At 65.8% G+C, this 57,671-nt stretch carries 48 protein-coding genes and 1 other RNA gene (1 of these 49 running past the window's edge); 15 read left to right on the top strand and 34 right to left on the bottom strand.

The window, feature by feature from the left end; translation table 11 throughout:
* A protein-coding gene (locus GGD63_RS11110; protein ID WP_183241758.1) for an NAD(P)/FAD-dependent oxidoreductase crosses the window boundary here: on the top strand, positions 1-752 show its final stretch. The gene continues 859 nt to the left of window position 1, outside the view; the window shows 752 of its 1,611 coding nt (coding positions 860-1,611); the start codon falls outside the window, past its left edge; it ends in the stop codon at positions 750-752.
* Between the two features lie 173 nt (positions 753-925).
* Entirely contained in the window at positions 926-1,111 is a 186-nt protein-coding gene (locus GGD63_RS11105; RefSeq protein ID WP_183241756.1) for a hypothetical protein, read from the top strand.
* Positions 1,112-1,236: 125 nt separating this feature from the next.
* On the opposite strand, the gene GGD63_RS11100 is transcribed toward GGD63_RS11105, so the two are convergent.
* A complete protein-coding gene (locus tag GGD63_RS11100) occupies positions 1,237-1,392 on the bottom strand; it encodes a Flp family type IVb pilin (RefSeq protein WP_144441701.1) in 156 nt (51 codons plus the stop codon).
* A gap of 162 nt (positions 1,393-1,554) precedes the next feature.
* Between GGD63_RS11100 and GGD63_RS11095 the strand changes: the two genes are divergently transcribed.
* Positions 1,555-2,442 (top strand): 50S ribosomal protein L11 methyltransferase, encoded by an 888-nt coding sequence (locus tag GGD63_RS11095; RefSeq protein ID WP_183241754.1) that lies wholly within the window; start codon positions 1,555-1,557, stop codon positions 2,440-2,442.
* A gap of 127 nt (positions 2,443-2,569) precedes the next feature.
* Here GGD63_RS11095 and GGD63_RS11090 read toward each other — a convergent pair whose 3' ends face one another.
* On the bottom strand, positions 2,570-2,749 hold the full coding sequence (locus GGD63_RS11090) for a hypothetical protein (protein ID WP_183241752.1): 180 nt from the start codon (positions 2,747-2,749) through the stop codon (positions 2,570-2,572).
* 186 nt (positions 2,750-2,935) lie between these two features.
* Here GGD63_RS11090 and GGD63_RS11085 point away from each other — a divergent pair, with 186 nt between their 5' ends.
* The gene (locus GGD63_RS11085) at positions 2,936-4,765 is read left to right on the top strand and encodes an aminopeptidase P family protein (RefSeq protein ID WP_183241750.1); all 1,830 of its coding nucleotides are present in this window, start codon (positions 2,936-2,938) and stop codon (positions 4,763-4,765) included.
* A 302-nt stretch (positions 4,766-5,067) separates the two neighbouring features.
* Positions 5,068-6,348 (top strand): multidrug effflux MFS transporter, encoded by a 1,281-nt coding sequence (locus GGD63_RS11080; protein ID WP_183241748.1) that lies wholly within the window; start codon positions 5,068-5,070, stop codon positions 6,346-6,348.
* A 165-nt stretch (positions 6,349-6,513) separates the two neighbouring features.
* Here the strand turns inward: GGD63_RS11080 and ligA are convergent, their stop codons facing one another.
* The 19 genes from ligA to rsmH all read right to left on the bottom strand — a co-directional run bounded on the left by ligA (position 6,514) and on the right by rsmH (position 32,572).
* Positions 6,514-8,661, bottom strand: a complete 2,148-nt coding sequence (gene ligA, locus GGD63_RS11075) for an NAD-dependent DNA ligase LigA (RefSeq protein WP_183241746.1) — start codon at positions 8,659-8,661, stop codon at positions 6,514-6,516.
* A gap of 159 nt (positions 8,662-8,820) precedes the next feature.
* Positions 8,821-10,509, bottom strand: coding sequence for a DNA repair protein RecN (recN, locus tag GGD63_RS11070; protein WP_183241744.1), 1,689 nt, complete (start codon positions 10,507-10,509; stop codon positions 8,821-8,823).
* A gap of 16 nt (positions 10,510-10,525) precedes the next feature.
* The gene (locus GGD63_RS11065) at positions 10,526-11,428 is read right to left on the bottom strand and encodes an outer membrane protein assembly factor BamD (protein WP_183241741.1); all 903 of its coding nucleotides are present in this window, start codon (positions 11,426-11,428) and stop codon (positions 10,526-10,528) included.
* Positions 11,429-11,671: 243 nt separating this feature from the next.
* A complete protein-coding gene (lpxC, locus tag GGD63_RS11060) occupies positions 11,672-12,634 on the bottom strand; it encodes a UDP-3-O-acyl-N-acetylglucosamine deacetylase (RefSeq protein WP_183241739.1) in 963 nt (320 codons plus the stop codon).
* Positions 12,635-12,994: 360 nt separating this feature from the next.
* Complete coding sequence (ftsZ, locus tag GGD63_RS11055; protein WP_183241737.1) at positions 12,995-14,776, bottom strand: cell division protein FtsZ; 1,782 nt, start codon at positions 14,774-14,776, stop codon at positions 12,995-12,997.
* 87 nt (positions 14,777-14,863) lie between these two features.
* Positions 14,864-16,186: a cell division protein FtsA gene (ftsA, locus tag GGD63_RS11050; RefSeq protein ID WP_183241735.1), complete on the bottom strand. Its 1,323-nt coding sequence runs from the start codon at positions 16,184-16,186 to the stop codon at positions 14,864-14,866.
* A complete protein-coding gene (locus GGD63_RS11045) occupies positions 16,183-17,205 on the bottom strand; it encodes a cell division protein FtsQ/DivIB (RefSeq protein WP_183241733.1) in 1,023 nt (340 codons plus the stop codon). Before GGD63_RS11045 ends, ftsA begins: the two co-directional genes overlap by 4 nt.
* A 346-nt stretch (positions 17,206-17,551) precedes the next feature.
* On the bottom strand, positions 17,552-18,538 hold the full coding sequence (locus GGD63_RS11040) for a D-alanine--D-alanine ligase (RefSeq protein WP_183241731.1): 987 nt from the start codon (positions 18,536-18,538) through the stop codon (positions 17,552-17,554).
* Positions 18,539-18,672: 134 nt separating this feature from the next.
* A complete protein-coding gene (gene murB, locus GGD63_RS11035) occupies positions 18,673-19,590 on the bottom strand; it encodes a UDP-N-acetylmuramate dehydrogenase (RefSeq protein ID WP_183241729.1) in 918 nt (305 codons plus the stop codon).
* Positions 19,591-19,594: 4 nt separating this feature from the next.
* Entirely contained in the window at positions 19,595-20,995 is a 1,401-nt protein-coding gene (gene murC / locus GGD63_RS11030) for a UDP-N-acetylmuramate--L-alanine ligase (RefSeq protein ID WP_183241727.1), read from the bottom strand.
* Between the two features lie 122 nt (positions 20,996-21,117).
* A complete protein-coding gene (gene murG, locus GGD63_RS11025) occupies positions 21,118-22,218 on the bottom strand; it encodes an undecaprenyldiphospho-muramoylpentapeptide beta-N-acetylglucosaminyltransferase (RefSeq protein WP_183241725.1) in 1,101 nt (366 codons plus the stop codon).
* A gap of 143 nt (positions 22,219-22,361) precedes the next feature.
* Positions 22,362-23,513 (bottom strand): putative lipid II flippase FtsW, encoded by a 1,152-nt coding sequence (gene ftsW / locus GGD63_RS11020; RefSeq protein WP_183241723.1) that lies wholly within the window; start codon positions 23,511-23,513, stop codon positions 22,362-22,364.
* A 238-nt stretch (positions 23,514-23,751) separates the two neighbouring features.
* Positions 23,752-25,149 (bottom strand): UDP-N-acetylmuramoyl-L-alanine--D-glutamate ligase, encoded by a 1,398-nt coding sequence (gene murD / locus GGD63_RS11015; protein WP_183241721.1) that lies wholly within the window; start codon positions 25,147-25,149, stop codon positions 23,752-23,754.
* A 109-nt stretch (positions 25,150-25,258) separates the two neighbouring features.
* Positions 25,259-26,362 (bottom strand): phospho-N-acetylmuramoyl-pentapeptide-transferase, encoded by a 1,104-nt coding sequence (gene mraY / locus GGD63_RS11010; protein ID WP_183241720.1) that lies wholly within the window; start codon positions 26,360-26,362, stop codon positions 25,259-25,261.
* A gap of 156 nt (positions 26,363-26,518) precedes the next feature.
* Complete coding sequence (murF, locus tag GGD63_RS11005) at positions 26,519-27,898, bottom strand: UDP-N-acetylmuramoyl-tripeptide--D-alanyl-D-alanine ligase (RefSeq protein ID WP_183241718.1); 1,380 nt, start codon at positions 27,896-27,898, stop codon at positions 26,519-26,521.
* The gene (locus GGD63_RS11000; RefSeq protein WP_183241716.1) at positions 27,895-29,352 is read right to left on the bottom strand and encodes a UDP-N-acetylmuramoyl-L-alanyl-D-glutamate--2,6-diaminopimelate ligase; all 1,458 of its coding nucleotides are present in this window, start codon (positions 29,350-29,352) and stop codon (positions 27,895-27,897) included. The genes murF and GGD63_RS11000 overlap by 4 nt, the downstream gene beginning before the upstream one ends.
* Positions 29,353-29,435: 83 nt before the next feature.
* A complete protein-coding gene (locus GGD63_RS10995) occupies positions 29,436-31,190 on the bottom strand; it encodes a penicillin-binding protein 2 (protein ID WP_183241714.1) in 1,755 nt (584 codons plus the stop codon).
* Positions 31,187-31,579 (bottom strand): hypothetical protein, encoded by a 393-nt coding sequence (locus GGD63_RS10990; RefSeq protein ID WP_018640944.1) that lies wholly within the window; start codon positions 31,577-31,579, stop codon positions 31,187-31,189. The genes GGD63_RS10995 and GGD63_RS10990 overlap by 4 nt, the downstream gene beginning before the upstream one ends.
* A 3-nt stretch (positions 31,580-31,582) precedes the next feature.
* The gene (rsmH, locus tag GGD63_RS10985) at positions 31,583-32,572 is read right to left on the bottom strand and encodes a 16S rRNA (cytosine(1402)-N(4))-methyltransferase RsmH (protein WP_183241712.1); all 990 of its coding nucleotides are present in this window, start codon (positions 32,570-32,572) and stop codon (positions 31,583-31,585) included.
* Between the two features lie 506 nt (positions 32,573-33,078).
* Here rsmH and GGD63_RS10980 point away from each other — a divergent pair.
* Positions 33,079-33,861, top strand: coding sequence for an N-acetylmuramoyl-L-alanine amidase (locus GGD63_RS10980; RefSeq protein WP_183241710.1), 783 nt, complete (start codon positions 33,079-33,081; stop codon positions 33,859-33,861).
* Positions 33,862-33,980: 119 nt separating this feature from the next.
* Here GGD63_RS10980 and GGD63_RS10975 read toward each other — a convergent pair whose 3' ends face one another.
* Together GGD63_RS10975 and GGD63_RS10970 are read right to left on the bottom strand one after the other, a co-directional pair.
* Complete coding sequence (locus tag GGD63_RS10975) at positions 33,981-35,213, bottom strand: RNA polymerase sigma factor (RefSeq protein WP_183241708.1); 1,233 nt, start codon at positions 35,211-35,213, stop codon at positions 33,981-33,983.
* A 22-nt stretch (positions 35,214-35,235) separates the two neighbouring features.
* Positions 35,236-35,589: a YciI family protein gene (locus GGD63_RS10970; protein WP_183241706.1), complete on the bottom strand. Its 354-nt coding sequence runs from the start codon at positions 35,587-35,589 to the stop codon at positions 35,236-35,238.
* 150 nt (positions 35,590-35,739) lie between these two features.
* Between GGD63_RS10970 and rnpB the strand changes: the two genes are divergently transcribed.
* Positions 35,740-36,156: RNase P RNA component class A (gene rnpB / locus GGD63_RS10965), an RNA gene on the top strand.
* Positions 36,157-36,369: 213 nt separating this feature from the next.
* Here the strand turns inward: rnpB and GGD63_RS10960 are convergent.
* Positions 36,370-36,846: a DUF983 domain-containing protein gene (locus tag GGD63_RS10960; protein ID WP_183241704.1), complete on the bottom strand. Its 477-nt coding sequence runs from the start codon at positions 36,844-36,846 to the stop codon at positions 36,370-36,372.
* Between the two features lie 49 nt (positions 36,847-36,895).
* Between GGD63_RS10960 and GGD63_RS10955 the strand changes: the two genes are divergently transcribed.
* Entirely contained in the window at positions 36,896-38,266 is a 1,371-nt protein-coding gene (locus tag GGD63_RS10955) for a PLP-dependent aminotransferase family protein (RefSeq protein WP_183241702.1), read from the top strand.
* Between the two features lie 83 nt (positions 38,267-38,349).
* Here the strand turns inward: GGD63_RS10955 and GGD63_RS10950 are convergent, their stop codons facing one another.
* Positions 38,350-38,610 (bottom strand): hypothetical protein, encoded by a 261-nt coding sequence (locus GGD63_RS10950; RefSeq protein WP_183242312.1) that lies wholly within the window; start codon positions 38,608-38,610, stop codon positions 38,350-38,352.
* A 231-nt stretch (positions 38,611-38,841) separates the two neighbouring features.
* On the opposite strand from GGD63_RS10950, the gene GGD63_RS10945 reads away from it, so the two are divergent.
* On the top strand, positions 38,842-39,585 hold the full coding sequence (locus GGD63_RS10945; RefSeq protein WP_183241700.1) for a sulfite exporter TauE/SafE family protein: 744 nt from the start codon (positions 38,842-38,844) through the stop codon (positions 39,583-39,585).
* A 45-nt stretch (positions 39,586-39,630) separates the two neighbouring features.
* On the opposite strand, the gene GGD63_RS10940 is transcribed toward GGD63_RS10945, so the two are convergent.
* The 4 genes from GGD63_RS10940 to GGD63_RS10925 all read right to left on the bottom strand — a co-directional run bounded on the left by GGD63_RS10940 (position 39,631) and on the right by GGD63_RS10925 (position 46,402).
* Positions 39,631-41,037 carry an MATE family efflux transporter gene (locus tag GGD63_RS10940; RefSeq protein WP_183241698.1) on the bottom strand — a complete coding sequence of 469 codons (1,407 nt, stop codon included), beginning with the start codon at positions 41,035-41,037 and terminating at the stop codon, positions 39,631-39,633.
* Positions 41,038-41,095: 58 nt separating this feature from the next.
* Positions 41,096-42,895, bottom strand: coding sequence for an ABC transporter ATP-binding protein (locus GGD63_RS10935; RefSeq protein WP_183241696.1), 1,800 nt, complete (start codon positions 42,893-42,895; stop codon positions 41,096-41,098).
* A 589-nt stretch (positions 42,896-43,484) separates the two neighbouring features.
* A complete protein-coding gene (locus GGD63_RS10930) occupies positions 43,485-45,065 on the bottom strand; it encodes a DHA2 family efflux MFS transporter permease subunit (RefSeq protein ID WP_183241694.1) in 1,581 nt (526 codons plus the stop codon).
* 29 nt (positions 45,066-45,094) lie between these two features.
* The gene (locus GGD63_RS10925; protein WP_183241692.1) at positions 45,095-46,402 is read right to left on the bottom strand and encodes an HlyD family secretion protein; all 1,308 of its coding nucleotides are present in this window, start codon (positions 46,400-46,402) and stop codon (positions 45,095-45,097) included.
* Positions 46,403-46,589: 187 nt separating this feature from the next.
* On the opposite strand from GGD63_RS10925, the gene GGD63_RS10920 reads away from it, so the two are divergent.
* Entirely contained in the window at positions 46,590-47,225 is a 636-nt protein-coding gene (locus tag GGD63_RS10920) for a TetR/AcrR family transcriptional regulator (RefSeq protein WP_183241690.1), read from the top strand.
* Between the two features lie 54 nt (positions 47,226-47,279).
* On the top strand, positions 47,280-47,633 hold the full coding sequence (locus GGD63_RS10915) for a DUF6665 family protein (RefSeq protein ID WP_183241688.1): 354 nt from the start codon (positions 47,280-47,282) through the stop codon (positions 47,631-47,633).
* 107 nt (positions 47,634-47,740) lie between these two features.
* Here the strand turns inward: GGD63_RS10915 and GGD63_RS10910 are convergent, their stop codons facing one another.
* Positions 47,741-48,949: an extensin family protein gene (locus tag GGD63_RS10910; RefSeq protein WP_183241686.1), complete on the bottom strand. Its 1,209-nt coding sequence runs from the start codon at positions 48,947-48,949 to the stop codon at positions 47,741-47,743.
* Between the two features lie 95 nt (positions 48,950-49,044).
* Here GGD63_RS10910 and GGD63_RS10905 point away from each other — a divergent pair, with 95 nt between their 5' ends.
* Positions 49,045-49,224: a hypothetical protein gene (locus GGD63_RS10905; protein WP_183242368.1), complete on the top strand. Its 180-nt coding sequence runs from the start codon at positions 49,045-49,047 to the stop codon at positions 49,222-49,224.
* Between the two features lie 193 nt (positions 49,225-49,417).
* Here GGD63_RS10905 and GGD63_RS10900 read toward each other — a convergent pair whose 3' ends face one another.
* Positions 49,418-50,029, bottom strand: a complete 612-nt coding sequence (locus tag GGD63_RS10900; RefSeq protein ID WP_312013148.1) for a DUF2147 domain-containing protein — start codon at positions 50,027-50,029, stop codon at positions 49,418-49,420.
* Between the two features lie 396 nt (positions 50,030-50,425).
* Between GGD63_RS10900 and GGD63_RS10895 the strand changes: the two genes are divergently transcribed.
* Positions 50,426-51,205 carry a DUF2147 domain-containing protein gene (locus GGD63_RS10895; protein WP_183241682.1) on the top strand — a complete coding sequence of 260 codons (780 nt, stop codon included), beginning with the start codon at positions 50,426-50,428 and terminating at the stop codon, positions 51,203-51,205.
* A gap of 246 nt (positions 51,206-51,451) precedes the next feature.
* The gene (locus GGD63_RS10890) at positions 51,452-52,906 is read left to right on the top strand and encodes a FecR domain-containing protein (RefSeq protein ID WP_183242310.1); all 1,455 of its coding nucleotides are present in this window, start codon (positions 51,452-51,454) and stop codon (positions 52,904-52,906) included.
* Positions 52,907-53,123: 217 nt separating this feature from the next.
* On the opposite strand, the gene GGD63_RS10885 is transcribed toward GGD63_RS10890, so the two are convergent.
* Positions 53,124-53,687, bottom strand: coding sequence for an NUDIX hydrolase (locus GGD63_RS10885; protein WP_183241680.1), 564 nt, complete (start codon positions 53,685-53,687; stop codon positions 53,124-53,126).
* Positions 53,688-53,756: 69 nt separating this feature from the next.
* The gene (gene asd, locus GGD63_RS10880) at positions 53,757-54,620 is read right to left on the bottom strand and encodes an archaetidylserine decarboxylase (RefSeq protein WP_183241678.1); all 864 of its coding nucleotides are present in this window, start codon (positions 54,618-54,620) and stop codon (positions 53,757-53,759) included.
* A gap of 35 nt (positions 54,621-54,655) precedes the next feature.
* On the opposite strand from asd, the gene GGD63_RS10875 reads away from it, so the two are divergent.
* Positions 54,656-56,320 (top strand): aminotransferase class III-fold pyridoxal phosphate-dependent enzyme, encoded by a 1,665-nt coding sequence (locus GGD63_RS10875; RefSeq protein ID WP_183241677.1) that lies wholly within the window; start codon positions 54,656-54,658, stop codon positions 56,318-56,320.
* Positions 56,321-56,622: 302 nt separating this feature from the next.
* Here GGD63_RS10875 and GGD63_RS10870 read toward each other — a convergent pair whose 3' ends face one another.
* Positions 56,623-57,282, bottom strand: a complete 660-nt coding sequence (locus tag GGD63_RS10870; RefSeq protein ID WP_183241675.1) for a hypothetical protein — start codon at positions 57,280-57,282, stop codon at positions 56,623-56,625.
* Positions 57,283-57,671 lie beyond the last annotated feature (389 nt).

The following is a 57,671-nucleotide window of genomic DNA, read 5'->3' as shown; positions in this document are numbered from 1 at the left end:
GCGAGACGATCCGCGCGAAATATGTCGCGGCCAACGTCAATCCAAAACTGCTGTATACGCGGCTGATCGCGGCCGATGCGCTGCCGCAAGACTTCCTCGCCCGCATCAGGCACTGGAAGAACGGCTCCGGCACCTTCCGCATGAACGTGGCGCTGGACCGCCTGCCCTCCTTCACGGCGCTATCAGGCGAGGGGGATCACCTCACCTCCGGCATCATCCTCGCGCCAAGCCTTCCCTACATGGACCGCGCCTATCTCGATGCGCGTGCGCAGGGCTGGAGCCGACAGCCTGTCGTCGAGATGCTGATCCCCTCGACGCTCGACGACACGCTGGCGCCCGCCGGCAAGCATGTCGCGAGCCTGTTCTGCCAGCACGTCGCGCCGGAGCTTCCCGACGGAAAATCGTGGGACGAGCATCGCGACGAGGTCGCCGATCTCATGATCGCGACGGTGGATGCCTACGCGCCGGGCTTTGCGTCCAGCGTGCTCGGCCGCCAGATCCTCTCCCCGCTCGATCTCGAGCGGCAGTTCGGCCTCCTCGGCGGCGACATCTTCCACGGCGCGCTGACGCTGAACCAGCTGTTTTCGGCCCGGCCGATGCTGGGCCATGCCGATTACCGCGGGCCTCTCAAGGGCCTCTATCACTGCGGCTCCGGCGCCCACCCCGGCGGCGGCGTCACCGGCGCCCCCGGCCACAATGCCGCGCGCGTGATCCTGCGGGACCATCGCGCGCTGTTCGGAAGCCGTGGATAGGTCTGTGGATGGGCTGTGGACAGGCTGCTGATAGGGCCGTGGCGAAACTGGGACGTTTCTCAGTACAAGCCCGGATCAGGCTGTGGAAAAGACACGGGATAAGTAAGGTATAAGACGGTGGATGGCCTCCGAATGAAGAGCGGACAGGCTGTGGACGTCGGGTAGTGTCTCGCATGATCGACGAGAAGAGAAACGCAGAAGATATCCGCTGGAGCGAGCAAATTGCCGCTTCGATCGTGGATGAGCTGCTGGTCGCGAAACTGATAGCGGAAGATCAGGCTGAGTGGGCGCGCCAGATAGTCGCCCACGACATTCATATCCAGCTGATCTCTGGCTTTAGGCCACCAAACTCAAACTGAGGCCCACTGGACCATCCGGTGGACGCCCCTCAAACGAACTCGCCCGCCGAGGGCAATTCCCCGCGCGGGCGCTCGTCTGGACATCTATCAAGAAAGTAGCCCCCGCTGGAAATCGGAGGCGGAAATTACTTCAAGGAGCTGCTAATCGAACCGAACTTCTCGTTCATCGTGGTACCCAGGCTGTTCACCACGGTGATGATTGCCAGAGCGATACCGGCCGCGATCAGGCCGTATTCGATTGCGGTCGCACCGGATTCGTCGGACCAGAACTTCAAGACCATGCGCTTCAAGACACGCCTCCGTTTCAATTACAAGCTGTGTTGGTCGACCCCAACAGCCGAAAATCTACGGTGTGCGACCTTCGGTCCAGTTAATCCCGAGATCCAACTTATGCGGAAAATTGCGCGCAAAAGTTCCCAAAATTGACCCGATGGAACCCTGAGATGCACCCTTCCCCCACCCACCGCGCCAGCTTCTCGATCGGCACCGAGGCCGCTGCAAGGCGCGTCGTCGATGTGCTCACCGAGGTGTTTTTCGAGGGCGACGCAGCGGTCGCCGCGTTCGAGCGGCCGGACGGACAATGGGACGTGACGCTGCATTTTGCCGAGGCGCCGGACCAGGCGTGGCTGCGCGAACTTGTTGCAAATTCAGCAGGAAATGAGATCGCCGACACGCTTGCCTTCGACACCGTCGAGGCCAAGGACTGGGTCAAGGCGAGCCTGGAGGATCTGGTCCCGGTGCCGGCCGGGCGCTTCGTCGTGCACGGCAGTCATGACCGCGATCGCGTGGCGCCGAACAAGCTCAAGATCGAGATCGAGGCGGCGCTCGCCTTCGGCACCGGCCATCACGGCACCACGCGCGGCTGTTTACTCCTGCTTGACCATGTCCTGAAGAGTTCTCGCCCGACGAGCTTGCTCGACCTCGGCACCGGAACCGGCGTGCTGGCCATTGCGGCGGCGAAAGCGCTGCACCGCGCGGTGCTTGCTTCCGACATCGACCCGCCCTCGGTGAGGGTGGCCGCCGAGAACGCGACCCTGAACGAAGTCGGTCACCATGTGCGGGTGATCCGCGCCACCGGCTTTGCCGCGCCGGATTTTGCCAAGGCCGGCCCGTTCGACCTGGTGCTGGCCAACATCCTCGCCAACCCGCTGCGGCAGCTGGCGAGCCCGATGGCGCGGCATCTCGCGCCCGGCGCCCGGGTCATCCTCTCCGGCCTTCTGACGCACCAGGCGCCCGCCGTGATCGCAGCCTATCGCGCACGCGGCCTCGTGCCGGTGAAGCACCTCAGGATCGAGGGATGGAGCAGTTTGTTGCTGCGGAAGGTCTCGTAGGGTGGGTTAGCCTCGGGCTGCGCGAAGCGCAGTCCCTTGGCGTAACCCACCTCTTCTGCCCGTACGGATAGGAACAGCGGTGGGTTACGCCGTCGGCTAACCCACCCTACGAAATCCCGATGCCGCCCTATTCCGCCGGCTTGTCGTCCCGGCGCACGATGCGCTTACCCCGCAAGGCGCGTCTTGCGCGGCGCTCGGCGAAACGATCGATCATCTGGCTGATGAGGCCGCGCGGCTTCTTCGGTGCCGTTGCGGCCGGGGCGCGGCGCACCGGCGGCGAGATCTTCTCAAACGTGAACGCTGGCATCGTGTGTCCCCTCGCCGTTGAGATGAACCACTTGCTCGAATTTCCCTGTTATCCGGACGAAGCTCAACTGCCGCATCCTTTACTCCACTCAATTCGAATGGAACATTTTCAAGCACAGTCCATGCCAGATGCGATGTAAATGCGTCTAGATTGCGGACCGATGCTCATGATCCTAGAGTGATCCACATGTTCGAAGCGCACTTCCAGACATTCGAGGAGCCCGAGGCCGGCGTCGCGTTGACGGCGCGCCTTGCCGCACTCCGCGAAGAACTCTCCCGCCGCAAGCTGACCGGCTTCGTCATTCCGCGCGCCGACCAGCAGCAGAACGAATATGTGCCTCCGTCGGAAGAGCGGCTGGCCTGGCTGACCGGCTTCACCGGTTCGGCGGGCTTCGCGGTGGTGCTGACCGGCGAGGCCGCATTGTTCGTCGACGGCCGCTACACGCTGCAGGCGGCCAAGCAGGTCGATGCCAAGGCCTGGGCGGTGGAATCGCTGATCGATCCGCCGCCGGAGAGCTGGGTGTCGGCGCATCTGAAGGCGAGCGATCGCCTCGGATTTGATCCGTGGCTGCACACTTTTGCGGCAGCCGAGCGCCTGTCCGCCGCCTGCGCCAAGGCCGGCGCCGAACTCGTCGCCGTCGACGGCAATCCGGTCGATGCGATCTGGCACGACCGGCCGCAGCCGCCGCTTGCCCCCGTCGCCGTGCACAGCCTCCAGCATGCCGGCGTCACCGAGGCCGAGAAGCTGATGCAGATCAGGGCCGAGATCGGCAAGCTCGGCACTGATGCGCTGGTGCTGTCGGACAGCCACGCGGTGGCCTGGACCTTCAACATCCGCGGCGCCGACGTCGCGCACACGCCGCTGCCGCTGTCCTACGCGCTGGTGCCGAAGGACGGCCGCCCCACCATCTTCATCGACCATCGCAAGCTCTCCAACCTCTCGCGCGATCATCTCGAACAGTCCGCCGACGTGCGCGAGCCCGATGCGATGGCGCCGACGCTGATGGCGCTCGCCAAAAGCGGCGCGGCGATCGCGCTCGACAACGCCACCGCGGCCGACGCGCTGAGCCGGCTGATCGCGGGCGCCGGCGGCAAGCCGGTGCGGGGCAGCGATCCGATTGCATTGTTGAAGGCAGTCAAGAACGCGACCGAGATCAAAGGCACCAAGACGGCCCATGTGCGCGACGCCGTGGCGCTGGCGCGCTTCCTCGCCTGGATCGATCGCGAGGCGGGAAGCGGCAAGCTGACCGAGATCGACGCGGTCGAGGCGCTGGAGACGTTCCGCCGCGACACCGGCGCGCTGAAGGACGTGTCGTTTCCGACCATCTCGGGCACCGGCCCGAACGGCGCCATCGTGCACTACCGCGTCACCCGCAAGAGCAACCGGCGGATCGCGCCCGGCGACCTGCTGCTGATCGATTCCGGCGCGCAATATGAAGACGGCACCACCGACGTCACGCGCACCATGGCGGTCGGCGAGCCCACCGACGAGATGCGCGACCGCTTCACCCGTGTGCTGCGCGGACACATCGCGATCGCGCGCGCGGTCTTCCCCGACGGCACCACCGGCGCGCAGCTCGACACGCTGGCGCGGCAATATCTCTGGGCCGCCGGCGTCGATTTCGAGCACGGCACCGGCCATGGCGTCGGCAGCTATCTCTCGGTGCATGAGGGGCCGGCGCGAATCTCGAAGCTCGGCACCACGCCGCTGAAGCGCGGCATGATCCTCTCCAACGAGCCCGGCTACTACAAGACCGACGGATTCGGCATCCGCATCGAAAACCTCGAACTCGTCGTCGCCGCCGAGATCAAGGGCGCCGAGAAGCCGATGAACGCCTTCGAGACGCTGACCCTGGCGCCGATCGACCGCCGGCTGATCGACGTGGCGATGCTGAACAAGGACGAGCTCGACTGGCTCAACGCTTACCACGCGCGCGTGAGGGCCGAGGTGCGGCCAGCACTGGACGAGGCGACCGGGGCCTGGCTCGATCAGGCGACCGCGGAGTTGAAGGCGTAGCGCGCATAGCGCTACGCGATTTGCGCAAGCCTGCTTACCCACCACAGGTGTCATGCCCCGCGCAGGCGGGGCATCCAGTACGCCGCGGCCTCTCGATTCAATCACTGCGGCCTCTGGGATACTGGATCGCCCGCCTTCGCGGGCGATGACAGTGCATGCGTGGCGCGAGCAACACGCCCAATCGGTCGCCATCGCGCTGCTATTATAACCGTCCCGAAATCCGAATAGCCGCATTCCGAAACGCCGATATCCGTCTTGCGTGAGCACGCTACAGTCGATTCGAATTCGAAAGACGGACATCGATGCACGGCATGATCAGCAGGCCGCCGGAAGCGGCAACGAAGACCATCGCGACCTCGCGCGTGGTGTTGCTCCTGCTGGTCGTCATGACCGGGATTGCGCCGATCTCGCTCTACATCCTGGTTCCGGCACTGCCCGTGCTGGCGACGACGTTCGGGCGCGACATCTCGATCGCGCAAATGACGGTGTCGCTCTACATGGTCGGCATCGCGATGTCGCAGCTCATCATGGGGCCGCTGTCGGACAAGTTCGGCCGGCGTCCGGTGCTGCTTGGAGGCCTCGCGCTGATGGTCGCGGCGAGCATCGCCTGCATCTTTGCCGAGACCCTGCCGCAACTGATCGCAGCGCGCTTCTTCCAGGCGCTGGGCGGCGCCTCCGGCATGGTGATCAGCCGCGCCATCATTCGTGACATCTACGAGCGCGACCGCGTCGCCTCCATGATCAGCCTCGTGGTTGCCGCGCTGATGATCGGCCAGATGGTCTCGCCGCTCACCGGTGGCCTGATCGAGACCGCGTTCGGCTGGCGCGCGATCTTCTACGCCGTCACGATCGGTGCGATCGCGGTCGCCGTCGGCATCGCGATCGCATTGCCGGAGACGCGCCGCGACCGCGCAGTCGGCAGCGGCGGCTTTCGCAGCGACGTCGGAACCCTGATCAAGAGCCGCGCTTTCATCGGCTATGTGATGTGCCAGGTCCTGGCGTCGCAGATCATCTTCACCTTCGCCGGTGGCGGCCCCTATGTCGTGGTCACGCAGATGGGCCGGACCAGCGCCGAATACGGTGCCTGGTTCGCAACCACCGGCTTTGCGTATCTCGTCGGCAATTTGCTCTGCGTGCGCTTTGCGCCGCGGCACTCGCTGGAGAAGCTGATCTGGTTCGGTCTCGGCCTGCAGCTGTGCGGCAGCCTTTTGAACCTGCTGTGGAGTTTCACGGGCTGGAACGAGGCCCCAAGCTGGCTATTCGGCACGCAGATGATCGTGATGGTCGGCAATGCCTTCGTGATGGCGAATTCCGCCGCAGGCGCCATCAGCATCCGCCCTGAAGCGGCCGGCACCGCGTCGGGTGCGATGGGCTTCCTCCAGCAGGGCATCGGCGCGCTGATGTCGCAATTCGGCGCCTATCTCGGCGGCCATTCCACAACGACGCTGCCGCTCACCTCCGCGGTGCTGGCGATCTCCCTGCTCTGCGCCTGCATGATGATCTTCGTCGTCCCCCGCCGCGAGCTGGTGGTGAGCGAAGCACTGATCGAGCAGGCGGAGGAGGAAGAGACGGGGATGATGTGATCCGTCGCTACGCGAAGGCTGTCACAACACGTCAGGTGTCATCCCCCGCGCAGGCGGGGGATCCAGTACGCCGCGGCTTCTCCGTATCCTCGCACTGTCTCTGGAATACTGGATTCCCCGCCTTCGCGGGGAATGACAGCGGAACGTGGGGCGCCAGGTGCCCGCTCACTCCCCGATCAGCTTCAGCCACTCCTCTTCCGTCAGCACCTTGACGCCGTGCTTGTTGGCTTCTGCCAGCTTCGAGCCTGCGCCGGGGCCGGCGACGACGAGATCGGTCTTCTTCGACACTGAGCCCGAGACCTTCGCACCCAGCCGCTCCGCGGTGGCCTTGGCTTCATCCCGCGTCATCTTCTCCAGCGAGCCGGTGAAGACCACGGTCTTGCCGGCGACGGGCGAGTTGCTCTTCGGCTTCTCGGCGTCGACGATCTCGACCTCCCTGGTCAGGCGCTCGACGATGCCACGGTTGTGGCTCTCGCCGAAATAATCGGCGATGCTCTTGATCACGGTGTCGCCGATCTGGTCGAGCGCATCCATGTCCGCCATCGCCTCCTCGTCGCCCTTGGCGACCTTGAGGCAGGCGTCATGGAACGCGTCCCAGGAGCCATAGCCGCGCGCCAGCGCCAGCGCCGTGGTCTCACCGACATGGCGCATGCCGAGCGCATAGACGAAACGCTCCAGCGCGATTTTGCGCCGGCTCTCGATGGCGCCGAACAGGTTGCGCACCGAGGTCGCGCCGTAGCCCTCGATCTCTTCGAGCTTGAGCCTCGAATTACGCTTCTCCAGCGTGAAGATGTCGGCGGGCTCCTTGACCCATCCCTCGTCGAAGAAATACTGGAGCTGCTTCTCGCCCAAGCCGTCGATGTCGAAGGCGCGGCGCGACACGAACAGCTTGAGGTGCTCGATCTTCTGATAGGGGCAGGCGAACTCGCCGGTGCAGCGCGCGCGCGAGCCCTCTTCACCCGTCGCGGTCTCCTCGCGCGTGACCTCGGTGTGCAGCGGGCACGGGCACTTCTTCGGGAACTGGAATTCCTTGGCACCGCGCGGCCGCTTGTCGAGGACGACGTCGACCACCTGCGGGATGACGTCGCCGGCGCGCTGGATCACGACGGTGTCGCCGATCCTGATATCGCGCCCCTCGCGCAGCACCTCGCCCTTGTTGCCGATGCCCCTGATGTAGTCCTCATTGTGCAGCGTGACGTTCTGCACGATCACGCCGCCGACACCGACCGGCTCCAGCTTGCCGACCGGCGTGAACGAGCCGGTGCGGCCGACCTGGATCTCGATGTCGCGCAGCACCGTCATGGCGCGCTCGGCGGGGAATTTGTGCGCGATGCCCCAGCGCGGCGTGCGCGAGACGAAGCCGAGCCGCTCCTGCCAGTCGATGCGGTCGACCTTGTAGACGACGCCGTCGATGTCGTAGTCGAGTTTTGCGCGCTGCTCCTCGATCGAGTGATGGAAGGCGAGCAGCTCCTCGACCGAGTGGCACAGCTTGGTCAGGGGATTGGTCTTGAAGCCGCAGCGCTCGAACCAGCCGATCATGCCGCTCTGCGTATCCTCAGGCATCGCGCTCATCTGGCCCCAGGCATAGGCGAAGAAGCCGAGCGGGCGCGAGGCGGTGATGGTCGGATCCTTCTGCCGCAGCGAGCCTGCGGCCGAATTGCGCGGATTGGCGAAGATGGTGTCGCCGGCAGCCTTCTGCCGCTCGTTGAGCGCAAGAAAAGCCTTCTTGGTCATGTAGACTTCGCCGCGCACCTCGCAGATGTCGGGGACGTTGCGGCCCTTCAGCTTCTGCGGCACGTCTTCGAGGGTGCGGATGTTGGCGGTGACGTCCTCGCCCTCCGCCCCATCGCCGCGCGTTGCCGCGGTGACGAGCTCGCCGCCCTCATAGCGCAGCGACATCGAGAGACCGTCGATCTTGGGCTCGGCGGAGAAGTTGACCTTGTCGTCGTCGAGCTTCAGGAAGCGCACGATGCGGCCGACGAAGTCGCGCACATCCTCTTCCGCAAAGGCGTTGTCGAGCGACAGCATAGGCACGGAGTGCCGCACCTTCCTGAAGCGCCCGGACGGCGCGGCGCCGACCTTCTGCGACGGCGACTCTGCGCTGACGAATTCAGGAAAGCGTTGTTCGATCGCGTTGAGGCGCTGACGCAGAGCATCGTACTCGGCGTCGCTGATGGTGGGCGCGTCCTCCTGATAATAGCGCTCGTTGTGTCCCTCGATCTCGAGCGACAACCGCATATGCTCGACCTTGGCCTGCGCCTTGGTGAGCTCAGTGACATCGCGAAGCGGTTTCGATTTTGCTGCTCTTGCCATGGTGCTTGGATACGACGGAGCGGGCAGGAGGGTAAAGGCGGTAAAAGTCTCGTGCCCCGGACGCAGCGCAGCGCTTCTTCAGCAGTGCGCTGCAGAGCCGGGGCCCATGTGGCGGCATCCTGGGTCCCGGCGCGCGCTGCGCGCGTCCGGGACACGAAATCAAGCCGTCGCCGCCTTCAGCAGCCTCTCCGCCGCCGCCCTGGCCTCGGCGGTGATCTCGGCGCCGGCGAGCATGCGGGCGATTTCCTCGCGGCGGTGGTCGGCGGCGAGCGCATTGACGCGGGTGGCGACGCGCTTGCCCTTGTCGAGGGCGTCCTTGGAGATGAGCAGATGCTGGTCGGCCCGCGCCGCAACCTGCGGGGCATGGGTCACGGCCATCACCTGCACCTTGCCGGCAAGCCGCGCCAGGCGCCCGCCGATGGCGTCGGCGACCGCGCCGCCCACGCCGGTGTCGATCTCGTCGAACACGAGCGTCGGCGCCGAGCCGCGGTCGGACAGCACGACCTTGAGCGCCAGCAGGAAGCGCGACAGCTCGCCGCCGGAGGCGACCTTCATCATCGGACCCGGCTTGGTGCCCGGATTGGTCTGCACCCAGAACTCGACCCGGTCGAAGCCCTGCGGGCCCGGCGCGGCCTCGTCGGTCGCGACCTGGGTCATGAACTTGGCGCGTTCGAGCTTGAGCGGGGCGAGCTCGGCATTGACGGCCTTGTTGAGCTTCTCCGCCGACTTTTGCCGCGCCAGCGACAGCTTCTTGGCCGCCGCGGCATAGCGGCTATCCGCCTCGATGGCAGCCTGCTCCAGCTTCTTCAACTGCGAGGCGCCCGCGTCGATCAGCACCACATCGGCAGCGTATTTGGCGGCAAGCGCCGCGAGCTGGTCGACCGGGGTCGAATATTTGCGCGAGGCGGCGCGAAGGGCGAACAGCCGCTCCTCGATGCGTTCGAGCTCCGCCGGGTCGAAATCGGTTGCGGCCAGCGCGGCCAGGAGATGCTGGTCGGCTTCCTCCAGCGCGTTGATCGCGGCGTCGATTGCCCTCACCGCGGGCTCGACCAGCGCCGGCGAGTTGACGCCGCGGCGCTCCAGCCGGCGCACTGCCGCCGACAGCGCCGCAACCGGCGAATGGTTGCCGCCGACCGCCTCCTGCGCCTCGCGCAAATCGGAGGCAATCTTCTCGCCCTGCATCATGGTGGTGCGGCGGGAAGCCAGCGACGTCTCCTCGCCCTCCCTGGGTGCGAGCTGCTTCAGCTCGTCGGAAGCGTGGCGCAGATAGTCGGCCTCGCGCGCGGCGCGCTCCATGCCGGCGCGATGCTCTTCCAGCGCCGTATTGGCGGTGCGGCGGGCGTCCCAGAGCTCTTCGACGGCCGCGACGTCCTTCTCCAGGCCGGCGAAGGCGTCGAGCAGGCGGCGGTGCGTGGCGGCATCGACCAGCGCGCGCTCGTCATGCTGGCCGTGGATCTCGACCAGGGCGGTGCCGACCGCCTTCAGCGTCTGCACGCTGATCGACTGGTCGTTGATGAAGGCGCGGGTGCGGCCGTCGGCGAGCTGGACCCGGCGCAGAATCATCTCGCAAGAGTCTGCAACGCTCGTGTCGTCCAGCCCGTTCTCGGCGAGGATCTTCGTCGCGGGGTGATTCTTCGGGATATCGAAGACGGCGGTGACCTGCCCCTGCTCCGCGCCGTGGCGCACGAGGCCGGCGTCGCCGCGGCCGCCGAGCGCCAGCGCAAAGGCATCGAGCAGGATGGATTTGCCCGCCCCGGTCTCGCCGGTCAAAACGGCAAGGCCGGTGGCGAATTCGATATCGAGCCGTTCGATCAGGACGATGTCACGGATCGACAGACGCGCCAGCATGGAACCCCAAAATTTCCTAGCCGAGGCCCATCTTCTTGAAGGTCTTGCTGATCCAGGACCCCTGATTCTCGCTCGGCTCGAGACCACCCGATTTTACAAGATTATAGGCGTCCTTGTACCAGCGGCTGTCAGGAAAATTGTGGCCAAGCACGGCGGCCGCGGTCTGTGCCTCGCCGACGATGCCGATCGCCATATAGGCCTCGGTCAGCCGGTAGAGCGCCTCCTCGACATGGCGCGTGGTCTGGTACTGGGTGACGACGGCCTTGTAGCGGTTGATCGCGGCGGTGTAGTCGCGCTTCTGCATGTAGTAGCGGCCGACGTTCATTTCCTTGCCGGCGAGCTGGTCGCGGGCGCCCTCGATCTTGGCCTTGGCGGAGGTCGCATATTCGGACGTCGGATATTTGCGCACCACCTCTTCCAGCGAGGCGATCGCCTTCTCGGTGCGGCTCTGGTCGCGGCTGATGTCCGGGATCTGGTCGTAATGCGAGGCGGCGATCAGGTACTGCGCATAGGCCGCATCCGGGCTGCCGGGATGCAGCGTGACGTAGCGGGTGGCGGCGCCGATGCAGCCGTCATAGTCGCCGCCCTGGTAGGAGGCGTAGGCCGACATCAGCAGCGATTTGCGGGCCCAGTCGGAATAAGGATGCTGGCGGTCGACCTCCTCGAACTTCTTGTTCGCCGCCTTCATGTCCTTCTTCTCGTTCATGAGGTACAGGCCCTCATTATAGATCTTGTCGGCGGGCTCCTCGACGAAGGTATCGTCCTTGGCGGTAAACTTGTCCCAGAGATCGCCGGTGCCGCAGCCGGCCAGCGGCAGCGCGAGCAGGACGAAGGTGACGGCCTGGAGCAGCCCACGGGCCGCAATCGGGGCCTTTGGCGAAATCGAAAGAGATCCGCGCGTCATACGCTGTGCCGACATGAGTTTTGCCCTGACGCCCTGTGATGCAGTGCCCGCCAGCCCATGAATCCCGTCATGGGCGCGAAATGGTGCGTGGTGCCTGCCATGCGACCACGCCGATGTATCCGAAAAACGATCCTTAACAACCGGATAGGCAGGCATTTCGCCCGGATTAAGGCGAACGCGCCGCAATGCTAGCCGATCATGGTTACCAGGAGTTTCCCAGGGCAATTCGCGGTCAAATGCCAGCGGCGGCAAGTGCCTTCAGGACACGTCCGGCCCGTAGGCGGCGGCGATCCGGCCACCGACAATGCCGCGACCGACTTCGCCCACCGGACGGGTGGTGCGACGCACCGCCTCGCCCTCGACCACCCGCCAGGCGGTACGGTCGGCAAGCAGAGCGGTCAGGACGGCGTGGTTGAGCTTGTGGCCGCCACGGACCGAACGGTAGGCGCCAAGCAGCGGCAGACCGGCCAGCGCGAGGTCGCCGATCACGTCCAGCACCTTGTGACGGGCACATTCGTCGGCGTAGCGCAGGCCCTCGGTGTTGAGCAGCCGCTCCTCGTCGAACACGACGGTATTGTCGAAGGAGGCGCCGAGGGCATAGCCCGCGCTCCAGAGCCGGGCGACGTCGCACATCAGACCGAAGGTCCGGGCGCGGCCGACTTCGCGGCGGAAACGTTCCGGGTTGAGGTCGAAGGCGTAGCTTTGCTGACCGATGACGGGATTGGTGAAGTCGATCTCGACCTCGACGCGGAACCCGTTGGCATGGGGCCGGATCTCGCCGAAGGAGTCGCCGATCTTGACCGAGATCGGCTTCAAAATCTGGATGAAGCGGCGCTGCGCGGACTGGGTGACGATGCCGGCCTGGTCGATGGCAGCAACGAACGCCGCAGCGCTGCCGTCCATGATCGGCACTTCCGGCCCGTCGAGCTCGATCGTGGCATTGTCCACGCCCATGCCCCGCAGTGCAGCAAGCACATGCTCGGCGGTGGAGACCAACGGACCGTTACGATCGCCGAGGACGGTGGCAAGGTCGGTCGCGATCACCTGGTCGGCGGTCGCCTGAACTTCGCGGTCACTTCCCTCGAGGCCGGTACGGACAAAAATAAAACCCGCGTCGATCGGCGCAGGCCCAAGCGTGAGAGTGACGGGAAGACCGGAGTGAACGCCGACGCCGGCCACGGTGGCTTGCGCACGAAGCGTTGTTTGCCGGCTAAATTTCATCAGGAACCCGCCCCACTACGACCCATTGCGACTTATACTCGACCCGACCGATCAGCCTGCGCCGTCGTGCGAATCCGTATCCCCAAGTCACGGCAAACCATAGTTGCTGCCTCAAACAGCGCCAACTCACGGTTTTTTACCGATTGTTACCCCAAACCTGCCGTATTCGCGCCAAGGCTTAACCAAATTACGCCGAGCTTTTGGGCCGCTGCCGGCGGTTTTACTGAACCACCAAATACATAATTAATGATTTAGAATCAGTTGCTTGGCCGTGCAATCCGGGCATTCTCGGGAGAAAAGGAAAGGTCCCGGCAAGCTTCTCGCCGGGACCTTTTTTCGTCTGCCTTATTGTAACAATCCTCAGGTTGCCTGCCGCCGCAGGAAGGCCGGGATATCAAGATGGTCGTCACCCTGTGGCGCCGGCGCAACAGGCGCGGGGCGGCCATGCATGTCGAGGCCCTGCGGCGCGGGACGGCGGGCATACTCTGATACCGGCTCGCTGGCTGCGATCTGCTGCGCCACGGTCTTCTGCGGCCGGCGGTCGGGCAGCGGCGGCATGGCAGGACCGGTGGTGCGGGCGGCTACCGGCGGCTCGCTCTCTTCGTCGCGGCGGCCGAGGCCGACATTGGCGAGGCGCTGCAGCAGCGACAGGCGGCTCTTCTGCGGGGGCTCTTCCTCCACCTCGCCGCGAGCCTGACGAATCTCGGCCTGGGCCGGCATCGGCAGCTCCTCGATCCGCGGCATCCTGGGCGCACGGACCGGCGGACGCTCGGCCTGCGGCGGGATGAAGTTTTCCGGGGTCATCGGCTCCTGCATCGCGACCGGGGCCATGTCAGGCTCCGGGAACAGGGTCGGCTTCTGCGCGATCGGCCGCACGGTGACGTCACCATAGGTCTGCGGCGCGGGCGCCTGAGGGACCTCGGCAACTGCCGCCGCGATGGCGGCGAGCGCCGCGCGCTCGACGTTCGGGCGCGGCGCGACCGGAGCAGCCGGAGCGGAGGCCGGGACCTGGACTTCCAGCTTCTGGGCGCGTTCGGCCAGGCGCTGATTGTCGGCGCGCAGACGCGCGGTGAGGTCGGCGAGACGGCTCTCGGCGGCTGCGGCGGGAGCCTGCTGCACCTGCGGCGCCGCGTTCGCGACCGGAGCGGAGGTCGCCTGGCTGTTGCGGGCGATCGCGGCCTGCTCGATGCCGGTGGCAACGACCGAGACGCGGATCAGGCCGTCGAGGGCTTCGTCGAAGGTGGCGCCGACGATGATGTTGGCGTCCTGGTCGACTTCCTCGCGGATGCGGGTCGCAGCCTCGTCGACCTCGAACAGCGTGAGGTCCTTGCCGCCGGTGATGGAGATGAGAAGGCCCTTGGCGCCCTTCATCGAGGAATCGTCGATCAGCGGGTTGGCGATCGCAGCTTCGGCGGCGGTCAGCGCGCGCTTGTCGCCGGAGGCTTCGCCGGTGCCCATCATCGCCTTGCCCATCTCACGCATCACGGCGCGGACGTCGGCGAAGTCGAGGTTGATCAGGCCTTCCTTGACCATCAGGTCGGTGATGCAGGCGACGCCCGAATAGAGCACCTGGTCGGCCATCGCGAAGGCGTCGGCGAAGGTGGTCTTCTCGTTGGCGACCCGGAACAGGTTCTGGTTCGGGATGATCAGGAGCGTATCGACGACCTTGTGCAGCTCGTTGATGCCGGCTTCAGCGGTGCGCATGCGGCGGCCGCCCTCGAAGTGGAACGGCTTGGTCACGACGCCGACGGTGAGGATGCCCATGTCGCGCGCGGTCTTGGCGATCACGGGTGCAGCGCCGGTGCCGGTGCCGCCGCCCATGCCGGCGGTGACGAACACCATGTTGGCGCCCGAGAGATGGTCGCGCAGCTCGTCGATCACCTCTTCCGCCGCCGCGGCGCCGACGTTCGGCTGCGAACCTGCGCCGAGGCCCTGCGTGACCGCCGTGCCCATCTGCACGATGCGCTGCGCCTTCGACATCGTCAGCGCCTGCGCATCAGTGTTGGCGACCACGAAGTCGACGCCCTGCAGGCCCGCCGTGATCATGTTGTTGACGGCGTTGCCGCCGGCGCCGCCGACGCCGAACACGGTGATCCGGGGCTTCAGTTCGTGAATATCAGGAACATTGATGCTGATGGTCATGGTTGCCTCTCGATCACGCGCGCGTGGGTTCGCCCCGGCCGGCGGCCGCGGGAGTTGGTGAAAATGGGAAATTGCGGAAAGGAGTCATCAGAAGCCCTCGCGTAGCCATCGTCCCACCTTTCCGAAATAACCGCCGGTCCCTGTCCTGACCTGCTGCCGCGTATGCCGCGGTTCGACATGTTCCTGGTGAACATATTGCGGGTAGACGAGGAGTCCGGCCGGCACCGCGAACGCGGCGTTCTTCGCCTCGTTGGGCAGCCGGCCGAAGCCGAGAGGACGTCCGACCCGCACGGGCCGGCCGAGAATTTGTGTTCCGAGTTCGACGAGACCGGTCAGTTGCGAGGCGCCGCCCGAGAGCACGACGCGCCCGTTGGGCTCTGACGCGAAGGGCGAATCCTTCAACCGGTCCCGGACCATTTCGAAGATTTCCTCGGCACGGTGCTTGACGATGTTGGCAATGGTCGCGCGGGAGACGATCTGCGGCAGATCCTGCTCGTCACCGGCTGTCGGTACAGACATCAGCTCACGCGAGTCCGATCCACCGGTGATGACCGTCCCATATAAAGTCTTGATTCGCTCGGCATCGGCAATGGTCGCGGAGAGTCCGCGCGCGAGATCCATCGTGATGTGTTGCCCGCCGACCGCAAAACCCGCCGCATGCACGAAACGGCCGCCGGAATAGACCGCGATCGTCGTGGTGCCGGCGCCCATCTCGACGACGGCGGCGCCGAGATCGGCCTCGTCGTCGGTCAGCACCGACAATCCGGCGACATAGGGGCTCGCCGCCATGGCTTCGACATTGATGTGGCAGCGTTCCACCGCGAGCATCAGGTTCCGCGCCACCGTGGCGTCGCAGGTGACGACGTTCATGTCGACGCCGAACTGATGCGCGACCATGCCGCGGGGATCGCGGATGCCCTTGACGCCGTCGAGCGTGTAGCCGACCGGCAGCGCATGCAGCACGGTGCGGCCTTCGCCGGTGGCGTGGCGCATGCCGGTGGAGGTGACGCGGCTGACGTCGGCGGGCGTCACGGCGCCGCCGCGGATGTCGGCGGCAGCTTCGACCAGCTGGCCGGAGAGCCGGCCGCCGGAGACCGAGAGCAGCACGGACTCGACCCGCACCTTGGCCATCTTCTCCGCCAGCGCGACGGCCTGGCGCACCGCCTGCTCGCATTCACCGAGATCGATCACCGCGCCGGCCTTCATGCCGCGCGCCTGGATCTGGCTGTAGCCGATCAACTCCACCGCGTGGGTGCGGCCGCGCAAGGCTTCGCTCGGCGCCGACGGCTTCAGCCGCGCGATCATGCAGGCGATCTTGCTGGTGCCGATATCGAGGCAGGCGACCAGGCCGCCGCGCTTGTGCGGCATCTGGCGCGTCTTCGGCGTCTGGGTGCGATCAAGACCGGTCATGCAGCGTCCCCGGCCTTCTTTTTCTTCTTGTCCTTGAACTGGTCTTCGCGCGCCTTGGCGGCGTCGTCGGACAGTTGCACCACCAGGCGATCCGGCAGGCGCATGTCGACGGCGACGATGTCGCGGGAGAACAGCCTGTCCTCCTTGTCGAGCCTGGACAGCATCGCAAGCGCGTTGCCGACGTCCTGCTCGGGCAGGCGGATGTCGAGGCCGTCCTTCAGCCTCAGGTTCCAGCGCCGCTCGCCGACATAGACCGCTGCCTTGGTCACGGCGTTGACCTGCGGATAGCGCGCCAGCAGCGCCAGGAAATCGCGGGCCTGGGTGTCGGCGCCCTTGCCGACCACGAGCGGCAGCGACAGGAAGCGGCGCGAGACATAGGGTTCGAGCACGGCGCCGTCATCGGCGATGACGGAGAGGCGGCCGGCCTCCTGCCACAGCGCGAAGGCCTGGCGCTCGGTGATGTCGATCATCAGCCGGCCCGGATAGAGCTTCAGCACGGTCGCATCCGCGATCCAGGGATTGGCCTTGAGCTTCTCGCGCACGACGTCGGCGTCGAGGAACAGCAGCGAGGAGCGGCCGCTGACGCCGCCGATCGCGAGGATCTCGTCCTGGGTGAGCTGCTTGCGGCCGTTGATCACCACGGAGGTGATGCGGAAGCCGGCGGAATTGGCCATGGCGTTGCGGGCGTCGCTGACCGCCGTGATGAAGTCCTGGAGATGGCCGCCCCTGACGATGCCGAAGCCGCAGCTTCCGAGCAGCAGCAGCGCAGTCATGGCAATCCCGACCCGGCGCGGCGCATAGCGCTCGACCAGGGCGACCACGCGCGGCGGCGGCTCGCGCTCGACGACGGCCTTGGCCCTGGCTTTGGTCTTGATCCTGGCGGCAGCGCGCTTCTCCTCGCGCTTCTCCTGCACCCACTCGCGCAGAAGCACGACCGCTCCGATAGCGGCCGCCTTCAGGTCAGCTTGGGGCCTCAGCGATCTGAAAAGCGACCGGGTGAGGCTTCCTGCTCCATCCATTGCACGAGCTCGTCAACAGTTTGCCCGCGACATCGCGCGGATCCTGGCGAACATGACGTCTCGGTGCCGGGCCGGGTGCTGGTCTTCAGCAGAAGAAGCCTCTCCCCTTCAAAGCGTTCGCTGGAGGTGACAACACCCGCCACAGCTCACGCGCCGGCAGCCAAAGCGCCATATGCGCCGCCAGCGTTAACCTTCGGATGTCCTGGTAAACAAAAGGTAAAGTTCGTTAACGCCGGACGCTTTTTGCCCAGCCATGTGAGGCATTTATGCCGCGATGTCCGGCATTTTACCGGATTTGGGCCCCAAACCGGGCCGTTTCGCCCGTCCGGCCATTAACCAGTCCTAATTATTTCCGCACGCCCCGCCCGGCGAGCTCGACCAGGCCGTGCAGGAAGTCGGCGAATTCGATGCCCTCCGCCTTCAGCGCCTTTGGGTAGAGCGATGACTTGGTCAGCCCGGGCAGCGTGTTGGTTTCGAGATAGATCAGGCCCCTTTCCGAGACGATGAAGTCCGAGCGGGAATAGCCGGTGCAGGACATCGCCCGGTGCGCCAGCATCGCCTGCTCCTTGAGCGCGGCGGTAATCTCGGGGGCGAAACGACCGGGGCAGATCTCCTGGGTCGACTTCAACAGATATTTCGCGGCGTAATCGAAATTGCCCTCGCCCGGAATGATCTCGATCGGCGGCAGCGCGATGATCGAGCCATCGGTGCGCTCCAGCACGCCACAGGTCGCTTCGATGCCGGCGATGTAGGGCTCGATCACATACTCTTCATGCTTCGCGGCATTGCGCACGGCGACGAGATCCTGCCTGGCGTTGACGAAGATCAGGCCGTAGCTCGACCCGTCGCGCGCAGGCTTTGCGATCAGCCTGCCATATTCGGCGAAGGCCTCGTCGATGTCTTCGAGCGCAACGTTGGCCGGCGGCGTGACGCCGCCAAGCGCAGCGAAGCGTTTGGCTGCGATCTTGTCGAAGGCGAGATGCGAGGAGGCCGAGCCCGAGCCGGTGAACGGCACGCCGCGCGCCTCGCACATCACCTGCAATTCGCCGTTCTCAGCGCTTCCACCATGCAGGCCGAGCACCAGCACGCGATCTTCCGCCTTGGCCTGGTCGAGCGCCTGCGCGAGCGGAATGCCTGATGTGCCGGGCTTGAACTCGTCCTCGAACGGGCGCGCATGCTCGAGCAGCTGCCTGGACTGCACCACATGCACCTTGTCCTCGACGTCCCACCACCAGAGATCGGCCTCGGGCAGCGCCTGATGCAGCGCCTGCGCCGAGGCGACCGAAACCAGACGCTCGCGGTTGGAGCCGCCGAAGAGGATGGTGGTGCGCATGTTCATAGTCCGCAATCTCTCAGTTCGTCATTCCGGGGCGCGACGAAGGCGTGAGCCCGGAATCCATTTCACCACCGTCTCTGCCGCCCGATGGATTCCGGGCTCTCGCTTCGCGAGCCCCGGAATGACGATGGTCATGAAACCCCGATCCGCTTGATTTCCCAGTGCAGCTCAATTCCGGAATTCGCCTTTACCCGTTCACGCACGGTCTCGCCCAGCGTCTCGATGTCGTGCGCGGTGGCATCGCCGGTGTTGATCAGGAAATTGCAATGCATCTCGGAGACCTGCGCGCCGCCGACGCGCAGGCCGCGGCAGCCGGCGGCATCGACCAGCTTCCAGGCGGAATGGCCGGGCGGGTTCTTGAAGGTCGAGCCGCCGGTCTTTTCGCGGATCGGCTGCGCGGTCTCGCGATGGCTCTGCACCTTCGCCATGCGCGCGCGGATCGCATCGGCATCCCTGATCTCGCCGCGAAAGCGCGCGGAGGTGAAGATGATGGAGGGATCGACGCCGCTGCTCCGATAGACGAATTTCATGTCGGCGTTGGAGAAGACGTGCTTCGTGCCGTCGCGCCCGACACCGCACGCTTCGATCAGCACGTCCTTGGTCTCGCCGCCATTGGCGCCCGCATTCATGCGCAGGGCGCCGCCGATCGTGCCGGGAATGCCGAAATAGAATTCGAGCCCGCCGATATTGGCGCTTGCTGCCACTTCCGCCACGCGCTTGTCGAGCGCGGCCGTGCCTGCGGTGACGATGTCGCCACTCGCGGTCGCCTCGCCGAAGGCGCGCGGCGCAAGACGGATCACCACGCCGGCAATGCCGCCGTCGCGCACGATCAGGTTGGAGCCGACACCGATGACATAGACGGGAATGTCGGCGGCAAGATGCGCGAGGAAATAAGCGAGATCGTCCTCGTCCGCCGGCGTGAACAGCACCTGCGCCGGACCGCCGACGCGGAACCAGGTGAGCTCGGCCAGCGACTGGTTCGCCAGCAGCCGGCCGCGAAGGTCAGGCATCGCGGCCTTGAGCGAGGGGGTGATGTCGGAAAAGCTCACCGCCCTACCCCAGCGCCTTCAATTCGCCGGGCAGTGCATACGCCCATTGCGTGATGTTACCGGCGCCCAGGCACACGATGAGATCGCCGGGTTTCGCGAGCCCCTTGATGATGCCGGCGAGCTCCGACGCGGCCGGCAGCGGGATCACCTCGCGGTGGCCATGCGCGCGCAGGCCCACGACGAAATGATCGCGGTCGATGCCTTCGATCGGCGCTTCGCCAGCGGCATAGACGTCGGCGACAACAACCGCGTCCGCGTCGTTGAAGCAGGTGCAGAATTCCTCGAACAGCGATTGCAGGCGGGTGTAGCGATGCGGCTGCACCACGGCGATCACCTTGCCTGTATAGGAATCGCGCGCCGCCTTCAGCACCGCTGCAATCTCCACGGGGTGATGGCCGTAATCATCGATCACGGTGACGCCGTTCCACTCGCCGGTCTTGGTGAAGCGGCGCTTGACGCCGCCGAAGCCTGCGATGGCACTGCGAATCTTGTCGTCGGAAACGCCGAGCGCGTGAGCAACCGCAATCGCGGCCGTCGCATTCGAGGCGTTGTGCCGGCCCGGCATCGGCAGCGCGAGGTCGGCGATCTCATGCGTGGTGCCGGTCTTGTCGCGGATCACGACCTTGAACTTCGAGCCGCCACCGCCCGCGGTGAGATCAACCAGCCGCGCATCGGCCTGCGGATTCTCGCCATAGGTGATGATGCGGCGGTCCTCGATCTTGCCGACGAGGCTCTGCACCACGGGATGATCGATGCACATCACGGCAAAGCCGTAGAACGGCAGGTTCTCAACGAAATGCCGGAACGCGTCCTGCACGGCCTCGAAGGTCTTGAAGTGGTCGAGATGCTCGGGGTCGACATTGGTGACGATCGCGACATCGGTCGGCAGCTTCAGGAACGTGCCGTCGCTCTCGTCGGCCTCCACCACCATCCAGTCGCCGGCCCCTAACCGCGCGTTGGAGCCGTAGGCGTTGATGATGCCGCCGTTGATCACGGTCGGATCGAGCCCGCCGGCATCTAGCAACGTTGCGACCATCGTGGTCGTCGTGGTCTTTCCGTGGGTGCCGGCAATCGCGACGCAGCTCTTCAGCCGCATCAGCTCGGCCAGCATCTCGGCGCGGCGCACCACGGGAATGCGCCGCTCGCGCGCCGCCACCAGTTCCGGATTGTCGCGCTTGATCGCGGTGGAGACCACGACGACTTCGGCGCCATCGACATTCTCGGCCTTGTGGCCGACCGAAACCTTCGCGCCCTTCTTGCGCAGACGGTCGAGATTGTAATTGTCGGAGGCATCCGAGCCCTGCACGGCATAGCCGAGATTGACCAGCACCTCGGCGATGCCGCTCATGCCGATCCCGCCGATCCCGACGAAGTGGATGGGTCCGATCTCGCGCGGCAGTCTCATGCTCTGTTCCCTGACCTTGCCGCCGGAAAGGCGGCATCTGGCGAAGGTCACGGCCAAATCAGCCGCGCGCCCTTCCTACTGGATGCCCCGCTTTGGAAGGCCATGACAAGGGCTTTTTCGCGTCAGAGTCCCGCGACCTTGACCACCAGATCGGCCAGCCGTTCGGCGGCGTCGAGCCGCCCTGCCCCCTTCGCGGCCGCGGCCATCGCGGCAAGGCGTGCCGGTTCGGCGGCGAAGCCGGAGATTTCAGCGGCGAGGCGGTCGGAGGTGAACTCGGTCTGCGGGATGCGGATCGCGCCGTCGACCTTGGCCAGCACGCCGGCATTGGCGAACTGGTCCTGGTCGATCGAGCCCGGCAGCGGCACCAGGATCGAAGGCCGGCCGATCGCGGCAAGCTCGGCGACGGTGCCGGCGCCGGAGCGCGACACCACCAGATGGTTGGAGGCGAGCCGCGCCGGCAAGTCGGTGAAGAACGGCGCGAGCTCAAACCTGATCTTGAGCTTGTCGTACACGGCGCGCACACGCGCCGTGTCCTCGTCGCGCACCTGCTGGGTGAGGATGAGACGGCTCCACAGCGCAGGCTCGAGCCGCTCGATCGCGCCCGGGACGATGTCGGCCATGATGCGTGCGCCCTGGCTGCCGCCGACGACGAGCAGGCGCAGCGGACCGTTGGTTTCGGGCGCCGTGTATTGCACGGCAGCTGCCGCGAGGATCGCGGGCCGCATCGGCGTGCCGACCGTCGTGGTCTTGCCGGACAGCGCCGGATCGCGATCAAGCACGCCGGGTAAGGAGGTCGCGATGGCACGGACGCGGCTCGACAGGAACCGGTTGGCGCGGCCGAGCACCGCATTGGCGTCGTGGATGATGCCGGGCACGCCGGCGAATTTTGCCGCGACCAGCGGCGGCAGCGTCGGATAGCCGCCGAAGCCGACGACGGCGGCCGGCTTCAAGCGCTTGATCAGGCCGTAGGCGGAGAGCGTGCCGACGGCGAGCGTGAGGCCGGCATAGGCGAGCTGGAAAGGATTGCGGCTACGCGCGGTCTCGCTTCTGACGACGTCGATCATGTCCTTGCTGAACAGCCCGCTATAGCGCAGCGCGCGCTCGTCGGTGACGAGGCGGACGCGAAAGCCGCGCCGGATCAGCTCGACGCCGAGCGCCTCGGCCGGAAACAGATGGCCGCCGGTGCCGCCCGCGGCGAGAAGAATCAGGGGGGAGGTGTCCATAAACGCCCTTTTACAAGGCCTTTGCCGTCATTGCGAGCGCAGCGGAGCAATCCAGACTGTCCCCACGGAGGGATTCTGGATTGCTTCGCGGAGCCTGTCATCGGGCCGCGCTTCGCGCGGACCCGTTGGCTCGCAATGACGACTTATGCGTAACTCCGCATCGCCTCGGCGTGGCCGCTGGCCTCCACCTCGGTGCGCGGGCGCAGCCGCGTCAGTGCCAGCATCATGCCGACGCCATAGGCGAGCGAGACGATCGAGGAGCCGCCGTAGGAGATGAACGGTAGCGTCATGCCCTTGGCGGGGATGAGCTGCAGGTTCACCGACATGTTGATCGCCGCCTGCACCCCGAACAGGATCGCTAGCCCAGAGGCCGCAAAGCGCGAGAACATGTCCTCATTGGCATAGGCGCGCGACAGCGTGCGGATGACGACGAAGGCGAACAGCGCCAGCATGGCCAGGCACAGGACGATGCCGAACTCTTCGGCGGCGACCGCGAACACGAAGTCGGTGTGGCTGTCCGGCAGGCTGCGCTTGGCGATGCCCTCGCCCGGCCCGAGGCCGAGCCAGCCGCCGTTGTAGAAGGCTTCCATCGCGGTATCGACCTGGAAGGTGTCTCCCGAGGCCGGGTTCATGAAGCGCTTGATGCGGCCGGCCACGTGCGGGACGAACAGGTAGGCGCTGAACAGGCCCGCAGCGGCGGCGCCTGCAAGACCGAATACCCAGATCATGCGCATGCCCGCGATGAAGAACAGCGAGCCCCAGACCATCAGGATCAGCATGGTCTGGCCGAAATCCGGCTCCATCACCAATAGCGAGACCAGCATCAACAGCAGCACCAGCGCCATCGAGGTCGCCGGCATCTCCGGCCGCTTGGTCGATTCCGCGAACAGCCAGGCCGCGATGACGACGAAGGACGGCTTTGCGATTTCGGAGGCCTGGATGTTGACGCCGAGCAGCGTGATCCAGCGCCGCGAGCCCTTAACCTCGGGCCCGATCGCGAGCGTCACCACGATCAGGATGATGCTGACGGTGAAAATGATCAGCGCCGAGCGGCGGATCGCGCGCGGCGACAGGAAGGACACCCCGAGCAGCACCATGAAGGACGGCGCCAGGAACATCACGTGGCGGCTGAAGAAGTGGAACGGATCGAGCCCGATGCGGGTCGCAACCGGCGGGCTCGCCGCCAGCGACAGGATCACGCCGGTCAGCATCAAGGCCAGGATGGCGCCCATCAGCGGCTTGTCGACGGTCCACCACCACTCGGAAAAGGGGGTGCGTTCTTCACGGGAGAGCATGGGCGGCCGCTTTCGGACAGAGGTCCGTCCATTGGTCGCCGAGGTTGGTTACCGCAGGGTTAATGGAATCGCGGATGATTGGAGATAGGGGCGAGCACGCCCCTCAAATGCTCGTCATGCCCCGCGAAGGCGGGGCATCCAGTACGCCGCAGCCTCTCGGCTCAAGCACGGTCTCTGGGATACTGGGTCGCCCGGTCAAGCCGGGCGACGACAGCGGAGATTGTGGAAGGGAATTGCCTCACACCACCGGTTTCACACCCGGCAGCGCCTGCACCAGCTCGCGGAACTTGGCGCCGCGGATCTCGAAATTGCGGTACTGGTCGAACGAGGCGCAGGCCGGCGACAGCAGCACGACGGCGTCGGCAAGCCCGGATGCCTCCGCATCACGCGCGGCGTGCTCGACGGCGACATCCAGCGTCTGGCTGATCTCGTGCTCGACCGTGCCCAACGTGCCCGAAAACTCCTGCGCGGCCTCGCCGATCAGATAGGCTTTTCGGATGCGCGGGAAAAAGCCGGTCAGGCTGGTGATGCCGCCTGCCTTGGGCTTGCCGCCGGCGATCCAGTAGATATCGGCGAACGACGACAGCGCATGCGCGGTGGCGTCCGCGTTGGTGCCCTTGGAGTCGTTGACGAACAGCACGTTGCCGCGGCGACCGACCTGCTCCATGCGGTGCGCAAGGCCCGGAAAGCTGCGCAGGCCGTTCTGCAGCACATCCTGGCTGATGCCCATCGCGAGCGCGGCGGCGGCCGCACAGGCCGCGTTCTGCGCGTTGTGCAGGCCGCGCAGCGAACCGATGCCGCCGAGCGCGGCGACCTCGCTGCGGGCGCCACCCGAGGCGCGCACGATATTGCCGTGCTCGAAATAAATGCCGGAGGCGAGCGGGTTCTTGACCGAGATCCGCACCACGTTCTTGCCGGCGCGATCGAGTCGGTCGGCGACATCGCGGCAATAGCCGTCATCGACACCGACGATCGAGGTGCCGCCTGCCTGCACGCCGGCGACGAGGCGCTCCTTCACCGCGGCGTAGTGCGCGATGGTGCCGTGGCGGTCGATGTGGTCCTCGCTGACATTGAGCAGAATGCCGACGGAGGGATCGAGCGAGGGCGTGAGGTCGATCTGGTAGGACGACATCTCGATGACGTGGACCCGGCCCATGCGCGGCGGCTCCAGCGACAGGATCGCGGTGCCGATATTGCCGCCCATCTGGGTGTCGTAGCCGGCGACCTTGGTCAGATGCGCGATCAGCGCGGTCGTGGTCGACTTGCCGTTGGTGCCGGTGATGGCAACGAACGGCGCGTCCGGCGCGTGGCGACGGCGCTCGCGGCAGAACAGCTCGATGTCGCCGGTCACCTCACAGCCTGCCTCGCGCGCCTTCAGCACGCTCCAGTGCGGCACCGGATGGGTCAGCGGCACGCCGGGCGCGAGCACGAGGGCAGCGAAATTCGCCCATGAGGCGTTGCGCAAATCGGCGGTGATGAAACCGGCCTGCGCCGCCTTGGCGACGTTCTCGGCATTGTCGTCGGCGGCGACCACCTCGGCACCGCCCGCTTTCAAAGCATGGCAGGAGGCGAGCCCCGAGCCGCCGAGGCCGAACACTGCGACCGTCTTGCCGGCGAAGGATGTGACGGGGATCATACTTGGGCCTCTGTCATTCCGGGGCTCGCGAAGCGAGAACCCGGAATCTCGAGATTCCGGATCGCCGCTTCGCGTCGTCCGGAATGACGATCCTGGGGAGACACCACAGTCACCGCAGCTTAAGCGTCGACAGACCGGCGAGCGCCAGCATCACCGAGATGATCCAGAACCGGATCACGATCTGCGGCTCGGTCCAGCCAAGCTGCTCGAAATGGTGATGGATCGGCGCCATGCGGAAGATACGCTTGCCCGTCAGCTTGAACGACACCACCTGCACGATGACCGAGACCGCCTCCAGCACGAACAGGCCGCCGATCACCGCAAGCACGATCTCGTGCTTTACCGCGACCGCGATCGCACCCAGCATGCCGCCGAGCGCGAGCGAGCCGGTGTCGCCCATGAAGATCGAGGCCGGCGGCGCGTTGAACCAGAGGAAGCCGAGGCCGGCCCCCAGCAGCGCGCCGCAGAGCACCGCGAGCTCGCCGGTGCCGGCGACATATTTGATCTGGAGATAATCGGCGAACACGGCGTTGCCGGCGAGATAGGCGATCATCGCAAAGCTCGCGGTCGCAATCATCACGGGCACGATGGCGAGGCCGTCGAGGCCGTCGGTGAGGTTCACCGCATTGCCGGCCCCGACGATGACGAAGGCGCCGAAGATGACGAAGAACCAGCCGAAATGCAGCACGGTGTCCTTCAGGAACGGAATCGTCAGCGCGGTCGACGCGGGGTCGCGGTTCAGCCGCACCAGCGCGTAGCAGGCGACCAGCGCGATCACCGCCTCGATCAGCAGGCGGAGCTTGCCGCCGAATCCTGTCGTGGTCTGCTTGGTCACCTTGAGGTAGTCGTCATAGAAGCCGACGAAGCCGAAGCCGAGCGTCACGGCGAGCACGATCCAGACATAGGGGTTGAGCGGATTGGCCCACAGCACGGTGCCGACCGTGAGGCCGGACAGGATCATCAGGCCGCCCATGGTGGGCGTGCCCTTCTTGCTGAGATGCGACTGCGGGCCGTCAGTGCGAATCGGCTGGCCCTTGCCCTGACGGATACGCAGATGGTCGATGATCCAGGGCCCGAACAGGAACACGAACAGCGCGCCGGTGACGATCGCGCCGCCGGTGCGGAAGGTGATGTAGCGGAAAACGTTCAGGAGGGTGCGAAACGCACCCAGGCTCGGAAATGTATTCGAGAGCTCGATCAGCCAGTAAAACATTCAGACGGTCCTATGGCGCCTTTCGCACGCGGTCTTGGCCCTTGGCCTCACCATGCCTTACGCGCGTTCGCTTCATCATGGGTCGGGCGACCTCTGGGACAACGGATGGCTTGGTGCCGCAAACGGTGGGATTGGGAACAGCGCCTTCCAAGCAGTTTACGCCTTTGCCTGCAAGGCGGCCACTAGGCCCGGCACAAACTTGTTGACCCAGAACATCTTCTTGCTGCCCTTGACAACCACGACATCGCCTGCCTGCAGCAGGCTCGCGACCTCACCCGGCTTCAGCGTGGCGGGATCGTCGTGCCAGCCGAGGCCCTTGCCTGATGGCAGCACGTCATAGAGGTGGCGCATCAGGGGGCCGACGCAGTAGACGCCGTCGATGCCGTCGAGATGCTTGGTGAGGCCGGTGTGGTAGCTTGGTGCGTCATCGCCCAGCTCCAGCATGTCGCCGAGCACCGCGATACGGCGACCGCCGGTCATGTGGCGCGCCTGCAGGCTCTGCAGCGCGGCAGCCACGCTGGCCGGATTGCCGTTGAAGCTGTCGTCGATCACGGTGATACCGCCGACCGCCTGCTCGACGCCGCGGCCGGTCATGATGCCGACGCGGTCGAGCTTGATCGCGAGCATCGCCGGATCGAGGTTCGCGGCACGGATCGAGGCAAGCGCGGCAAGCGCATTCTGGACGCGGTGCGGCGCGCCCGGCGTGAGGCTGAAGGCGATCTCCTTCTTGCCGATCATGGCCACGATTTGCCAGCTCTCGCCGTGCGGCGCGTGCGCAACCTCGTGCACCTCGGCATGCTCGCCGAAGCGCACCACCTTGCCCTTCCACTCCGACGCCTTGATCCCGGCGGGCAGCACCAGCACGCCGTCCTCGGGCAGGCCGAGCGCGATCGACACCTTCTCGCGCCTGATGGCTTCGAGCGAGCCGAGCTTTTCCAGATGCACGGGCTGGACGTTGACGACCAGCGCGACCGTCGGCCGCGTCAATTCGCTGAGCCGCGCGATTTCGCCCGTCTGGTTCATGCCCATCTCGACCACCCAGAGGCTGGCATCGGGCCTGGCATTGCACAGCGTCAGCGGCACGCCCCAGAAATTATTGAAGCTCGACGGGCTGGCATAGGCGTTCGGATAGGCCGCCAAAAACTCTTTGGTGCTGGTCTTGCCGGCGCTGCCGGTGAGCCCGATCACCGGTCCGTGGAAGCGGGCGCGTGCGGCGCGCGCGAGGCCCCAGAGACCGTCGATCAGCGTGTCCTTCACGACGATCTGCGGAATGCGGATGCCCGCGATCTCGTGCGGCACGATCATCGCGACCGCGCCCGAAGCTTCAGCCTTGTCCGCGAACTCCCAGCCGTCGCGCGCGCTGGCGAAGGCCGAGATGAAGCCGCCACTCGGCGTGCCGCTGAGCGCGACGAACAGGCTGCCCGGCTTCACCAGACGGCTGTCCTGCGTGACGAAATCGATTTCCGTGTCCGGAAACGACCCGGTAGCGCCCAGCGCACGCGCCACTTCGGCAACCGTCCATATCGGCGCGCTCATGCAACCCTCGACGTCAATGCGGCGGCGACCGCCTCGTGATCACTGAAGGGCAAGACCTCTCTGCCGACGATCTGCCCGGTCTCGTGGCCCTTGCCGGCGATGAGCAGCGCATCGCCGTCTTCCAGTTCCTCGATCGCGACGCGAATGGCTTCGGCGCGGTCGCCGATCTCGCGCGCGCCCTTGGCCGCGGCGAGGATCTCCGCACGAATGGCTTCCGGCTTCTCGCTGCGCGGATTGTCGTCGGTGATGATGACGCCGTCGGCGTTCTCGGCCGCGATCCCGCCCATGATCGGGCGCTTGCCGGCATCGCGATCGCCGCCGGCGCCGAACACGACGACCAGCCTGCGCTTCGCATAGGGCCGCAGCGCCTGCAGCGCCTTCGCCAGCGCGTCGGGCTTGTGCGCGTAGTCGACGAAGATCGGCGCGCCGTTGCGCTCGCCGACGCGCTCGAGCCGGCCCTTGGCGCCTTCGAGATGCTCGAGGCACGCAAACACGTTTCCAGCATCGCTGCCGGTGCCGATGGCAAGACCGGCCGAGACCAGTGCATTCTCGATCTGGAACTCACCGACCAGCGGCAGCCGGATCGAATAACCCCTGCCGCGATGCTCGACCGCAAGCTTCTGCGCAAAGCCATCGACCACGGCCTCGGTGAGACGAATGCCCTCGCCTGCTCCGTCGCCGTTACGCCCGACCGCCATGACGCGCAGGCCGCGCGACTTCGCAGCATCGATGGCTTCCGCCGAGCAGTCGTGATCCGCCGAGATCACTGCTGCACCGCCTGGAGCGACCAGCTCGCGGAACAGCCTGAGTTTCGCCCCAAGGTAATGCGCGACAGTCGGATGGTAATCCATGTGGTCGCGCGAGAGATTGGTGAAGCCTCCGGCGGCGACGCGCACGCCGTCGAGGCGATATTGGTCGAGCCCGTGCGAGGACGCCTCGAAGGCGAGATGCGTGACGCCTTCGCGCGCGATCTCATCCAGCTGCCGGTGCAGCGCGATCGGATCCGGTGTCGTCAGCGAGCCGTAGACGGTGCGCTTGGGCGAGACGAGGCCGATGGTGCCGATGCTGGCGGAGGCATGCCCGAGCCGCTCCCAGATCTGCCGCGTGAACGCGGCGACCGAGGTCTTGCCGCTGGTGCCGGTTACCGCAGCGATCGTCGCAGGCTGCGCGGGATAGAATTTTGCCGCAGCCAGCGCCAGCGCGCGGCGCGGATTGGCGACCGCGACGAACGGCACCTTGCCTGTCGCCGGCGCATGGTCGCCGACGACCGCCACCGCGCCTGCGGCGACCGCGGCGTCGATGAATCGCGCGCCGTCGGTCTTGCTACCGGCGAGCGCGAAGAAGAGATCGCCGGGTTTCACCACGCGGCTGTCGAGCGCAACGCCGGTCACCTCGAGCGCCGCGACGGCGGGCTCGATCGCGGCGTCATTGCCTAGAAGTTCGCGCAGCTTCATGGTCTTCCAATCGACATGCCGCGCCGGAAAGCCGAATCGTCAGGAAAAGCCGAATCAGCACCGGCGATGGCCACCCCGGTTGATTACTGGGTTGTCCTGGATGCTGCAAGAATAAGGCGGTCGGACGGCGGCAGGTCGAACCGCGGTTCGACCCCCAAAAGCGGCGCGATCCGCTCGATCACCTTGCCGCCCGTGGGCACCGCGTTGAAGCCCGAGGTGATGAAACCATGCGTCTCGGGCAGCGCCTGCGGCTCGTCCAGCATGACGAGAATCTGATATTTCGGATCGTCGGACGGCATGATCGCGGTGAAGGAGTTGAGCACCCGCTTCTTGGCATAGCGGCCGTTGATGACCTTCTCGGACGTACCGGTCTTGCCGCCGACGTAATAGCCCTTGACGTCGGCGGTCTTGGCGGTGCCGATCTCGGCATTGAGCCGCATCAGATACCGCATCTTGTCGCTGGTCTCCTGCTTGATCACGCGCTTGGCCATCGCCCGCGCTTCGTCTTCGCTGCGTTTCATGAAGGTCGGCGGAATCAAATAGCCGCCGTTCATCAGGGCGTTGATGCCCATCACCGCCTGGAGCGGCGCCACCGACAGGCCCTGACCGAACGCGATGGTGACCGTGTTCAGCTCACCCCAGCGGCGCGGCACCAGCGGAGCCGCGCTCTCCGGCAACTCAGTGCGCAGCCGCGTCAACTGGCCCATCTTGGCGAGGAACGCCTTGTGCGCCTCGACGCCCTGGCTGAGCGCGATCCGGGCGGCGCCGATGTTGGACGAATAGGTGAAAACTTCCTTGGTGTTGATGAAGCGCCCGAGCGAGTGGCTGTCGTGGATGGTGAACTTGCCGTAGTGCAGGTTTCCGCGTGCATCCCACGACGAGTTCAAATTGATCTTTCCGGAGTCGAGCGCCATCGCCAGCGTGAACGCCTTGAAGGTCGAGCCCATCTCGTAGACGCCGGTGGTCAGGCGGTTGATGCGATCGGGATCGTGCGCTTCCTTCGGATTGTTCGGGTCGAAATCCGGGAGGGACACCATCGCCACGATCTCGCCGGTCTTGACGTTGGAGACGATGCCGGAGGCGGCCTTGGCGTGGAACTTGTCCTTGGCCTTGAGCAGTTCGTCGCGCAGCGCGTGCTCGACGCGCAGGTCGACCGAGAGCTCGACCGGCTTTTGCAGCCGGTCGGTGGCAAAGCCGGCGCGGTGGAGATCGGCGAGGCCCTGATTGTCGAGCCACTTCTCCATGCCGGCGATGCCCTGATTGTCGATGTTGACGAGGCCGATGAGGTGGGCGACCTCGTTGCCGGTCGGATAGACGCGCTTGTTCTCGCGCAGGAAGCCGATGCCGGGAATACCGAGCTTGTGGATGTCCTGCTGCTGCTTCGCCGTGACCTCGCGCTTCAGCCAGACGAAGCCCTTGCGCGTCTTCAGGCGCTCGCGCACCTCGGCCTCGTCGAGGTCGGGCACGGTCGCGGTCAGAAGCTCGATCGCCTCGTCCTTGTCGATGATGCGGCGCGGCTCGCCGAACAGGCTCGAGGCCTTGACGTCGGTGGCAAGGATCGCGCCGTTGCGATCGACGATGTCGGGCCGCGCGGTCGCGACCACTTCCTGCGACGCCGCACGGCGCGCACTGTGCGCGTCGGCGCCGATCGCGAACATCACGAGCCGGCCGCCGATCAGGGCATAGACCGATGCGAAGGCGAGCATGGCGAGGCCGACGCGGGCGCGCGCCTTGGCCGCGCGATCGACATTGCGCCCGTAGAGCAGGCTGCGGATCAGCCGCTGCCGCCAGGGTTCGGTCGGCTTTTCGGTGGGCTTTGCAGGCGTTGCCGGGCTCATTGCTTGTCCTCGGGCTGAGGCACGGAGCCCGTCACGGTGTCAGGATCGCTCGCGGCTTCGATGGTGTTGAGCATGGCCCCGATCGGGTCGGGCTCGCCGGGCCTGAACATCCGCGGCGGACGCTCGGGCAAGTTCTTCAGCGAGTCATATTGCGTGCCGTTGACCGGCTTGAGCGGCAGATGCCGCTCGGACAGGCCCTGCAGGCGCAGGGGTGCATCAAGCTTGGCCCATTCGGAGCGGAGCGAGGCGATCGCGTCGCGCTGCTCGCGGATCTCCGCGTGCAGCCGCAGCACTTTCTCGGTCCGCGCGGTGGAGTCCATCTTGATCCGGTAGACATAGGCCGCCGCGAAGATCAGCGCGCCGATGACGAGGAGGTGGATGATGCGCATGCGCTAGCCTCCCCTCATCACGTCGGAGAGTTTTGGCCAGGACGATGGCTCATCGTCATGATGCGCAGGCGCATTGGTGCGCTCCGCGGCGCGCAGCTTGGCGGAACGCGCGCGCGGATTGTTCGCGACTTCGTCTTCGCCGGCAATCACGGGCCGCCGCGTCAGCAACTGGAAGCTCGGCACAGCCTGCGACACCTCCGGCAGATGCCGCGAGCCGCCGCCAGTTTTGGAACGCTCGGAGAGAAAATTCTTGACGATGCGGTCTTCCAGCGAATGGAACGAGACGACGACGAGACGGCCGCCGGGCTTGAGCACGCGCTCGGCCGCCGCGAGTGCGGTCTGGAGCTCGTCGAGCTCTTCGTTGACGAAGATGCGCAGGGCCTGGAACGTCCGCGTCGCGGGATGGATGTCGCCGGGCTTGGAGCGCACGATCCTGCCGATGAGATCGGCGAGCGCGCGTGTGGTCGTGAACGGGGTCTCCTGCCGGTCGGCGACGATGGCGCGGGCGATGCGCCGCGACTGCCGTTCCTCACCGAAGAGATAGATGATGTCGGCGAGATCGGCTTCAGAAGCGCGCGCGACCACGTCGGCCGCGGTCGGTCCCGCCTGCCCCATCCGCATGTCGAGCGGACCGTCGAGACGGAACGAGAAGCCGCGACCGGCCTGATCGAGCTGCATCGAGGACACGCCGACATCCATCACGACACCGTCCACGCCATCGACGCCTTGCGCGGCACAGACCTCGGCGAGATTGGAGAAGCGGTCCTCGACCAGCGTCAGCCGGCCCGCGGAGCGCGCGACCAGCTCGGCGCCGCCTGCGATCGCCGTACGGTCACGATCAATCGCGATCAGCCGGGTTCCCGGCACGTCGAGGATGGCACGGCTATAGCCGCCGGCGCCGAAGGTGGCGTCGACATAGATGCCGCCCGCGCGCGGGGCGAGATATTCAATCGCCTCGCGGCCGAGCACGGGAATGTGAGGAGCGGAGCTCATGCACCACGCCTGCCGAACAACCAAGCCAGATCGGGGGCGAACCAGCCCATAACGCCTCGAATGATTCCGCGTCGCGGCGGTTCCACGACAAAGCCCCAGTCCAACATGGTAACCGAGCCCGGTCGTCCCGGGCGGCAAACCCAGAGTTCCCAGTGGAATTTGTCGGGCAACCATGGGATTTCGAGCCAAAATACGCTTTGGCCGCCTCCAGACGCGGGTCGGCTCTTCATTCCTCAGTAACGGCCCTTAGCGTTAAGAAAGCGTTGATCGGCTCGTTACAAGTCGAAAAGGAGAGGCGATGGTGATGCCTCATCCACACACCCTGTCTAAAATGCACCCGTTAACCGCGTCGCGCGATTGCGCACAGCGGAGGGTAAAGGAATAGTAAAGAGAAGGGCTTGGCCCACTCTCCTGTCCGACTTGAGCTGCTTATGTCGTCCGGTTCACCGTCTGGAACTGATTCGAAGCGTCAGCGCGTTCTCCCGGTTCCCAAGGCCGCGGCGAACATGCGGACGTTCGAGCCGGATTCCTCGATCGTCTCCGACATCATCCCCTCGCCGAACTATGGCGAGCGCAGCAACGGTCGGCAGGCGGACATGATCGTGCTGCACTACACCGGCATGCCCGACGTCGAGGGTGCGCTGGCGCGGCTGTGCACGGCGGGGACGGAAGTGTCGGCGCATTACGTCGTGCTGGAGGACGGCCGCATCGTGCAATGCGTGCCCGAGGCCAAGCGCGCCTGGCACGCCGGCGTTTCGTCCTGGGCCGGCGAGGACGACGTCAACTCCTGCTCGATCGGCATCGAGATCGTCAATCGCGGTCACGACTGGGGCTATCCGGAGTTTCCGCTGCGCCAGATCGCGGCCGTGATCGCGCTGTGCCGCGGCATCATGCTCCGCCGCAAGGTACCGGCGCACCGGGTGCTCGGACATTCCGACGTCGCACCCGCGCGCAAAAAGGATCCCGGCGAAAAGTTTCCGTGGCATTCGCTGGCCAATTCCGGCGTCGGTCACTGGGTCACGCCCGCACCGGTCGTGCGCGGCGAGAGCCTGATGCTCGGCACCATCAGCGACGCAGTGCTGAGCATGCAGCAGGCGCTTGCCAGATACGGCTACGGCGTTCCCCTCACCGGCAAATACGACGCCGCGACCATGGAGGTCATCACCGCCTTCCAGCGCCATTTCCGCCCGGCGCGGCTGGACGGTGTGGCGGATCATTCCACGCTGTCGACCTTGCAGGCGCTATTGGCGAGCCTGCCGCCGGAAGGGACGCCGATCGCGTCGAAGTGACGGCGCTGATCACATACTCCGTCATTGCGAGGAGCTCTTGCGACGAAGCAATCCAGACTGTCTCCGCCGAAGCAGTCTGGATTGCTTCGCTGCGCTCGCAATGACGGAGGATGCAGCAGCTACTCCATCTCCCTCACCCGCCGCGCATAGAGCCGCCGCAACGGCTCGAGCTGCGTCGCCTCCGTCGCCGCACGATAGGCCTCACGCGCCTCTTTCTTCCGCCCCAATCGGCGCAACAGATCCGCGCGCACCGCGGGCAGCAGCGCATAGCCATCGAGTCCGCCGCGCGCTGCGGTCGCATCGACGAGATCGAGCGCGCGCGCCGGGCCGTCGACCATCGACACCGCCGCGGCGTGGTTGAGCTCGATCACCGGCGACGGATTGATGCGCAGCAGCACCTCGTACAGCCCTGCAATCTGGGGCCAGTCGGTCGCCTCGAAGCTCGGCGCCCGCGCATGCAGCGCAGCGATCGCGGCCTGCACCGCATAGGCTTGCGGCCGGCCGGGGATGCGCAGCGCCTCGTCAACCAGATGCAAGCCCTCCGCGATCTGCGCAAGATCCCACAGCGTGCGGTCCTGCTCTTCCAGCAGCACGATGTCGCCCGCCGCTGTCTCGCGCCCGGCGCGGCGCGCATCGTGCAGCAGCATCAGGGCGAGGAGGCCCTTGATGCCGCCGCGACCGGGCATCAGCCGGTCGAGCAAGCGGCCGAGCCGGATGGCCTCAGTCGCGAGATCCGGCCGCATCAGATCCGCGCCCGAGGTTGCGACATAGCCTTCGGTGAAGACGAGATAGATCACGGCGAGCACGCCATCGAGCCGCAGCGCCAGCGCCTCGCGCTCCGGCACCTCATAGGGAATGCCGGCGAGCCTGATCTTCTGCTTGGCGCGGACGAGCCGCTGCGCCATCGCCTCCTCACCGACGAGAAAGGCGCGCGCCACCTGCGCCGTCGAGAGGCCGCACACGGTGCGCAGCGTCAGCGCGACCTGGACCTCGGGCGCGAAGGCGGGATGGCAGCAGGTGAAGATCAGCCGCAGCATGTCGTCGTCGAGCGTTGCCGGCGGCCCGTCGGGGCCCAGCGCGTTCAGCTCGAGCTCATGCACCAGCGCCTGCTGCTTGCCGCGGAAGACAGCCTGGCGGCGGATGCGGTCGATCGCCTTGTGCTTGGCGACATTGACCAGCCAGGCACGCGGATTGTCAGGCACCTCGCACGCCGACCAGCGCACCAGCGCGGCCGCGAACGCATCCTGCAGCGCGTCCTCGGCGAGATCGAAATCGCCGACGAGGCGGATCAGCGTGGCCAGCGCCCGCCCCGCCTCGTCGCGGAAGATGGTTTCGATCTCGCTCGGGGTCATGCGCCGATGCGCGGCTTCGCCGTCACTTGTCGTACACCCAGATCGGCCGCACCTCGATCGACCCGATCCGCGCGCTGGGAATCCGCGCCGCGATCTCGATCGCCGCGTTGAGATCCTTGGCTTCGACGAGGTAATAGCCGCCGAGCTGCTCGCGCGTCTCCGCGAACGGGCCGTCGGTGGTCAGCGTCTTGCCGTCGCGCACGCGTACGGTCGTGGCAGTGGTTGTCGGCCGAAGCCGGTCGCCGGCCTTGAAATTGCCGCTCTGGACGATGGCTTGCGTGAAGGCTTGATATTCGGCCAGCATCTTCTGGCTGGTCGCCGCGTCGTTCTTCGCGTACTCGGCCTCGTTCTGGTAGATCATCAGCAGATACTGCATCGCTTCACTCCTGTTGTTCGGCTGTGTCGCCGACATCCAGTCGAACGGGGCGCGCTCCAAACGACATCTTCAGGATAAATTATTTTGGATCACGCGTGCGCGGCGATCTCGGCTTGACGGAACCGTCACAAATGCTCCATGCGTTATCAGTCAGTCGGCCGGACGGCCGCTCCGGCAGGTGCCGAAAGGCCGCCGGGGAGGAAAGTCCGGGCTCCCTTGACATGCGGTGCCGGATAACATCCGGCGGGGGCAACCCCAGGGAAAGTGCCACAGAGAACGAACCGCTTCCTCCTCGGAGGAAGTAAGGGTGAAAAGGTGCGGTAAGAGCGCACCGCGGCGCCGGCAACGGGGCCGGCATGGTAAACCCCACCGGGAGCAAAACCGAATAGGGACGGCGTAGCGGGCTGTTCGCGCAAGCGATAACGCCGCGGGGCGATGTCAGGCCCGCCGTCCGGGTAGGTTGCTCGAGGCCGTGTGCAAACATGGTCCCAGAGGAATGGCCGTCACGTATCGTTCGCGCAAGCGGGCGGTGCCCTACAGAACCCGGCTTACAGGCCGGCTGATATCTTGCAACGAGGGGTTCGATGCTGACCGCATCGGACCCCTCACCATTTGGGCCGAGCGCGCAACCATTCAAATGGTGTCATTCCGGGGCGTGCGAAGCACGAGCCCGGAATCCATCGCGCGGCAGTGTCGGTGGATGAATGGATTCCGGGTTCTCGCTTCGCGAGCCCCGGAATGACGACAAGAGTTACGCCACGATCTCGCGCAACACCGCCATCAGCGCCCTCGATTCAGGCCGCGCGCGTCCGCCTTCACCAGCACCGGCGCAAGCGCACCGGCCTCGCGCCGCAGCTTGCTCGCCTCGAAACCATGCATGCCGATCTGCCATTGCAGGCCGACGATGGCGCCCTTGGTCGGCTGCAGTAGCGCGAGCGAAGCGACCAGCGTCACCGGCAGCCACACCACGAGTTGCAGCCAGACCGGCGGCGCGTAGGCGGTCTCAACCGCAAGGATCGCCGGCACGACGAGATGGCCGACCACGACCATCACCAGATAGGCCGGGAAATCGTCGGCGCGCTGGTGGAACAGCTCTTCGCCGCAATGATCGCAAGCCTCGGCCACCTTCAGGAAACGGCCGAACAGATGCCCTTCGCCGCAGTTCGGGCACTTGCCCAAGAAGCCGCGCCACATTGCCTTCGAGAGAGAGACTGAACCGGTTGCCATCACAGCACCTCTTCCGTTTTGCTGATCCATACAATAATATCCTGCATCCATACATTCAAAGGATATAGGCTTAAATTGCATGGATTGGACCCCTACAATCTCGGAGCTGAGCGGGCCGCGCTACCAGCGCATCGTCGAGGCCATGGAGGCCGACATCGCCGCCGGCCGGCTCGTGCGCGGCCAGCAGCTGCCGACGCAGCGCGCGCTGGCGAAGGCACTCGGCATCGACCTCACCACGGTGACGCGCGCCTACACCGAGGCGCGGCGCCGCGGCATCATGGAGGCCCGCGTCGGCCAGGGATCGTTCGTGTCGGAGACCAGCGCGCGGCGCGCCGTCGACCTGCCGCATCCCGTCGCGATCGATCTCTCGATGAACGTGCCGCCGCATCCGCTCGAGGCACAGCTCGACGAACGCATCGTCGCAGGACTGGAGGCCCTCCGCGCGCAATCGGGCCTGACCGCATTCCTGAACTATCAGCCGCCCGGCGGCAGCGCGCATGAGCGCGAGGTCGCGGCGCGCTGGATGCGCGCACGCGTCCCGCATGCGCACGCCGACAGGCTCGTGATCTTTCCCGGCACGCAGACGATCCTGTTCAACCTGCTCGCACACCTTGCGCGGCCCGGCGACATCGTGTTGACCGAAGCGCTCACCTTCCCCGGCATCAAGGCCGCTGCGGCGCAGCTCGGCGTCAGGCTCGTCGGCGTCGCGATGGACGAGGACGGCATTCTGCCCGATGCACTGGCAAAGGCATGCCGCACGCACAAGCCGAAGGCCGTCTATCTCATTCCGACGCTGCACAATCCGACCACCGCGACGCTTCTCCCCGAGCGGCGCAGCGCCATCGCCAAGATCATTCGCGATGCCGATTCGATGTTGATCGAAGACGACGCCTACGGGCTGCTCGATCACTCGGCTTCGCCGATCGCGAACCTCATTCCGGAGCGGACTTATCTCGCAACCACGCTGTCAAAATGCATCGCGCCGGCGCTGCGCGTCGCCTATCTGGTGACGCCCGACGGCGACACGCAGCTACAGATGCGCGGCCATCTGCAGGCCACCGTGCAGATGCCGGCGCCACTGATGGTCGCGCTGGTGACGCACTGGATCGAGACCGGCATCGCCGACCGCATCATCACCGCCATCCGCAACGAGGCGGTCGGGCGCCAGCAGCTTGCGCAGCGCGCGCTGAAAGGCTTTCAGTTCATGGCCAGGCCTGCGGCGCATCATCTATGGCTGCGGCTGCCGGAGGGACGCCCCGACATCGCGGCGCATCTGCTGCGGAATGGACTAGCGATCGTGGCAGGCGATGCCTTTGCCGTCGACGGGGCACCGCCGCACGCGGCGCGCGTCTCGCTCGGGGCGGCACGGAACAGGCCGGAATTGACCGAGGCGCTGCGCATCCTGGTCGGCGCGCTGCACAAGCCCGCCGACACCAGGCAGATCGTCTAGAGCATGATCCGGACCCGAAGGGCCGCGTTAGCGCAAAGTGCGCAGCGGTTTTCCGACAAGATCATGCTCAAACAATAAGTCTCTTATTGATGATGCCGGCGATGGCGCGGGCGGACGGCAGGCGCAACAGCTGACGGATAAGCCGCATAGGCCTCGCTCGGGGCCACTGCCTCGCCACGGGCTGCGCGCCCCGCGGGCGTGAGCTGGCCGCCATTGAGCACATCGCGGTCGGGATGCGCGGCCTGATAGGCTGCAGGCTCGGAAAACTGCGCCTGCGCCAATGTCGGCATCAGGGCGGCGGCCGATAACAGCGCGGCCGCAACGGCAATGTTCATGCGGGTCATGATCATGCTCCATCTCTCATCAGGGACGGTGCGGCGTGACGCCCGGCAGGCCCCCAGGATTAAAAGTACAGGCGTCATGTAGGAGCCTCTCCGACGAACGCTCGCTCTTGACCCGCCCTTGGGGATCACGCTTGCGTGCGGTTTTGAAATTGACCTTCCCGGCCGCATCTGTGCTATGCGCCGGATGACGATCAACCGTTCGGCATCGCCGCTAACGACAGGAAATGATTGGTGGAAACGTCCACTTACGCGCTGCTGCTGTTCGGCGCGCTGGCCGGCGGCTTCGTCTCGGGGCTGGCCGGGTTCGGCACGGCGCTGATGGCGCTCGGGATCTGGCTCTACGTCCTGCCGCCCTCGCTCGCGGTGCCGCTGGTGCTGATCTGCTCGGTGATCGCGCAGACCTCGACGCTACCGTCGATGTGGAAGAGTTTTGACCTGTCGCTGGTCTGGCCGTTCCTGATCGGAGGGCTGATCGGCGTGCCGCTCGGAACCATGATGGTCGCCTCCGCCGATCCAAAGGTGTTCAAGCTGAGCGTCGGTGTGCTGATCCTGATTTTTTCCACGGCGCTCTATCTGAACAAGCGGCCGCTCGCCTTCAAGTTCGGCGGCCGGATCGCCGATGGCGCGATCGGTTTTGCCGGCGGCATCCTGGGCGGGCTTGCCGGACTGTCCGGGCCGCTACCGATCCTGTGGGCCAACATCCGCGGCTGGAACAAGCACGAGCGGCGCGGCATCTTCCAGCTCTTCAATTTCACGGTGCTCGCCACTGCGCTGGTGTTGCAGACGGCGTCCGGCCTCGTCGCCTTCAAGGTGGTCTGGCTCGCATTGATCGCCTTTCCGGGCACGCTCGTCGGAGCCTGGGCCGGCGCGCGCGTCTATCACGCCCTGAACGACAAGCATTTCGGCGATGTCGTGCTCGGCCTCTTGTTCCTGTCGGGCCTCACCCTCGTCTGGAACAGCGTTGGCGCGCATTAGCCCCACGGCGCCGCAAATAGCCGGCGCCGTGGAAGCTAACTGCCGCTACGCCGGCGCACGCGCGGCAGGCGCGACAGGCTCGGCTTTCACCGGCTCTGCAGCCTCGTCCTGCGGCAGCGGCGCGAAGCGCTTCCTGAACTCGCGGCGCAGCAGCCACAGGCTCAAGCCCGCCTGAAGCGTGGTCGCCGCGATCGAGAGGTACCAGACGTGCTCGATGCGGAAGCCGGGCCGCGTCGACAACCAGATCGCCGGCAGCGAATAGGTGAGCACGCGCGTCGCCGAGCTCAGCAGCACCGGCTTGGTGTTGCCGAGGCCCTGGAACATGCTCGAGCAGGTGAAGATCAGCCCCTGCGCCACCATGTTGAGCGAGATGACCCGCAGGAACAGGAAGGCAATCTCCATCGTCTCCCGGTCGTTGGAGAATCCGGCAAGCAGGAGCTCCGGCTTCAACTGCGCGAGCGCCATGAAGCCGAGCGCCACGATGGTCGTGATCAGGGCCGACTTGACGAAGGTTTCCCGCACGCGCGCGCCGTTGCCGGCGCCGACATTCTGGCCGGCGATGGGTCCTGCCGCCAACGCAACGGCGAGTGCCGGCATCTGGATCAGGCCGAGCACGCGCTGCCCGATGCCGAAGCCGGCCTGCGCCGCCGCGCCGAAATCGCGCAGCACGTAATAGACCACCGCCATGAAGATGAACATCATCGCGAACTCGCCGCCGGCCGGGAAGCCGACATTGAGGATGCGCTTCAAATGGCGCGGCTGCGGCCGCCACTGCGCCGGTTTGAAGGCGACATAGCGTTCGACCTTGCGGAAATACGCCAGCAGCATCAGCCCGCCGGCGGCGACCGCGATCGAGCTCGCCAGCCCCGCGCCGGCGACGCCGAGCGCGTAGCCGGTGCCCCAGCCCGAGATCAGCACCGGCGCCAGCGCAATGTTGATGACGACCGCGAGGACCCGCACCAGCATCGCAGGACGCACGATTCCAGTCGCGCGCAGCGCGGATGCGATCACTTGCATGACGAACTCCAGCGCGAGCGCCGGCATGAACCACAACAGATAAGTGGTTCCCGCCTCGATCGTGGCGAGGTCCGCGGCGACCGAACGCATATAGAGGCGCGCCAGCGCCGCTCCCGCGACCAGGGTCAACAGGCCGAACAGCATCGACAGGGCGACCGCCTGGTTGAAGATCAAATTGGCGTCCGGCTGATCCTTGCGCCCCACGGCATGCGCGATCAGCGCCACCGTGCCGACGCCGAGCACCTGCATCAAGGCGTTGACGAGAAAGCCGGCATTGCCGGCGGCGGCGACGCCCGCAACCGCGGCATCGCCCAGACCCGACACGAAGTACAGATCGACCAGCTGGCAGACCATGATCGAGATCATGCCGGCCATGATCGGCGGCGTCATGGCCAGGATGTGTCTCACGATGGAGCCGTGCGTCAGGTCTTTCATGTCTTTCCATCCTCAGGCGACACGGCGCCGGGACATTTGCCCCCGCCGCCGCCGCGCCTCATTCCGCTGCTGCGATCTGTCCGAGCTCCACCACCTGGCGCTCGAACAGGCCGCGATAGATGCCTCCTGGCTTGACCGCGAGCAGAGCGTGCGTGCCTTGCTCGACGATCTCGCCGCGGTCGAACACCAGGATTCGATCGAGGCTCTTCACCGTCGACAGCCGGTGCGCGATCACGATCGAGGTGCGGCCTTTCATCAGCCGTTCCATCGCCTGCTGGATCAGCGCTTCCGATTCCGAATCGAGGCTCGACGTCGCCTCGTCCAGGATCAGCACCGGCGCATCCGCCAGGAACGCGCGCGCCAGCGCCACGCGCTGCCGCTCGCCGCCCGACAGTTTCACGCCGCGCTCGCCGACAAGGGTGCCGTAGCCCTTGGGCAGGCGCAGGATGAAGTCGTGCGCGTTCGCCAGCCGCGCCGCCTGCTCGATCGCCTCGAGGCTGGCGCCGGGCCGGCCATAGGCGATGTTCTCGGCGAGCGAGCGGTGAAACAGGATCGGCTCCTGCTGCACGATCGCGATCTGGCTGCGCAGCGATTGCTGCGTCGCCAGCGCGATGTCCTGCCCGTCGATCAGCACGCGACCACCGGTGACGTCGTAGAGCCGCTGCACCAGCTTGACGAAGGTGGTCTTGCCGGAGCCGGAGCGGCCGACCAGGCCGACGCGTTCGCCGGCGCGGATCCTGACCGACAAGCCGTCGTACAGCGGCGCGCGATGACCGCCATAGTGGAACGTGACGTTGTCGAACACGATCTCGCCGGCCTCGATGGCGATCGGCAACGCGCCGGCCGCATCCGCAATCCCGATCGGCTCGTCATGGATCGCTACCAGTTCGTCCATGTCGTTCACGGCGCGCTGCAGATTGTTGATGTGCATACCGACGTCGCGCAAATAGGCGTGGATGACGTAATAACTCGTCAGCACATAGGTGACGTCGCCGGGTGAGGCATGGCCCGAGATCCACAGCAGCACCGAGCCGCCAATCACCGAGGCGCGCAAGGCCAGCAGCAGCGCGAGCTGCGCCATGGCCGTGTAGTTGTAGCGGAACCAGGTCCGCCGCACCCGCACGCGCCAGCGGTTGACGACGCGGGCGAGCCGCGCATCCTCCCGCGCCTCCGCGCCGAAGGATTTCACCACCGCATTGCAGGTCAGCGCGTCCGCCAGCGTGCCGCCGACCTTGGTGTCCCAGGCATTGGAGACGCGCGCGGCCGGCGCGATGTACCGGGTCGAGAACAGCACTGTGATGGCGACGTAAAAGAGCGCTCCCACCGCGATCACCGCGCCGAGCGACGCCCAGTGCAGGCCGATCAGGACCACAGAACCCATCAGCACCAGCAAGGACGGCGCCAGCGCCATCAGGATGGTGTCGTTGAGCAGGTCGAGCGCCCACATGCCGCGCGTGATCTTGCGCACGGTGGAGCCGGCGAAGGAGTTGGCGTGCCAGTCGGTCGAGAAACGCTGCACGCGCATGAACGCGTCCTGCGCTACCTCCGTCATGGTCCTCAGCGTGAACGGCACGATCGCCTGGAGACCGATCAGCCTGAGCACCACGGAGGCTGCACCCAGCGCCACGATGGCGCCGAGTGCGACCAGCGCAGCGTGGCGCGCATCGGGGTCGGATGAGCCGCGCGTCAACGCATCAACCAATTGTCCGGAGAAAACCGGCATGAACAGGTCGGCGACGGTCGCGCCCAACAGGCCGCCGGCGACGATCAGCGTACGCCCCGGCTGCTTCAGCCAGTGCTTGAACACGAAGGGCAGCACCACGCGTATCGCCGCGGGCTTTTTTGACAGAGCGGTCATGGCATCATCCGGCCGCTGCGCGCGGGCCGGCTCCATCGATGGACGCGAGTCGGCCCGAAGGCCGCAACGGCGTCACGTAAGACTGATTTTGACTTGGGAAGCGGAGCGATCGGGGCGCCTGGTCGAAACCCTGGCCCAATCGGAGCTGGCGGAAGGGGCCTCTAACAGGCCGCGTACATACCGAGCCAGAGCATCATCGAGCGCGGGCGTACGATCTGCGAATGCGACGAAATCATGCAAATCTCCCCGGTTCGATTGAATGAGGTACGCTTTATAGATGTGTCGCGGGCGATTTGCAACGGGCTCCGCGCAAGATCACGCACGAGTGTTGCAATTTGGTGCGGGGTGCCTTGGTGTGCGTCGCCCTCGCCTCAGTCTCCACTGTCATGCCCCGCGACCCGGCTACGCCAAGGCTTCGCCGAGGTTTAGGTCCAGGGGCGCCGAAGCTTTAGCGAAGGCGGCAGGCGGGGCATCCAGTACGCCGCAGCGGGTGTAGTGAGACCGAGCTCCTTAACGCCGGCCTCTGGAATACTGGATCGCCCGCCTTCGCGGGCGATGACACCGAGTGTGTTGCTCGCCCTATGGCCGCCTAATGCGCGTCGCCGCCGGTCAGCGCGGCCGGCTTGTTCAGCAGCGTGACCAGCAGGCTGAGGCCGAGATAGAACACCGTCAGCACGAAGAAGGCATCGCCAAAACTCATCACCACGGCCTGGCGGTGCACGATCTGGCCGAGCTGCTTCATCGCCATCAGCGCGGAATCGCCGAGCCCCTGGAATTTCTGCTGGAGCATGGTCAGCGTTTCGGTCGCGGCGGCGTTGCCCCAGGTCACGCGCTCCTGCAGGCGCGTGATGTGGAGATCGGTGCGGTCGTTGAGCACGGTGTTGATGACCGCGAGCCCGACCGCGCCGCCGAGATTGCGCATCAAATTGAACAGGCCGCTCGCGTTCTTCACGCGGTCGGGTGCCAGCGTGCCGAGCGCGATGTTGTTGGTCGGCACCATCGCGAACATCATGCCGATGCCGCGCAGGATCTGCGGCACCAGCAACTCGTAGAAATCGTAGTCGCGGGTGATCCAGGTCATCTGGTAGGAGCCGATCGCGAACACGATGAGGCCGAACGCGATCATGTAGCGCATGTCGATCTTGACCATGAGCCGCCCGACCAGCGGCGCGACCAGGAACATGGTGATGCCCGAGACGAACATGGTCTCGCCGATCATCAGCGCGCTGTAGCCGCGCACTTCGGCGAGATAGCGCGGATAGATGTAGGTCAGGCCGTAGAGGCCGATGCCGATGCAGAACTGCAGGACGCAGCCGATCGCGAAATTGCGGTTGGAGAAGGTGCGCAAATTGACGATCGGCTCGGCCGCGGTGAACACGCGCCAGAAGAACGCGATCGCCGAGATCGCGCAGATCCAGGCGCAGATCGCCACCGAGGTGTCCTGCATCCATTCATATTGCGGGCCTTCCTCCAGCACATATTCCAACGTGCCGAGGAAGCCGGCCATGAACAACAGGCCCCACCAGTCGAAGCGGTCGAGCAATTCGAAATGCGGCTCGTCGAAATCGACCAGCGCCAGCACGCCCAGGGTGATGCCGATGCCGGGCACGACGTTGATGAAGAACAGCCAGTTCCACGACATCGCGTCGGTGATGTAGCCGCCGACGGTCGGCCCGATGGTCGGCGCCAGCGTCGCAACAAGCCCGATGATGGGGCCGACGATGTGGAATTTCGTGCGCGGGAAGACGGTGTAGGCCGAGGCGAACACGGTCGGGATCATGCCGGCGCCGAGAAAGCCCTGCAGCGCACGCCAGAGGATCATCTCCTCGATCGTGGAGGCGAAGCCACAGAGCAGGCTCGAGGCGGTGAAGCCGGCCGCCGATATCGCGAACAATAGCCGCGTGCCGAAGGCGCGTGACAAGAAGCCCGATAGCGGGATCGCGATGACCTCGGCGATCAGATAGGCGGTCTGAACCCAGGAGACTTCGCTCGAGCTCGCCGACAGGCCGGCCTGGATTTCGCTGAGGGACGCCGAGACGATCTGGATGTCCAGGATCGACATGAACATTCCGAACACCATGATGATGAACGCGAACAGCCGCTTCGGCGCAATGCGCTCCGAAGCGGGGTTCGCCATCATGGCAGGTGAAGCGGTGGTGGCGGTGGCCATGGCCTGACCTCGCAGCGCTCGGGTTGTGGCTACTGCGGATGGATCATGGTGGGATCGTCGAGATCGACCTCGCTGTCGGCGTCGGCCGCGCCCTTGTTGGTATCGACGGTGGCGTAGACCGACATGCCGGCACGGAGCAGGTTCTGCTTGGCCACCGATTTCGGCACGCGGATGCGGACCGGCACACGCTGCACGATCTTGGTGAAGTTGCCGGTGGCGTTGTCGGGCGGCAGCAGCGTGAACACCGAACCCGCGCCCGCCGCGATGCTGTCGACCACGCCGGAGAACTTGCGCATGCCATAGGCATCGACCTTGATCGTCACCGGCTGGCCGGGACGGATGCGCTTGAGCTGCGTCTCCTTGAAGTTGGCGTCGATATAGATCTCGTCGAGCGGCACGACATTGCCCAGCCGCTGCCCGACCGCGACGAAGTCGCCGGCATTGACCATGCGGTTGGAGAACGTGCCATCGACCGGCGCGCGCACCGCGGTGAAAGCGAGGTCGCGCTCGGCCTTGGCGAGCGAGGTCTTGAGCTCGGCGAGTTGCGCCTGCGCTTCGGCCTGCTGCGCCCTGGCGACATCCACATTGCTGACCGCGACATCGTAGGCGGCCTGCGCGGCCTTGACGGCGGCGGCGCCCTGGTCGCGTCCGGCTTCCGAGCTCTCGAAGGTGGCGCGCGAGGCAAAGCCCTTGCTGCTCAGCGCCTGCTGGCGCTCATAGTCGAGGTCGGCGCGCTTGAGACCCGCTTCGGCCGAGACGAGCTGCGCCTTGGCCTGCGCGACCTGGCTGTCGAGGGCTGCGACCTGGCGGCCGATGCGATCGATGGTCGCCTGCTGGGTCGCGATCTTCGTCGCGGCGGCATCGACCGCGATCTTGTAGTCGCCGTCGTCGATACGGAAGAGGATGTCGCCGGCGCGCACCGTCGTGTTGTCGCCGGCAAGGATCGAGGAGATGTGGCCGGCAACGCGCGCGCCGAGCATGGTGTTGTTGGCGCGGACATAGGCGTCGTCGGTCGAGATATAGAAGCGGCCGACCAGCGTGTAATAGCCGGCATAGCTGGCAGCCGCGAGCGCCAGCACGAGACCGACGCCCATCAGGACGAACTTGCGCTTGCCGGATTTCGGCGCACCGGCAGCGGGCGCGTCCGGCGCAGGCGCCGCCGGCTTGTCGGTCACGGGCCTCTCCGCCTCGCCGCGACGCTTGGTTTCCTCGGCCACATGAGAGCGCAACTGCTCGGCGAGGGCTGCGGGCGTCTCGGCCGCAGCTTCATCGTTCGCCGACGTCTCCACCGTTTCCTGGCGAATGACGCGTGCAGCCTGGTCTCTCGATACGGCCATCATGGCCTCCTCAATAAAGCGCGATCAAGGACAGCCGTCCCGCAGTCCGCTCATCTCAAATATCATTGACCGAACCGTTCGGTCAATATAGATAATATTCCTGGGTCGGGACCGTACTGGCCCGAATCCTTTATTTGCGTTTCATAGGTCGGCACCGCGTCCAGAAACCTTCCGAGACCCTGAACCAATGGTTGTAGCTGCCAGCGAACGTCTGAACGTCATCCAGGAGGAGGACAGCTCCAAGCGCCGCCAGATCCTCGACGGTGCCCGCAAGGTGTTCATGGATCTCGGTTTCGACGGCGCCAGCATGGGCGAGATCGCGCGCGCCGCGCAGGTCTCCAAGGGCACGCTCTACGTCTACTTCGCGGACAAATGCGCGCTGTTCGAAGCCATCCTCGAGCAGGAAGCGCTCCAGCACGGCCAGGTCGTGTTCAATTTCGATCCCGCCCGCGATGCCGAGACCACGCTGAAGGAGTTCGGCCGGGCCTACATCCACCTGCTGTGCCGGCCCGGCGGCGGATCAGCGATCCGCACCGTGATGGCGATCGCCGAGCGCATGCCCGATGTCGGCCGCCGCTACTATGGGCGGGTGCTGGACAAGACCATCAACCGCCTCTCCGATTATCTCAAGGCCCATGTCGCCTCCGGCGATCTCAGGATCGACGATTGCGACCTTGCGGCGTCGCAGTTCATGGAACTGTGCAAGGCCTCGCTGTTCCTGCCTTTCGTCTTCCAGGCCGCGCCCGCACCCTCGGAAGAGCGCATGACCGAAGTGGTCGACAGCGCGACGCGGATGTTCCTGGCGGCGTATCGGGCGAGATAACAGCAAGCGCGCCGCGCGTTGCGCAGGCCGGCCCGACGGCATTATGTTCGGGCCATGTCCCGTGATCTTCGCCCGCCCGTCGATATCCTCCATTACGAGATCGTCCAGGAACAGGCCTCCGCGCTTGGGCGGATGGGCCGCACGCTCGAACAGGCGCTCACGCGTTTGCGCGAGTTCGACGCCGCACACGCCGCCACCGGAACTGCGGCCTCGATGCAGCCGGCGAGGCGCAAGCTGGTGATGGAAGCCGGCCAGGCACTCTGGATGTTCGTGGTGCAACGTGAGGCGACCGGCCTGCGCGACAGCCGCCATATCATGCGCACCTACAACGTCCCGGCTGAGGTGCAGCGCTGCATGGGGCTGGCACCGGCAGAGTCGAAGCGCGATCGGACTGATAGCGGACGATAGACATTTCAGCTGACGCGGCGGTGGCCCGCATGAGCGCAGCGATATGCGGGAATTCTGTTCCCGGATATCGCTTCGCTCATCCGGGCTACAAGAGAAGCTCCGCCCGTCTAATCGTCAGCGTACTCGTCCTCTTCCTGCTTGCGCGTGCTCTTGCGCGAACCGAGCGAGCCGGTGACATAGGGATCGCGCCTGCCGGCATAGGGGTTGCGCTGCTGGGCGCGTCCGGCAACCTCTTCGCCGGAGACGGCGGAGGGCTGGCAGATCAGGCGGCGGCTGGCGCGGCGCATCAGATCGACGTGGATGTGATCGTAGTGATAGACGTTCGAGCCCGGCGCCAGCACCGTGGTGAAATGCGCGCACGCACCCGACTGCACGTCGCGCAGAAAACCCTGCTCTTCAGGCATGCCGCGCCAGCCGTCCTTCACGGTGACGCGGCGGCCGTCGGCGAGCACGAAGGCGGCGATGTCGAGCGCATTGCCGAAGGCATGCTCGGAGATATGGGCATGGGAGTTGCCGTTCATGCCGCGGCAGGAATAGGCGGAGATCTGCTTGATTTCGACGACGCGGGCGCCGAACCAGCGCATCGCCGAGGGCTGCACGGTGTCGGCGAGCCAGCGGTCGAGCTCGGAGACGATCGGACAGGCGAGCGTCGCGACCGGCTTGATCGCAACGGGGCCGACGGCGGTGACGGGATTACCCTGCGCCGGGCCAAGGCGCGGCAACGGCTGCTGCGCGGGCGCCTGCGAATAAGGCGCGGGACCGGGCTGCCGCGCCGGATAGCTCGGCGCATTCATGTAGCGCGCCGCGCCCGCGGCATCTGTGCCCTCGGGCGGCAGATCGATCTCGTCTTCCTGCGGTGCAACGCCGGGCGCGTTCAGGGACATCGGTCCGGAGGATGCGCCATAGCCCGAAGGCTGGCGCGCCGCGCTATCGGGATAGGTCGACCGCTGCGGATAGGACGATGCCGGATAATTCTGGCTCTGCGGGTAATTCGACTGCGGCTGCACCGGCCAGCGCGGCTGGTTGCCGATGCTGCCGGGCGGGCGCAACGTCTCGTCGGCGAAACCGTAGGTGCTGGAGGCTTCGCCGATGGCGGCGACCTTGAGCGGATACTCGGCGCCGCACATGCCGGGCCCCGAGATCGGGTCGATGCGGACGATGTCGGCACTCTCCTTGACCGCGCCGGATTTCAGGCATGCCGCTTCCGCCTCGGCCCGCCATGGTTCACGTTCGGCCTGGAAGAAGCCGCGTCCGCAACCCGCTAGCGAAACAAGGACGATGGAGCCGACGAGATACAAACGAACTCCGCGCGTCATGCGCGCACGTTCGGTGAATTTACTTAAAGACTCTTCAACACGTTGATTTCAGTGTTCTTTAACCATACGGGGCGCGGCAGCGCCGATTGCCGCTGATGACGAGCGACAGCGAGGCTTACTTTTTCGAAAAGAGACCTTCTGTTAACCATAAGGTTTGCGCGCCGGGCAGCGCGCACGGAGGGAACGACCTCATGACATCAGCCGGGAGACTGAGCGTTATCACCGCCTACCTCGCCATGGCCTTCGTCGGCGCCATCGTGCTCGGCATGATCTAGCATCGTAGAGAGCGGCTCTTCTTCCTTCTCCCCCTGTGGGAGAAGGTGGCGCGAAGCGCCGGATGAGGGGTTCTATCGCCGCACGTTTGTGCTCGTGGAGACAAACCCCTCACCCCAGTGAGCCCGCGTCGACCAGCGGAGCTGCTCTCTCCCACAAGGGGCGAGGGCACAACAATGCGCACCTCGCAAAGAGCTACGACCGCGCACTCCACTGCTGCGACGAGGTCACCACCTTCTCCTGCTGATCCTCGACCCGTGTCCAGTCGTTGCCGGAGCACCAGAAGTGGCCGAGTGCGCAGGCCTCGACGTGGAGCTTGCCGGAGCTCTTCAGCGTCATCCTCGCATAATAGGTGTTGCCGCTGGAGCGGCTGTAGATGCTGCCGGTCCAGACGTCGTGCGATTTCGGCTTCATGTTGACGAGCACGCTCTCGCCCCGGCTCGACGTCTCGGTGAGCGCATAGCCGCACAGCGCGGGGCCGCAGCGCTCGATGCGGACCGTGCCCTTGGCACCTAGGCTCTCCCATTCACCGAGCGGCAAATAGGTCGCCTCGTCGTCGCTGCGCTCTGCGACCGTTGTGCCCTGCTTGATCTCCACGCGCGGCGGATTGGGACTCGGTACCTCAACTCTTGCTACCCCGAGTCTCGGCACGGGCGGCGACACAACCGTCTGCGACGTCGCCGCGGCAAGAACGGGGACCGTCGATGCCGGTGGTGGCGCGACCACAATCGGCTGCGGCGGCCGGACCGAAGCGGCCGGAATGACCGGCTGCGACACCTGGACAATCGGTGCGGGCTCAAGCCGCACGGCCGGTGTCGTGTTGACCTCTTCCGCCGGCCGAAGGCTGCGACTGGATACCGAAACACAGGAGGCGGACCGGCAACTCCTTGGCGCTTCGACATGGAACCGGTGACCGCCGATGGAGAAGGAATAAGAGCCGGCCTGGGCCGCGGGCCCAATCGCCGTGAATGCGATCAATAGGCCAAGCGAAGTCGCAAGCCGCTGCATCGGCGCCTCCTGTCGTATCGCGACGAGGTTACGCGGCATGAGCCCCGGCTGAATGTGCGCTGCCTCACCCAGGCGCGCGCCGGCCGTTGTGACGTCCGTCACAGAACGTCTGGGAAGCGCGGCGTAGGGTCGAACCACGCTTCATCCACCAGCGACTTCAGTCCATCTCGGGACCGCGCAATTTCGGAGGTTGTCATGAACAAGCTCACCATCGCCGCCACCGCGCTCTTCCTCGCTTCGACCGCCGCCGCGCATGCCGGCAATTCGATCTCGTTCCAGATCGAGGGCCAGCACATCCGCATCGAGACGCCGCGCAACTGCGCTTCGCTCAACTGCGTGACCATCGTCGCGCCCGGCCTGTCGGACAAGCCGATCAAGCTGAACAACATCAACCTCAAGGGCCTCGGCGGCTCCAAGGATGATGACGTCGACACTACGCCGGCCCCGGCCGCGCAGCCCGCATCGGCTCCGGTGCAGCAGCAGCCCGTGCAGCAGGCGCCGGTTCAGGCGACCGCACCGGCAGCCCCCGCTGTTGCTCCCGCCGCGCCCGCGCCGGCCGTTGCCACCGCGCCGTCCGTCGATACGACGGCGCAGCCCGCCCCCGTTGCGGCTCCTGCGCCTATCGCGGCCGCGCCCGCTCCTGCTTATGCGCCCGCTCCGGCTCCGGTCGTCGCCGCGCCTGTGGCCGCCCCGAACTCGCCGATCGGCGTGTGGGCGACCGAAGAGAACAAGGGCAATGTCCGCGTCGAGCAGTGCGGGGCCAATCTCTGCGGCTATGCCGCGAAGACCAATGAGCGGATCCTGATCAACATGAAGCCCGAGGGCTCGAAGTGGAGCGGCCGCATCCACGATCCCGACTCCGGCCGCAACTACGACTCCACAATCGCGATGAAGGGCCCGAATGCGATGCGCGTGCAGGGTTGCGCCTTCGGGGGCATGTTCTGCGGCGGCCAGACCTGGAAGCGCGTGAGCTGACACCGAAGGTGTCATCCCTATTGCGCAATTGCGCAATGGGGGCGATGCGCAGCATCGAACTATGGTGCGCAATTGCGCACCTGAGGATCTCGCGCCACCAATTCGAGAGGCCACGTCCTTTGCCGGACGTGGCCTTTGAACGGTCACCCTTCCCGTGCGACGGACGTTCATCCGCCATTCAGCCTCATACGGCTGATATCGGCCGATCTCGCCTCGCGTTCTCACCGGGACATCCTCGTGACTTCAATGGTGGCATGGCGCCGCTCCGTGTTCGCGCTCGTGCTGCTGGCCTTGCCGGCCGCCGGCAGCAGCGTGGCTGTCGCATCCGATGCAATCGAGCTGGCGCAGGCTCAGCCACAGGCCCAGCCTGCGCCTGCGCCTTCACCGACGCCGTCAGCTTCACCAACACCGGCGGCAGATGCACAATCCGCCGCCGTTGAGCCGATCGGCAACGTCGCGACCGTGACGGGGATCGCGACCGTGATCCGCGACAAGAACTCCTATCCGCTGCGAATGCGCGACGACATCTATCTCAACGATATCGTGCAGACCGCGTCGAACTCCTCGCTCGGCATCACCTTCAACGATGCGACCACGTTCAACCTCTCCGCCAGCGCCAGGATCACCATCGACAATTACGTCTATGAGGACGGCGGCAAGCAGAATTCGGCGATCTTCGATATCGGCAAGGGCACCGTGGCCTTTGTTGCGGCTGCCGTTGCCAAGACCGGTGACATGAAGATCGCGACGCCGACCGCGACGCTCGGCATCCGCGGCACCACCGGCGTCGTCGACGTGCCCGAGGGCGCAGCGGCGAGCAGCACGAACAATGTCAACATCAAGCTCTATCCCGACGCCGACGGACGGGTCGGCCACATCGAGGTCAACGACCGCTCTAGCGGCGCGCGGCTCGGCGCGCTGACGCAAGCCGCGAGCGGCTTTGCGATCCGGCCGGGCGCAGCCACGGCCGGCGTCATGCGCTTTGCGGCCGTGCCGATCACGATTCCCGCGCAGCAGATCGCACGCGACCGCGGCTTTGTCAGCCAGGTGCATCTGGCCCAGTCCACGGGCCGGCAGATCGTGACCGAGCAGCGCGACTTCCGCCGCGCCAACCCGACCGCAATCAGCCGCCTTCCGCGGCCGGTGCAGCCTCCGCAGCAGCAACAATTGCGGCCGGCGCCCGCACCGGGCCAACAGCCGCAGCGGCCGAACGGCCAGCCCGGCCAGAACAACCGTCCGGGCCAGCAGCAGCCGGGCACGCCGGGCCGGCAAGGAACACAGCCGCCGCAGCGGCAGGGACAGGGACAAGGCGGCACGGTGCAGCCGGGTGGCCAGCGCGCGGGTCAGGGTCAGCAGCAACAAGGACAACAGCAAGGCCACCAGCAGCAAGGCGCAGGGCGTCCCGGTGCACCGCGCGCCGGACAAGGCACGCCGCCCAATCGCGCGTCACAGACCCAGCCTCAGCGCGGTGGACAGATTCCACGCGGAGCAGTCGTGTCGCCGCAACCGGGCGGGACGCAGCAGCCCGGCCCGCAGCCGCAAACGCCGCGCACCGGCGTGCAGCCCGGCCAGCCGCCCGCGGCTCAACCGCCAGGCAGCATCCAGCGCCAGGGCGGATTCCAGCAGCGCCTCCCCGCCGCACAACGCCCCGCAGCGCCACGCAAACCCGCACCCGCTCCGAAGGAGAAAGAGCGGCGGTGACGCGGCGGCTGCTTCCGCAACGATGGTGCGAGTGAAGCGCTTCTCTGTCTCCTCTCCGTCATTGCGAGCGCAGCGAAGCAATCCAGAATCTTTCCGCGGAGAGGCTCTGGATTGCTTCGCTGCGCTCGCAATGACGGCTTGGAGGGAGCTGAGGCTCCTGCAGACATACTAGCTCGCGGAGACCGGCTCGCCGTAACCTACGTGGCGTAAACAGGCCTCACGCCTCGCCGCGCAGCCAGGCTTTCACCTTTTGCAACAGGCCGTGCTGCAGTTCCTCGACGGACGCAGCTTCAGCCGGCGTCAACGTCTGCAAGGCGGCATCGATATCGTCCGCCGCCAGCGTCGGCTCGGGTGCCGGCGATGGCACAAGTCCTGCCGCCGCGAGCGCGATCGGACCGATCTGCGTCAGGAACGCGCGCTCATATTCGCGCGACAGGCGGACGATCGCATCGTCCAGCGTCAGCCAGTCGACCGCCTTGATGTCGTTCATCAGCTTGCGGACCGGACCGCCGTCGGCCTCCATCCGCCAGAAATGCACGACTTTTGAGCGGCCGCCGGACTGGTAGACCAGCGTGCCCAAAAATTCGTGCACGGCGACGTCGTGGCCGGTCTCCTCCAGCACTTCGCGGTGCGCGGCCTCTTTCGGCGTTTCGCCGTCGTCGAGCTTGCCCTTGGGCAAGACCCATTCATTGCGCTTGCGCTGACGCACGACCGCAACCAGCGGCACCGTTCCCCGCCGCAGCACAATACCACCCGCCGCCATCACCGGCGCTCGCGCCATCGCTCAAATCCGTGTCGATCAAATCGTCCCCGAACGACGATATAGGCGGCGGTGACGGCGGATTGAAGGCTACTTTCTCCTGAGCAGCGCTTGACCTGCGCGAATGCGCGTGCCCTCGGCGATGCCGTCACAGAAGGTAAAATCGCCGGGCGCGAGGATGATAATGGTCGAGCCATGCTCGAACCAGCCGAGCTCCTCGCCCTTGCTCACCTTGACGTCGCAGGGGAAGTTGACCGGGCCGCGCGTCTGCGCGTTCAGCACCATGTCGAGAAAGTGCAGGCGGATGCTCGCAACCAGGATCGCCGCCACCGGCACCAGCGTCACCGCCTCGCCGGTCGAAAGATGCGTGCGGATCACCGCGCGCTCGTTCTTGCAGAACAGGCGCTCGACCCGCTTCAAGGCAATCGGGTTGACGTTCCAGACGTCGCCATGGATCAGCGTGACGCGCTCGATATGCGCGTCAAAGGGCGCGTGGAAGCGGTGATACATGCTCGAGGTCAGCCGCAGCGTGACGAAGGAGCCGTTGCGGTGCTGCTCGACCAGCGCCGAGTCACCAAGCAGGTCCAGCAGCGAATAGGGCGCACCCTTGACCTGGAACAGCTCGGTATCGGCGATCTTCCCATGGGCGCCGACGATGCCGTCCGAGGGGCTGGCGACAATGGACGGGTCGGGATCGAACGGCCGCAGGCCCGGCTTCAGCTCCCGGGTGAAACAATCGTGCAGGCTCTTGAAGTGGGTCTTGCGCGCCTCCGACAGGTCGAGGTCGGAGAACAGCTTCCACAGCGCGATCGAGAAGTCCCGCACGAAGGGGTTCTCGATCTTGGAGAACCAGCCCATGAAGCGGGTCAGGGCCGCGCGGGGGATGCGGTTGGTCAACAGGAAGTTGAGATCTTCCTGCTGGGTGAAAGAGGCGATGAGGGCTTTGACTGTCATGAATCTGTCAGCTCGCAGTATTAGCGCTTGTTGTCATGGAAACGACACTCCCGATTCTCTCATTTTCCGTGGCCGCCGCAGCGTCTGCTGCCGCCGCCTTCCCGAAGCTGAAAGCGCGGATTGAGTTGTCCCGCGCCAAGCACCGCTCGCTCGCCGGGCACTCCAAGATGTCGCGCCGGGTGGCGCGGCTGCTGCCGTTCTACGAGTTCGAGGGTGATAAGTATTTCGGTTGCGACGGCGCGCCCGCGAACATCGTGGCCCAGCGCAAGGACGCCTTCTTCCGCCTCGCCAAGCTCTACGCCGAGCGCTACCCCAAGGGCCGCGCGATGACAAAGGAAGCGGCCGAGACGATCTCCGACCTGAACTTCACCGAGAGCTACCGCGTGCCGTTCCAGTTTTCGCGTCTCGTCCGCGAGCATCTGGGCACCTCGACCTTCATGGAATCGTCCAGCGGCGTCACCGTCACGGATGTCGACGGCAACACCTCCTACGACCTCACGGGGTCCTACGGCGTCAACATCTTCGGCAACGACTTCTACAAGGAGTGCATCGAGGGCTCCGAGAAGCGCGCGCATGCGCTCGGCCCGGTGCTCGGCCCCTACCACCCCGTCATCCTCGAGAACGTGCAGCGGCTCTGCCAGATCTCGGGCCTCGACGAAGTCTCGTTCCACATGTCCGGCACCGAAGCCGTGATGCAGGCCGTGCGGCTGGCGCGCTACCACACCAAGCGCACGCATCTGGTCCGTTTCGCCGGCGCCTATCACGGCTGGTGGGGCGACGTGCAGCCCGGGGTCGGCAATCCCATTGCCGCGCACGAGACCTACACCCTCGCCGAGATGTCGGAGAAGACGCTGCATGTCCTGCGCACGCGCAAGGATATCGCCTGCGTGCTGGTCAATCCGCTGCAGGGCCTGCATCCGAACGTCAACGCGCCCGGCGATTCCTCGCTGGTCGACAGCTCCCGCAGCGGCAATTTCGATCGCGCCGCCTACACCGAATGGCTGAAGAAGCTGCGCGAGGTCTGCGACCAACGCGGCATCGTCCTGATCTTCGACGAGGTCTTCGTCGGCTTCCGCCTCGCCGCCGGCGGCGCCCAGGAATATTTCGGCGTCAAGGCCGACATGGTGACCTACGGCAAGAGCCTCGCCGGCGGTCTGCCGGTCGGCGTGGTCTGCGGCAAACGCGAACTGATGCGCCGCTTCCGCGACGACCGTCCCGCCGACATCTGCTTCGCCCGCGGCACCTTCAACTCGCATCCCTACGTCATGACCGCGATGGACGAGTTTTTGAGCCGGCTCGCCAGCCCGAATTTTCGCGCCGTCTATGACGGGCTGGAGGAGACCTGGAACGGGCGCGTGCAAAAGCTCAACCAGATGATGACCGATGCCGACCTGCCGGTGCGGTTTGCCAATTTCTCGTCGATCTGGACGGTGAAATACACCACCCCGTCCCGCTACAACTGGATGCTGCAATATTACCTGCGCGCCGAAGGCCTGGCGCTGAGCTGGGTCGGCACCGGCCGGCTGATCTTCAGCCTGAACTACACCGACGCAGATTTCACCGAAGTCGCCGAGCGCTTCGTCCGCGCGGCTGAGAAGATGAAGGCCGACGGCTTCTGGTGGCACGATGGCGCGCTCACCAACAAGCAGATCAAGCGGCAGATCTTGAAAGAGATGCTGGCCAAGCGCTTTGGGCGCTGAGGCCGGCTCTACCCACATTGTCTCCGTCATTCCGGGGCGAAGTCTCTCCTCCCCCTCTCCCCGCTTGCGGGGAGAGGGTTGGGGTGAGGGGGACTCTCCGCGGGCGCGGTGAGAATTGTCGGACATACCACTAGCAACGCCCCCGCGGAGAGCCCCCCTCACCCGAATTCGCGCTGCGCGCAAATTCGGCCTCTCCCCGCACGCGGGGAGAGGCGAAGAGGCCCCCCAGACGTGGATGCCCGGCGCGAGGCCGGGCATGACGTAACCATCAGACATCGGAGTGTGTCGTATGCGCCGCGCGCTCAGGCGTGCTGCTCTTCGAGCACGGGCTCGTCGATGAAGCCCAGCGTGTGCTCGGGGTTGAGGTGCAGGCCGGGGTCCATCAATTCGCCGCGCATCAGGGCGAGCGGGGCATTGCGATAGAGCATCAGGTCGTGGAACGGGTCGGTCAGGATCTTGGTCATCCAGACAAGACCGGTCTCGACGTCGCGGATGAAGAACAGGTGCACGGTGCGGAACAAGAGACCGCCGCCGCCGACCACCAGCCAGATCTTGGCGACCTGCCGCATGAAATCGGTCGCGCTCGCCCAGGGCGTGAACACGCCGAACAGCGTGGGATCGACGACCAGCACCAGCGGCGACAGCGCCCATATCGCCATCAGCACCACCTTGCGCTGCAGGTTGTAGCCGACCTTGATCTCTTCCTTGTACTCGTGCGTCGCCTGGTTGATGTGATCGTAGGTGTGCGGCTCGAAGAAGAAGTGACCGGCCTGGCGCGAGGTCATCGACACCAGCCAACCGACCAGCGCAGAGACCACGGGATCGATGAACAGCCAGACATAGGCGAAGAGAAAGCTCAGCGCGCTGACGAAGTGCAGGCTTTGGTTGATGCGGCTGTGGTGATAGTAGCGATGGTCGTCCCAGCGCTGGATCCGCAGCTGCTCGAGATAATTCTTGATCATGCTCTCCCCCAAAATGCTTTCGGGTACGGGATTACAGGGATTCGATGTAGGCCGTGTGACATCATCATTTTGTCATGTGACGATGTGCAGCGGCGCGATGACGCACGTGTTACTCTCTATCTCCTCATCCTGAGAGCGTGAGAATGATTCGCTTTTGTCGGGCGAGTTTCACCATAATAGGCGAGAAGGCAGCGAGCGTGGGCGATGCGGTTGAGGCGCCCCCGAGTGAGTGCGATCTGGCCCGCCTCGGCGATGTTGGGCCAGTGCTGCGGGGCTTTGTGAGCGCCTGGTGATCTAGTCTGCTCTTCATGCGGCGACCTGCGCCTCGGCGTGCAAGGCGAAGAAGCGCATCATGTTGTGAGCGACCGCAAACCACAGCAGATGGATGC

Origin of the sequence: Bradyrhizobium sp. cir1 (genome assembly GCF_014198245.1) — a bacterium.
In the GTDB taxonomy this organism is placed as follows: domain Bacteria; phylum Pseudomonadota; class Alphaproteobacteria; order Rhizobiales; family Xanthobacteraceae; genus Bradyrhizobium.
The sequence above is the reverse complement of the archived record's forward strand: the minus strand, read 5'-3'. Positions and strand labels throughout refer to the sequence as shown.

Coding starts and splice junctions, on each gene's coding strand:
- GGD63_RS11105 (WP_183241756.1), top strand. CDS start 926: ATGATCGACGAGAAGAGAAACGCAGAAGATATCCGCTGGAGCGAGCAA.
- GGD63_RS11065 (WP_183241741.1), bottom strand. CDS start 11,428: ATGTCGGCACAGCGTATGACGCGCGGATCTCTTTCGATTTCGCCAAAG.
- GGD63_RS11045 (WP_183241733.1), bottom strand. CDS start 17,205: ATGGATGGAGCAGGAAGCCTCACCCGGTCGCTTTTCAGATCGCTGAGG.
- recN (WP_183241744.1), bottom strand. CDS start 10,509: ATGCTGGCGCGTCTGTCGATCCGTGACATCGTCCTGATCGAACGGCTC.
- GGD63_RS10940 (WP_183241698.1), bottom strand. CDS start 41,037: ATGAAAGACCTGACGCACGGCTCCATCGTGAGACACATCCTGGCCATG.
- murG (WP_183241725.1), bottom strand. CDS start 22,218: ATGGACACCTCCCCCCTGATTCTTCTCGCCGCGGGCGGCACCGGCGGC.
- GGD63_RS11090 (WP_183241752.1), bottom strand. CDS start 2,749: ATGCCAGCGTTCACGTTTGAGAAGATCTCGCCGCCGGTGCGCCGCGCC.
- rsmH (WP_183241712.1), bottom strand. CDS start 32,572: ATGAGCTCCGCTCCTCACATTCCCGTGCTCGGCCGCGAGGCGATTGAA.
- GGD63_RS10920 (WP_183241690.1), top strand. CDS start 46,590: ATGGTTGTAGCTGCCAGCGAACGTCTGAACGTCATCCAGGAGGAGGAC.
- GGD63_RS10895 (WP_183241682.1), top strand. CDS start 50,426: ATGAACAAGCTCACCATCGCCGCCACCGCGCTCTTCCTCGCTTCGACC.
- GGD63_RS10970 (WP_183241706.1), bottom strand. CDS start 35,589: ATGCAGTATCTGCTGATGATCTACCAGAACGAGGCCGAGTACGCGAAG.
- asd (WP_183241678.1), bottom strand. CDS start 54,620: ATGACAGTCAAAGCCCTCATCGCCTCTTTCACCCAGCAGGAAGATCTC.
- GGD63_RS10990 (WP_018640944.1), bottom strand. CDS start 31,579: ATGCGCATCATCCACCTCCTCGTCATCGGCGCGCTGATCTTCGCGGCG.
- GGD63_RS10960 (WP_183241704.1), bottom strand. CDS start 36,846: ATGGATCAGCAAAACGGAAGAGGTGCTGTGATGGCAACCGGTTCAGTC.
- GGD63_RS10955 (WP_183241702.1), top strand. CDS start 36,896: ATGGATTGGACCCCTACAATCTCGGAGCTGAGCGGGCCGCGCTACCAG.
- ftsA (WP_183241735.1), bottom strand. CDS start 16,186: ATGACCGGTCTTGATCGCACCCAGACGCCGAAGACGCGCCAGATGCCG.
- GGD63_RS10885 (WP_183241680.1), bottom strand. CDS start 53,687: ATGGCGCGAGCGCCGGTGATGGCGGCGGGTGGTATTGTGCTGCGGCGG.
- GGD63_RS10930 (WP_183241694.1), bottom strand. CDS start 45,065: ATGGCCACCGCCACCACCGCTTCACCTGCCATGATGGCGAACCCCGCT.
- GGD63_RS11095 (WP_183241754.1), top strand. CDS start 1,555: ATGCACCCTTCCCCCACCCACCGCGCCAGCTTCTCGATCGGCACCGAG.
- GGD63_RS10975 (WP_183241708.1), bottom strand. CDS start 35,213: ATGACCCCGAGCGAGATCGAAACCATCTTCCGCGACGAGGCGGGGCGG.
- GGD63_RS10980 (WP_183241710.1), top strand. CDS start 33,079: ATGCGGACGTTCGAGCCGGATTCCTCGATCGTCTCCGACATCATCCCC.
- GGD63_RS10935 (WP_183241696.1), bottom strand. CDS start 42,895: ATGACCGCTCTGTCAAAAAAGCCCGCGGCGATACGCGTGGTGCTGCCC.
- ftsW (WP_183241723.1), bottom strand. CDS start 23,513: ATGCTCTCCCGTGAAGAACGCACCCCCTTTTCCGAGTGGTGGTGGACC.
- GGD63_RS10915 (WP_183241688.1), top strand. CDS start 47,280: ATGTCCCGTGATCTTCGCCCGCCCGTCGATATCCTCCATTACGAGATC.
- GGD63_RS10875 (WP_183241677.1), top strand. CDS start 54,656: ATGGAAACGACACTCCCGATTCTCTCATTTTCCGTGGCCGCCGCAGCG.
- GGD63_RS10925 (WP_183241692.1), bottom strand. CDS start 46,402: ATGGCCGTATCGAGAGACCAGGCTGCACGCGTCATTCGCCAGGAAACG.
- ligA (WP_183241746.1), bottom strand. CDS start 8,661: ATGGCAAGAGCAGCAAAATCGAAACCGCTTCGCGATGTCACTGAGCTC.
- murD (WP_183241721.1), bottom strand. CDS start 25,149: ATGATCCCCGTCACATCCTTCGCCGGCAAGACGGTCGCAGTGTTCGGC.
- mraY (WP_183241720.1), bottom strand. CDS start 26,362: ATGTTTTACTGGCTGATCGAGCTCTCGAATACATTTCCGAGCCTGGGT.
- GGD63_RS11000 (WP_183241716.1), bottom strand. CDS start 29,352: ATGAAGCTGCGCGAACTTCTAGGCAATGACGCCGCGATCGAGCCCGCC.
- murC (WP_183241727.1), bottom strand. CDS start 20,995: ATGAGACTGCCGCGCGAGATCGGACCCATCCACTTCGTCGGGATCGGC.
- lpxC (WP_183241739.1), bottom strand. CDS start 12,634: ATGAAATTTAGCCGGCAAACAACGCTTCGTGCGCAAGCCACCGTGGCC.
- GGD63_RS11085 (WP_183241750.1), top strand. CDS start 2,936: ATGTTCGAAGCGCACTTCCAGACATTCGAGGAGCCCGAGGCCGGCGTC.
- GGD63_RS10870 (WP_183241675.1), bottom strand. CDS start 57,282: ATGATCAAGAATTATCTCGAGCAGCTGCGGATCCAGCGCTGGGACGAC.
- GGD63_RS11080 (WP_183241748.1), top strand. CDS start 5,068: ATGCACGGCATGATCAGCAGGCCGCCGGAAGCGGCAACGAAGACCATC.
- murF (WP_183241718.1), bottom strand. CDS start 27,898: ATGAGCGCGCCGATATGGACGGTTGCCGAAGTGGCGCGTGCGCTGGGC.
- GGD63_RS11100 (WP_144441701.1), bottom strand. CDS start 1,392: ATGGTCTTGAAGTTCTGGTCCGACGAATCCGGTGCGACCGCAATCGAA.
- GGD63_RS10950 (WP_183242312.1), bottom strand. CDS start 38,610: ATGACCCGCATGAACATTGCCGTTGCGGCCGCGCTGTTATCGGCCGCC.
- GGD63_RS11040 (WP_183241731.1), bottom strand. CDS start 18,538: ATGCGCACCACCATCCTCTTCGGCGGCTCCAACCGCGAGCGTCTGGTT.
- GGD63_RS10910 (WP_183241686.1), bottom strand. CDS start 48,949: ATGACGCGCGGAGTTCGTTTGTATCTCGTCGGCTCCATCGTCCTTGTT.
- ftsZ (WP_183241737.1), bottom strand. CDS start 14,776: ATGACCATCAGCATCAATGTTCCTGATATTCACGAACTGAAGCCCCGG.
- GGD63_RS10905 (WP_183242368.1), top strand. CDS start 49,045: ATGACGAGCGACAGCGAGGCTTACTTTTTCGAAAAGAGACCTTCTGTT.
- GGD63_RS10890 (WP_183242310.1), top strand. CDS start 51,452: ATGGTGGCATGGCGCCGCTCCGTGTTCGCGCTCGTGCTGCTGGCCTTG.
- GGD63_RS10995 (WP_183241714.1), bottom strand. CDS start 31,190: ATGAGCCCGGCAACGCCTGCAAAGCCCACCGAAAAGCCGACCGAACCC.